Source organism: Sinosporangium album (genome assembly GCF_900100605.1).
Taxonomy (GTDB): Bacteria; Actinomycetota; Actinomycetes; order Streptosporangiales; family Streptosporangiaceae; genus Sinosporangium; species Sinosporangium album.
The window spans coordinates 170,190-227,647 of sequence record NZ_FNCN01000001.1 but is presented as its reverse complement, the minus strand read 5'-3'; the positions used below and the strand labels follow the sequence as shown (position 1 = coordinate 227,647).

The 57,458-nt window shown below is 70.0% G+C and carries 50 protein-coding genes (2 of these 50 cut by a window edge); 25 read left to right on the top strand and 25 right to left on the bottom strand.

Going from position 1 to position 57,458, the window contains the following annotated elements; translation table 11 throughout:
• The 3 genes from BLQ73_RS00950 to polX all read right to left on the bottom strand — a co-directional run.
• Positions 1-424, bottom strand: the 5' end (the start) of a protein-coding gene (locus BLQ73_RS00950) for a wax ester/triacylglycerol synthase family O-acyltransferase (RefSeq protein WP_093167227.1). The gene continues 1,298 nt to the left of window position 1, outside the view; only the first 424 of its 1,722 coding nucleotides appear in the window; its start codon is at positions 422-424; its stop codon lies beyond the left edge, outside the window.
• Positions 425-649: 225 nt separating this feature from the next.
• Positions 650-1,894, bottom strand: coding sequence for a sulfite oxidase (locus BLQ73_RS00945; protein WP_093167225.1), 1,245 nt, complete (start codon positions 1,892-1,894; stop codon positions 650-652).
• Positions 1,895-2,019: 125 nt separating this feature from the next.
• Positions 2,020-3,702: a DNA polymerase/3'-5' exonuclease PolX gene (polX, locus tag BLQ73_RS00940; RefSeq protein WP_093167224.1), complete on the bottom strand. Its 1,683-nt coding sequence runs from the start codon at positions 3,700-3,702 to the stop codon at positions 2,020-2,022.
• 399 nt (positions 3,703-4,101) lie between these two features.
• On the opposite strand from polX, the gene BLQ73_RS00935 reads away from it, so the two are divergent.
• Positions 4,102-4,353, top strand: a complete 252-nt coding sequence (locus BLQ73_RS00935) for a type II toxin-antitoxin system Phd/YefM family antitoxin (RefSeq protein ID WP_093167222.1) — start codon at positions 4,102-4,104, stop codon at positions 4,351-4,353.
• The gene (locus BLQ73_RS00930) at positions 4,353-4,775 is read left to right on the top strand and encodes a type II toxin-antitoxin system VapC family toxin (RefSeq protein ID WP_093167220.1); all 423 of its coding nucleotides are present in this window, start codon (positions 4,353-4,355) and stop codon (positions 4,773-4,775) included. Before BLQ73_RS00935 ends, BLQ73_RS00930 begins: the two co-directional genes overlap by 1 nt.
• Positions 4,776-4,791: 16 nt before the next feature.
• Here BLQ73_RS00930 and BLQ73_RS00925 read toward each other — a convergent pair whose 3' ends face one another.
• Positions 4,792-6,534, bottom strand: coding sequence for a pyruvate dehydrogenase (locus BLQ73_RS00925; protein ID WP_093167218.1), 1,743 nt, complete (start codon positions 6,532-6,534; stop codon positions 4,792-4,794).
• Between the two features lie 90 nt (positions 6,535-6,624).
• Here BLQ73_RS00925 and BLQ73_RS00920 point away from each other — a divergent pair, with 90 nt between their 5' ends.
• Both BLQ73_RS00920 and BLQ73_RS00915 read left to right on the top strand, forming a co-directional pair.
• Positions 6,625-7,128 carry a MarR family winged helix-turn-helix transcriptional regulator gene (locus BLQ73_RS00920; RefSeq protein WP_093167216.1) on the top strand — a complete coding sequence of 168 codons (504 nt, stop codon included), beginning with the start codon at positions 6,625-6,627 and terminating at the stop codon, positions 7,126-7,128.
• Positions 7,109-7,294, top strand: coding sequence for an ATP-binding cassette domain-containing protein (locus tag BLQ73_RS00915; protein ID WP_218125567.1), 186 nt, complete (start codon positions 7,109-7,111; stop codon positions 7,292-7,294). The genes BLQ73_RS00920 and BLQ73_RS00915 overlap by 20 nt, the downstream gene beginning before the upstream one ends.
• 206 nt (positions 7,295-7,500) lie before the next feature.
• Here the strand turns inward: BLQ73_RS00915 and BLQ73_RS00910 are convergent, their stop codons facing one another.
• Together BLQ73_RS00910 and dapF are read right to left on the bottom strand one after the other, a co-directional pair.
• Positions 7,501-8,151, bottom strand: coding sequence for a hypothetical protein (locus BLQ73_RS00910; RefSeq protein ID WP_143020065.1), 651 nt, complete (start codon positions 8,149-8,151; stop codon positions 7,501-7,503).
• Between the two features lie 636 nt (positions 8,152-8,787).
• The gene (dapF, locus tag BLQ73_RS00905; protein WP_093167212.1) at positions 8,788-9,762 is read right to left on the bottom strand and encodes a diaminopimelate epimerase; all 975 of its coding nucleotides are present in this window, start codon (positions 9,760-9,762) and stop codon (positions 8,788-8,790) included.
• A gap of 152 nt (positions 9,763-9,914) precedes the next feature.
• Between dapF and coaE the strand changes: the two genes are divergently transcribed.
• Positions 9,915-10,523, top strand: coding sequence for a dephospho-CoA kinase (coaE, locus tag BLQ73_RS00900; RefSeq protein WP_093167513.1), 609 nt, complete (start codon positions 9,915-9,917; stop codon positions 10,521-10,523).
• A gap of 15 nt (positions 10,524-10,538) precedes the next feature.
• On the opposite strand, the gene BLQ73_RS32005 is transcribed toward coaE, so the two are convergent.
• Together BLQ73_RS32005 and BLQ73_RS00895 are read right to left on the bottom strand one after the other, a co-directional pair.
• Positions 10,539-10,709 carry a hypothetical protein gene (locus tag BLQ73_RS32005; protein ID WP_176955205.1) on the bottom strand — a complete coding sequence of 57 codons (171 nt, stop codon included), beginning with the start codon at positions 10,707-10,709 and terminating at the stop codon, positions 10,539-10,541.
• A 111-nt stretch (positions 10,710-10,820) separates the two neighbouring features.
• Positions 10,821-16,628, bottom strand: a complete 5,808-nt coding sequence (locus tag BLQ73_RS00895) for a WD40 domain-containing protein (RefSeq protein WP_093167210.1) — start codon at positions 16,626-16,628, stop codon at positions 10,821-10,823.
• A 97-nt stretch (positions 16,629-16,725) separates the two neighbouring features.
• On the opposite strand from BLQ73_RS00895, the gene BLQ73_RS00890 reads away from it, so the two are divergent.
• The gene (locus BLQ73_RS00890; RefSeq protein WP_245690648.1) at positions 16,726-17,886 is read left to right on the top strand and encodes an ArsB/NhaD family transporter; all 1,161 of its coding nucleotides are present in this window, start codon (positions 16,726-16,728) and stop codon (positions 17,884-17,886) included.
• A gap of 15 nt (positions 17,887-17,901) precedes the next feature.
• On the opposite strand, the gene BLQ73_RS00885 is transcribed toward BLQ73_RS00890, so the two are convergent.
• From BLQ73_RS00885 to BLQ73_RS00870, 4 genes are all read right to left on the bottom strand, one after another.
• Positions 17,902-18,744: an inositol monophosphatase family protein gene (locus tag BLQ73_RS00885; RefSeq protein ID WP_093167207.1), complete on the bottom strand. Its 843-nt coding sequence runs from the start codon at positions 18,742-18,744 to the stop codon at positions 17,902-17,904.
• A gap of 64 nt (positions 18,745-18,808) precedes the next feature.
• Positions 18,809-19,471 (bottom strand): hypothetical protein, encoded by a 663-nt coding sequence (locus BLQ73_RS00880; protein ID WP_093167205.1) that lies wholly within the window; start codon positions 19,469-19,471, stop codon positions 18,809-18,811.
• Positions 19,468-20,508 (bottom strand): hypothetical protein, encoded by a 1,041-nt coding sequence (locus BLQ73_RS00875; RefSeq protein ID WP_245690647.1) that lies wholly within the window; start codon positions 20,506-20,508, stop codon positions 19,468-19,470. Before BLQ73_RS00875 ends, BLQ73_RS00880 begins: the two co-directional genes overlap by 4 nt.
• Before the next feature lie 289 nt (positions 20,509-20,797).
• Complete coding sequence (locus BLQ73_RS00870) at positions 20,798-21,571, bottom strand: sporulation protein (protein ID WP_093167203.1); 774 nt, start codon at positions 21,569-21,571, stop codon at positions 20,798-20,800.
• Between the two features lie 597 nt (positions 21,572-22,168).
• Between BLQ73_RS00870 and uvrB the strand changes: the two genes are divergently transcribed.
• The 5 genes from uvrB (at position 22,169) to BLQ73_RS00850 (ending at position 27,947) form a co-directional block, all read left to right on the top strand.
• On the top strand, positions 22,169-24,280 hold the full coding sequence (gene uvrB / locus BLQ73_RS00865; RefSeq protein WP_093167202.1) for an excinuclease ABC subunit UvrB: 2,112 nt from the start codon (positions 22,169-22,171) through the stop codon (positions 24,278-24,280).
• A 359-nt stretch (positions 24,281-24,639) separates the two neighbouring features.
• Entirely contained in the window at positions 24,640-26,043 is a 1,404-nt protein-coding gene (locus BLQ73_RS00860) for an alpha/beta fold hydrolase (RefSeq protein WP_218125566.1), read from the top strand.
• A gap of 22 nt (positions 26,044-26,065) precedes the next feature.
• Positions 26,066-27,310, top strand: coding sequence for a sensor histidine kinase (locus BLQ73_RS00855; RefSeq protein WP_176955203.1), 1,245 nt, complete (start codon positions 26,066-26,068; stop codon positions 27,308-27,310).
• On the top strand, positions 27,307-27,495 hold the full coding sequence (locus BLQ73_RS34810; RefSeq protein WP_338056572.1) for a response regulator transcription factor: 189 nt from the start codon (positions 27,307-27,309) through the stop codon (positions 27,493-27,495). The genes BLQ73_RS00855 and BLQ73_RS34810 overlap by 4 nt, the downstream gene beginning before the upstream one ends.
• Positions 27,496-27,521: 26 nt before the next feature.
• Positions 27,522-27,947, top strand: a complete 426-nt coding sequence (locus BLQ73_RS00850; protein ID WP_338056571.1) for a LuxR C-terminal-related transcriptional regulator — start codon at positions 27,522-27,524, stop codon at positions 27,945-27,947.
• 123 nt (positions 27,948-28,070) lie between these two features.
• Here the strand turns inward: BLQ73_RS00850 and BLQ73_RS00845 are convergent, their stop codons facing one another.
• The 3 genes from BLQ73_RS00845 to BLQ73_RS00835 form a co-directional block, all read right to left on the bottom strand.
• Complete coding sequence (locus BLQ73_RS00845) at positions 28,071-28,721, bottom strand: hypothetical protein (RefSeq protein WP_245690645.1); 651 nt, start codon at positions 28,719-28,721, stop codon at positions 28,071-28,073.
• 98 nt (positions 28,722-28,819) lie between these two features.
• Entirely contained in the window at positions 28,820-29,407 is a 588-nt protein-coding gene (locus BLQ73_RS00840) for a DUF4126 domain-containing protein (RefSeq protein ID WP_093167194.1), read from the bottom strand.
• Between the two features lie 114 nt (positions 29,408-29,521).
• Positions 29,522-30,286, bottom strand: a complete 765-nt coding sequence (locus tag BLQ73_RS00835) for an acyltransferase (protein ID WP_093167192.1) — start codon at positions 30,284-30,286, stop codon at positions 29,522-29,524.
• Positions 30,287-30,582: 296 nt separating this feature from the next.
• On the opposite strand from BLQ73_RS00835, the gene BLQ73_RS00830 reads away from it, so the two are divergent.
• The 11 genes from BLQ73_RS00830 to der all read left to right on the top strand — a co-directional run bounded on the left by BLQ73_RS00830 (position 30,583) and on the right by der (position 42,061).
• On the top strand, positions 30,583-32,271 hold the full coding sequence (locus tag BLQ73_RS00830) for a CTP synthase (protein WP_093167190.1): 1,689 nt from the start codon (positions 30,583-30,585) through the stop codon (positions 32,269-32,271).
• Positions 32,268-32,903 carry an NUDIX domain-containing protein gene (locus BLQ73_RS00825; RefSeq protein ID WP_245690643.1) on the top strand — a complete coding sequence of 212 codons (636 nt, stop codon included), beginning with the start codon at positions 32,268-32,270 and terminating at the stop codon, positions 32,901-32,903. The genes BLQ73_RS00830 and BLQ73_RS00825 overlap by 4 nt, the downstream gene beginning before the upstream one ends.
• 15 nt (positions 32,904-32,918) lie before the next feature.
• Complete coding sequence (locus BLQ73_RS00820; protein WP_093167188.1) at positions 32,919-33,833, top strand: site-specific tyrosine recombinase XerD; 915 nt, start codon at positions 32,919-32,921, stop codon at positions 33,831-33,833.
• A gap of 120 nt (positions 33,834-33,953) precedes the next feature.
• Complete coding sequence (locus BLQ73_RS00815) at positions 33,954-34,940, top strand: ParA family protein (RefSeq protein WP_093167507.1); 987 nt, start codon at positions 33,954-33,956, stop codon at positions 34,938-34,940.
• A gap of 14 nt (positions 34,941-34,954) precedes the next feature.
• Positions 34,955-35,782 carry a segregation and condensation protein A gene (locus BLQ73_RS00810; RefSeq protein ID WP_093167186.1) on the top strand — a complete coding sequence of 276 codons (828 nt, stop codon included), beginning with the start codon at positions 34,955-34,957 and terminating at the stop codon, positions 35,780-35,782.
• Positions 35,775-36,512: an SMC-Scp complex subunit ScpB gene (scpB, locus tag BLQ73_RS00805; protein ID WP_420819984.1), complete on the top strand. Its 738-nt coding sequence runs from the start codon at positions 35,775-35,777 to the stop codon at positions 36,510-36,512. Before BLQ73_RS00810 ends, scpB begins: the two co-directional genes overlap by 8 nt.
• Positions 36,512-38,275 (top strand): pseudouridine synthase, encoded by a 1,764-nt coding sequence (locus BLQ73_RS00800; RefSeq protein WP_093167184.1) that lies wholly within the window; start codon positions 36,512-36,514, stop codon positions 38,273-38,275. The genes scpB and BLQ73_RS00800 overlap by 1 nt, the downstream gene beginning before the upstream one ends.
• Before the next feature lie 26 nt (positions 38,276-38,301).
• A complete protein-coding gene (gene aroH / locus BLQ73_RS00795) occupies positions 38,302-38,661 on the top strand; it encodes a chorismate mutase (RefSeq protein WP_093167182.1) in 360 nt (119 codons plus the stop codon).
• 48 nt (positions 38,662-38,709) lie between these two features.
• The gene (locus BLQ73_RS00790; protein ID WP_093167180.1) at positions 38,710-39,825 is read left to right on the top strand and encodes a prephenate dehydrogenase; all 1,116 of its coding nucleotides are present in this window, start codon (positions 38,710-38,712) and stop codon (positions 39,823-39,825) included.
• A gap of 122 nt (positions 39,826-39,947) precedes the next feature.
• On the top strand, positions 39,948-40,634 hold the full coding sequence (cmk, locus tag BLQ73_RS00785) for a (d)CMP kinase (RefSeq protein WP_093167178.1): 687 nt from the start codon (positions 39,948-39,950) through the stop codon (positions 40,632-40,634).
• Between the two features lie 53 nt (positions 40,635-40,687).
• Entirely contained in the window at positions 40,688-42,061 is a 1,374-nt protein-coding gene (der, locus tag BLQ73_RS00780) for a ribosome biogenesis GTPase Der (RefSeq protein WP_093167503.1), read from the top strand.
• 297 nt (positions 42,062-42,358) lie between these two features.
• Here der and BLQ73_RS32000 read toward each other — a convergent pair whose 3' ends face one another.
• From BLQ73_RS32000 to BLQ73_RS00770, 3 genes are all read right to left on the bottom strand, one after another.
• Positions 42,359-42,517: a LolA-like protein gene (locus tag BLQ73_RS32000; protein ID WP_176955202.1), complete on the bottom strand. Its 159-nt coding sequence runs from the start codon at positions 42,515-42,517 to the stop codon at positions 42,359-42,361.
• A 306-nt stretch (positions 42,518-42,823) separates the two neighbouring features.
• The gene (locus BLQ73_RS00775; protein WP_093167176.1) at positions 42,824-43,303 is read right to left on the bottom strand and encodes a MarR family winged helix-turn-helix transcriptional regulator; all 480 of its coding nucleotides are present in this window, start codon (positions 43,301-43,303) and stop codon (positions 42,824-42,826) included.
• Positions 43,304-43,748: 445 nt separating this feature from the next.
• On the bottom strand, positions 43,749-45,176 hold the full coding sequence (locus BLQ73_RS00770; RefSeq protein WP_093167175.1) for an aminopeptidase P family protein: 1,428 nt from the start codon (positions 45,174-45,176) through the stop codon (positions 43,749-43,751).
• 334 nt (positions 45,177-45,510) lie between these two features.
• Here BLQ73_RS00770 and BLQ73_RS00765 point away from each other — a divergent pair, with 334 nt between their 5' ends.
• A complete protein-coding gene (locus BLQ73_RS00765; RefSeq protein ID WP_093167173.1) occupies positions 45,511-45,966 on the top strand; it encodes a CBS domain-containing protein in 456 nt (151 codons plus the stop codon).
• 190 nt (positions 45,967-46,156) lie between these two features.
• Here the strand turns inward: BLQ73_RS00765 and BLQ73_RS34430 are convergent, their stop codons facing one another.
• The 6 genes from BLQ73_RS34430 to BLQ73_RS00735 all read right to left on the bottom strand — a co-directional run bounded on the left by BLQ73_RS34430 (position 46,157) and on the right by BLQ73_RS00735 (position 54,965).
• Positions 46,157-49,540 (bottom strand): S8 family serine peptidase, encoded by a 3,384-nt coding sequence (locus tag BLQ73_RS34430; protein ID WP_218125565.1) that lies wholly within the window; start codon positions 49,538-49,540, stop codon positions 46,157-46,159.
• Positions 49,541-49,837: 297 nt separating this feature from the next.
• On the bottom strand, positions 49,838-50,605 hold the full coding sequence (locus BLQ73_RS00755) for an ABC transporter ATP-binding protein (RefSeq protein ID WP_218125564.1): 768 nt from the start codon (positions 50,603-50,605) through the stop codon (positions 49,838-49,840).
• Positions 50,598-51,575 carry an ABC transporter ATP-binding protein gene (locus BLQ73_RS00750; protein WP_093167168.1) on the bottom strand — a complete coding sequence of 326 codons (978 nt, stop codon included), beginning with the start codon at positions 51,573-51,575 and terminating at the stop codon, positions 50,598-50,600. The genes BLQ73_RS00755 and BLQ73_RS00750 overlap by 8 nt, the downstream gene beginning before the upstream one ends.
• Positions 51,572-52,423 carry an ABC transporter permease gene (locus tag BLQ73_RS00745; protein WP_093167166.1) on the bottom strand — a complete coding sequence of 284 codons (852 nt, stop codon included), beginning with the start codon at positions 52,421-52,423 and terminating at the stop codon, positions 51,572-51,574. Before BLQ73_RS00745 ends, BLQ73_RS00750 begins: the two co-directional genes overlap by 4 nt.
• Complete coding sequence (locus tag BLQ73_RS00740) at positions 52,423-53,403, bottom strand: ABC transporter permease (protein WP_245690641.1); 981 nt, start codon at positions 53,401-53,403, stop codon at positions 52,423-52,425. Before BLQ73_RS00740 ends, BLQ73_RS00745 begins: the two co-directional genes overlap by 1 nt.
• Complete coding sequence (locus tag BLQ73_RS00735) at positions 53,400-54,965, bottom strand: ABC transporter substrate-binding protein (RefSeq protein ID WP_093167164.1); 1,566 nt, start codon at positions 54,963-54,965, stop codon at positions 53,400-53,402. The genes BLQ73_RS00740 and BLQ73_RS00735 overlap by 4 nt, the downstream gene beginning before the upstream one ends.
• A gap of 142 nt (positions 54,966-55,107) precedes the next feature.
• On the opposite strand from BLQ73_RS00735, the gene BLQ73_RS31995 reads away from it, so the two are divergent.
• Complete coding sequence (locus BLQ73_RS31995) at positions 55,108-55,542, top strand: hypothetical protein (protein WP_176955201.1); 435 nt, start codon at positions 55,108-55,110, stop codon at positions 55,540-55,542.
• Between the two features lie 591 nt (positions 55,543-56,133).
• Positions 56,134-56,907, top strand: coding sequence for a lysophospholipid acyltransferase family protein (locus BLQ73_RS00725; RefSeq protein ID WP_093167162.1), 774 nt, complete (start codon positions 56,134-56,136; stop codon positions 56,905-56,907).
• A 313-nt stretch (positions 56,908-57,220) separates the two neighbouring features.
• Here BLQ73_RS00725 and BLQ73_RS00720 read toward each other — a convergent pair whose 3' ends face one another.
• Positions 57,221-57,458, bottom strand: partial view of a response regulator gene (locus BLQ73_RS00720; RefSeq protein ID WP_093167160.1) — the 3' portion only. 968 nt of this gene lie beyond the right edge of the window; 238 of the gene's 1,206 nt are visible here — the last part of the coding sequence; its start codon lies beyond the right edge, outside the window — the gene reads right to left on this strand; its stop codon occupies positions 57,221-57,223.

The following is a 57,458-nucleotide window of genomic DNA, read 5'->3' as shown; positions in this document are numbered from 1 at the left end:
CGGCGACGCGTCCCCCGGCCAGGCCGTGGATCAGGTGGATCTCCCACAGGGGCCGGCTGCGGTCCAGCCGCCGCTCGTGGATCTGAGCGACCAGGTCGGCCAGCTCACGCTGCCCGCCGGGGGCGGGCAGCGTGCTCTCGTAGACGTGCGCGGCGACGTCGAGCTCGGTGTCGTGCACCCAGTAGGGGTGGTCGAGTGACAGCGGCACGTCGGCGAGGCGCATGCAGAGCGCCGGGGACAGGTGGACGCGCTGGCGCAGCAGCGCGATCAGGCCGTCGCGGGTGACAGTGCCTGTGCCTGGGCCTGGGCCTGTGCCCGTGCGGCAGGTCGAGGGGTCCAGGATCGCGAGCCCGGCGACGTGGACCGCCGTCGTCGGGGATTCGGCGTGGAGGAACTGCGCGTCGAGTGCCGTCAACTGGCGCATCGTCGGGGCCTCCTAGCGGAGATGGGCGTGATAACTCAGCCCATCATCACGTTCGTGGGTTTCTGTAATGTTTCGTCCGAGTCGCCGGGTTGGTCTTTCCGATGAAATCCCGGTAACCGATACCTGGAGGCCCGCAACATCACGGTGCTGGCGCCCACCTTAATATCCATCGGAAAGCCGGAGATTCCTCGGTGGGCGCGATATTCCGGTATGTGTGAGGGTTCATTACCACCGGGTGACGGTCACCGGGTGCCGTACGACAGCGTCGAAAAGATAGCCGTGCGTGTTGTACACGGAGACGTCCGGTTGTCCGCGTCCGTGCTCGTCCACCGCCCGGGCCATCAAGACGTACGGCCCCGGCCTCGTCGGCGACCACTCCGCATGCCAGCGCGCCCACGCCGGGGCCAGCCGCGGCCCGTGCATCAGCGCCCGCCGCCACGTCAACCCGCCGTCGGTGCTCACCTCCACCCGCCCGATATGGCCGTTCCCCGACCACGACCGCCCGCGCAGGACATAGCGCCGACCCGCCCTGAAGGTGGCGTCCCACGGCAGCTCGAACGCGCTCTTCACCACCTGGCTCGTCACCGGCTTGCCGCCCTCGGGCGGGAAATCGGGGCCGAACATCCGGTAGAACCTGGTGCTCCACGGCGACAGCAGCGGCGTCGTCGACACCTCGACGTCCCCCACCCACTTGATGGACGAGATCCCGCTCCAGCCCGGCACCACCAGGCGCGCGGGGAAGCCGTGGTCGGGCGGCAGCGGCTCGTCGTTCATGTCGTAGGCCACCAGCACGTCCTTGACCGCCTTGGCCACGGGGAGCGGGCGCCGCACCCGGCCCAGGTTCGCACCCTCCTCGACGTATTCCGGGTCGAGCCCGCGCGGCATGACGTCCACCGCCTCGGGTGTCAGCCCGGCACGTTCCAGGAGTTCGGCGAGCCGCACCCCCCGCCACCGGGCCACACCGATCCCGCCGAGCCGCCACGGGGTGCCCCGCACGTCCTGGTTCTGCTGGGTCGCGAAGAACGCCCTGCCGTTGCCGGCGCACTCGATCGCCGCGTCGAGGGTCGTGCTGGGCATCGCCCGCAGCTCGGCGTAGGTGAACTCCCGCGGCAGCCGCAGGCCGTCGCCGTGCAGGCGCAAGCGCCAGGTGCCCGGGTCGATGAGGGGTGTGGACGTGTGGTTGCGCACGAAGAACCTGTCGTTCGGCACGTGGTAGCCCTGGCCGAGCATGGACTCCCAGCGCATCTCCGCGCAGCTCCCGTGCCGGGTGAAGAGCTCGGGCGGCAGCGGTTTGACGATGGGGGAGGCGGGAGCGGACCGCCGTGGCCGCCTCCGCACGAGCGGGACGATCAGCGGGGCGACGTCACCGAGAGGGCACGGCCTCCCCGGGCCCGCGTTGCGCGCCCTGAGCCAGCCCTCCATCCGCACCTGGTCGTATACCGCTTCGCTGGTCAGATCATCGAGATCCATACGGCCACCTCGGGGTTCGGGCTATGGATTCATCTAATTCCTACCAGGAAACCATCTAATCCAGCGCCATGGCCACACCGACGCGGCCAAAATCCGATGACGAACCGTTGACCCGACCGCGCGGTTCACCGCTTGAGGAACTCCAACAGCCGGTCGAGAGGCCAGGTGTTGATCACGTCGTGGGTCGTGAGCCCGGCGCGCTGCGCGATGCCCACCCCGAAGCGCTGATGGGCCAGGTGGGGGATCGCGTGCGAATCGCTGTCGATCGAGAACTTCACCCCGTGGTGGCGAGCGAGCCGGACGAGGTCGTCGGGCAGGTCGGAGCGGTCGGGGTAGGAGTCGATCTCCATCGCGGTGCCCGTGCGCGCCGCCACCCGGAACACCGCCTCCCAGTCGGCGTCCACCGGGCCGCGCTTGCCGATCTTGCGCGTGGTGGGGTGGCCGATGATCTGCACGCCGGGGTTCTCGCACGCGGCGATGAAACGGCGCGTCATCTCCTCGCGGGACTGGGTGAAGTGCGAATGGACGCTCGCCACCCGCACGTCGAAGCCGTCGAGCACGTCGAGCGGCCAGTCGACCGAGCCGTCGGGGCCGATGTTGAGCTCGGTGCCGTGCAGCAGCCGCATGTTCGGATAGTCGAGTTGCAGCCGAGACAGCCGGGCGCGCTGGGCCAGCGCCTTCTCCAGCGTCATCCGCTGCATCACCAGATCCGGCGCGTGATCGGTCACCGCGTAGTAGGCGTAGCCGCGCGCGCTCGCCGCCGCCACCATGTCCTCCAGCGAGGCGATGCCGTCGGTCAGCGTGGTGTGCGTGTGCAGGTCGCCCTGCAGATCTTCCAGCGTCACCAACTCCGGCAGCTCACCCTTGAGCGCCGCGGACACCTCCCCGCCGCCCTCGCGCAGCGGCGGCGGCACCCACTGCATGCCGAGCGCGTGGTAGATGTCCTCCTCGCTCTCGGCCGCGATCACCCGCTCGCCCTCGAACAGCCCGTATTCGGAGAGCTTCCACCCCTTCTTCACGGCGATCTCGCGGATGCGGACGTTGTGCTCCTTGCTCCCCGTGAAATATTGCAGGGCCGCACCCCACGACTCCGCCGGCACCCGCCGCAGATCGACCTGGACACCGCCGGTCGTGCGGACCGACGTCTTCTTGTCGCCCGCCGCGATCACCTCCGCGACGTACGGCTGCCGCCGGAACTCCTCCATCACCGACGGCGGCGCCACCGTCAGCAGATCCACATCACCGATCGTGTCCCGCATCCGCCGCAGCGACCCCGCGTAGGCGATGCGCTCGACCGGCAGCGAGCCCATGATCCGCTCGGCCAGCGCCATCGCCACACCGATGTGCACCCGCCGCGCCGACTGCTCCATCTGCTCGATGCCCTTGAGCAGGTTGGCCTCGGTCTTCGGCCCGAACCCCTTCACGCCCGCGAGCCGCCCCGCCGAGATCGCCGCCGCCAGCGCCGCCGGAGAGTCGATGCCGAGCTCCTGGTAGAGGAACATCGCCGTCTTCGGCCCGAGCGTCGGAACGCGCGTCAGCCGCAGCACCCCGTCGGGCACCCGCGCCCGCAGATCGTCGAGCTGCCGGAAGCTCCCGCGCGACAAGAACTCCTCGACCTTCTTCGCGATCGCCTCGCCCACGCCGGGCACCCGCCGCACGTCGGCGTGGGCGATGTCCTCGGGGAACCCCGCGATCGCCTTGGCCGCCTTCTGGTAGCTGCGCACCCGGAACGCGTCGCCGCCGGTCAACGCGAACAGATCCGCGTATTCCGTCAGCGCCGCCGCCGCCTCGTCGTTCGCCCGAGCCATACGGCCCACCCTAGAGGCTCCCCCCGACAGAACCGCCGCACGGCGTCCGCCCCGGTGAATCCACGCGTTCCTCCGTCATGGTCGATGCTCGCGCCGGTAACCCGTAGGCCACGGTGGCCCCGGCCCCAACGGATTCGTACCGCTCGCCCAACGAGACGTTCCCACCCCGAAAACCGGCCTGTCCTGGCGGAGGTGAGCACGTCGCCCAAGACCATCGCCGGAATCCCCGAGGCGACGGTGATGAGCACTGCCGTCCACGAGAAGCGGGAGTGGACGGACCGCAAGCCCCGGCGCCGCTGTGACTGCTGACGCCCCGGGTCGCCCGCGGGCGACCCGGGCCGCGATCGGCTACGCTGGGTCTGGACAGACTAGACAGAGCCGCGGCTGGGGGTGGCGAGGATGACCGAGTGGCAGGTGCAGGAGGCGAAGCAGCGTTTCAGCGAGGTTCTCCGGCGCGTGGCCGCCGAGGGGCCCCAGGTCGTGACCAGGCACGGTGAGAAGATCGCGGTGATCGTGGACATCGACGAATATCGCCGCCTCAGCCATCGTTCCCCTGACTTCTCCGACTTCCTGCTCGCTGATCCGGACTGGGGAGACGACGTCGAGTTCCCGAGGAGCAAGGACCTCCCACGCGAGATCGCGTTCGACTGATGGGCACGGGTTTCCTGCTCGACACCAACGTCGTCTCCGAGGTTCGCCGACGCAACGGCAGCGCGCGGGTCAAAGCCTGGATCGGCGCGGCTCACGGCCCGACGCTTTACCTCAGCAGTCTGACCGTCGGCGAGATCCGGTGCGGGGTCGAGCTCTGCCGGAGCCGCGACTCGGTCCAGGCGGCCACACTGGAACGCTGGCTGCACAACCTCCGGCGCCATTTCGGCGACCGCATCGTCCCGGTCACCTCGGCGATCGCGGAGGAGTGGGGCCGCCTCAACGCCCTGCGGCCCCTTCCGGCGATCGACGGGCTCCTCGCGGCCACGGCGAGAGTCCACGGGTGGACGTTGGTCACGCGCAACATGCAGGACTTCGCCGGGACGGGCGTCTCGGTGCTCAACCCGTTCGAACCCACGGGTTGAGGCCCGAGGCCCGCGGTTATGGCCGGGGGATGTTGCGCAGGTTCGACCGGGCCATCTGCACCATCCTTCCCACTCCGCCGTTGAAGACCGTACGGCTCGCCGACAGCGCGAAGCCCGTGACCTGTTCGGCGGTGATCTTCGGCGGGATGGAGAGGGCGTGGGGGTCGGTGACGACGTCCACCAGCACCGGGCCGCGGTGGTCGAACGCCTTCCGCAGCGCCGCCCGCACGTCCCCCGGCTTCTCCACCCGGATGCCGAGGGCCCTGGCCGCCGCGGCGATGGCGGCGTAGTCGGTGTGCGGGTAGGTGGTGCCGTGTGGAGGCAGCCCGTCGACCATCATCTCCAGGTCCACCATCGCCAGCGAGGAGTTGTTGAACACCACGACCTTCACCGGCAGGTCGTACTGCACCAAGGTCAGGAAGTCCCCCATCAGCATGGAAAACCCTCCGTCTCCCGACAGCGACACCACCTGTCGCTCCCGATCCAGGAACTGCGCGCCGATGGCCTGCGGCAGCGCGTTGGCCATCGATCCGTGCACGAACGATCCGATGACCCGGCGCTTGCCGTTCGGGGTGAGATAGCGTGCCGCCCAGACGTTGCACATGCCGGTGTCGACCGTGAACACCGCGTCGGCCCCCGCCTCCTCGTCGAGAATGGACGCGACATATTCCGGATGGATCGGCGTGTGCTTCTCCACGTTTCTCGTGTAGGCGCTGACCACGTTCTCCAGCGCGTCCAAGTGCTTTTTCAGCATCCGGTCCAGGAACCGGCGCGAGGTCTTCTCCTTGACCTGCGGGGTCAGGCACCGCAGCGTCTCCCGCACGTCCCCCCAGACTGCGAGGTCCAGTTTCGCGCGCCGCCCGAGCCGTTCGGGCTCCACATCGACCTGCGCGATCCGCACGTCCCTCGGCAGGAACTCCGTGTACGGAAAGTCCGTGCCGAGCAGGATCAGCAGATCGCATTCATGCATGGCCTCGTAGGCCGCGCCGTACCCCAGCATTCCCGACATGCCCACGTCATAGGGGTTGTCGTATTGAATGTGCTCCTTGCCCCGCAGCGCGTGTCCCACCGGGGCCTTGAGCTTCTCGGCGAACGCCATCACCTCGGAGTGAGCCCCCGCCACGCCCCGGCCGCAGAAAAGCGTCACCTTCTCCGAGTCGTCGATCAGTTCCACCAGCCGCGCGATCTCCTGGTCGCCGGGCCGGATGGATGGTGTCTCCGGCACCATCGCGAGCTCCGCGGACCTCTCCGGGGCGTCCTTCCCGGCCACGTCGCCCGGCAGCGACACCACCGACACGCCGCGCCGCCCGACCGCGTGCTGGATGGCCGTCTGCACCACCCGCGGCATCTGCTCCGGTGTCGAGATCAGCTCGGAGTAGTGGCTGCACTCCTCGAACAGCCGGTCCGGATGCGTCTCCTGGAAATACCCTGTCCCGATCTGGGCGCTGGGGATGTGCGCGGCCAGGGCGAGCACTGGCGCCATCGAGCGGTGGGCGTCGTACAGCCCGTTGATCAAGTGCATGTTGCCCGGCCCGCATGATCCCGCGCACACCGCCAGCCGCCCCGTGAGCTGCGCCTCCGCACCCGCCGCGAACGCCGCCGCCTCCTCGTGCCGCACCTGGATCCACTCGATCGCGCTGTTGCGCCGCACCGCGTCGACCACCGGGTTCAGGCTGTCGCCCACCACCCCGTAGATCCTTCGGGCACCTGCGCGGACGATGAGATCGACGAACTGCTCCGCCACCGTGCGCTTGGCCATGACTCGCCCCCTGAGCTTGGATGTATGCCTTCATACCCACGCAGGGAGACATTTTTGGGTAGCTCTGCCTGAGAGGTAATATGTCCTGATATGGGCGTTATTGGCGATCCGGGCGCCCTGGCGGATGTCCTGGCCGGTGTCCACCGCCTGGTCAGACGCAGGTTGCGCGAGTGCATAGCGGGGCCAAGGCTGCCGATCTCCCATGTCGAACTGCTGCGGCTGGTCGCGGCCAACCCCGGGATCGGCGTGTCGGCGGCGGCCAGAGAGCTCCACCTGGCCGACAACACAGTGTCCACCCTGGTCAACCAGCTCGTGTCGGCCGGACTGCTGCGCAGGGCCACCGCACCCGGCGACCGCCGTACGGCGATGCTCCACCTCACCGGCGAGGCCGAAGCCAGGCTCCGCGAGTGGCAGGAGCGCCGCGCCGCACTCATCAACCGGTACGTGGCACATCTCCACCAGGACGACCAGGAAGCCCTGGCCGCCGCACTCCCGGCACTGCGCCGACTCGCGCAGAGCCTCTGCGAAGAAGGGGAGCACGGTGACGAACACGGTGACGAACACGGCGACGAATATGGCGACGGACACAGTTGACGCCGTCACCTGCGCGGGACTGCGCTACGCCTTCGGGCGCACGACCGCCGTGAACGGCGTGAGTCTGTCGGTCGCCGCGGGGGAGGTGTTCGGCCTGCTCGGGCCGAACGGCGCGGGCAAGACCACCGCGATCAGATGCATGACTACACTGCTGCCCGTGCCGTGACGAAGATCTCGTTGTTGCTCACGGCTGGACGAAGGAGACGTTGGCGCCGATGGGGGAAGGTCTCCGTGAGGGCCTCGACCCGGCGGCCCACCGAGATCAGCTCCTTTTCGTCGTAGGTCTGATAGTGCCTATTATCGGTCTTCTACCGGTCGACCGGCGGAAACCCAGTGCCGAAGACATTCCGCCGAAGTCATTCACCTTATATATCACCAATCCTCTTTCTTGGCAGTGGGCCTTAGGGATTCTTCGTCGAGCAGAAGGGTGGGGAGCGGTCCACGGAGAAATTGTTTCTCCAGCCTGACGCCGCTAGTCAACTCTATGGCAGTCATGCCTGCGGCCCACCAGTGGATAAGTGCCTGCTCATAGCGGTAGTCATCTTCCTCGTCATCCTCATCCCAAGGCATATGTAGTGAGAGAAATTCACGGTGGTCGTTGAAGATCTCAGCCTCGGGGCCATGTGCCCAAGTGGCGTGAAGGAAGTCATGGATTGCAAGGCAGTGGCCATCGCGTGCATAGCAGAGCTGTCCCTTCAGAGACTCATTCCAGGACACGCTCCAGATCTGGGCGCCTATGCTTAAGCGCTCCAATATGGCTGGAGCGGTAAATAGTGAGCCAAGAGGTTCGATGGTCATTAGGGCAGATCTGGAAGTGATGAAGTGAATCGGCATTTCAGAAACCTCCGGCCAATCGTCGAGCGCTTGGGGCTGAAGATCTCCGATATTGCGACCAAGACGACTTGCAAGCTCGTCGACTGTGACCGAGTTTAGATCGCTTCTAATCACAGCCCAACACGCCCCTAGCTCGATGGGATACGAGTTGAGCAGAGATGCGTAGTGCATGAAAATTTCGCTGTGCATATGCATTCCTGATCAGGGATAGAGTGGATCTAGAGGGGTACACAAATGCACCCCTCTAGTATTTCTTACGCTTTAAGTTAGAAGTCTATGGTCTCGGGCTGGGGCGAACGGCATCTACATAAAAGGGATCCCAGTTCAAGGACTCCCTCGCCAAGGTCCTTCGTGAGCCGCTGCCAACAGATCAGACCGCACGCCAGGGAGACGAAGGCGTGATGAAGTTCGAGACGGCTCTCTTAGCAGACGGCGAGCCGCTTGAACCGGTGTAACAAGGCCCGAGGTCTGTTCGACGACATACCGCAGCCGACCCAGACCGCCGGGATTCGGTTAGTCCTTTCGCGACATGAACAGGACCGGGGGACCAGTCCGAATAGGCAGCAGAGGTTCGATCAGGGCCCACAGGTTGTCGTCCACGATCTACAGTCGAGTGGTTAAGCCCTCGCAAAGAGTGACCTGCCAGCCAGGTCGCGCCTGGTGATGCATCAATTACAAGGTCTTGTTGCGAGCTCTATGGGTTCGGCGGAGTCGGGCGCTCATGGCTTTTGTAGTTGGAAAGCTCTCGTTCGAGAGTTGGCGTAGGAAGGGTACTGCTGTGCGTCCTTGGAGGAACGTACGGTTGGTGCTCCTTCACAACGTCGGTTACAGCACCACGCCGAGTTCGGCGAGGCGGGTGCGGTTGGCCTGATCGAGGACGGTGTAGGCGGCGACCTCTTCGGGGAACCGCTCGGTGTGCACCTCGAAGCCGGGGCCGGCGATGGCGTCTTCCAGGTTGACGGTGCTGCTGGAGACGAAGGTCGCGTTGCCCTGGAGGGTGGGGACCAGCCGGCCCGACTCCTCGTGGAAGGTGGCGGTGCTGCGTCCGCCGGGGTTGCGCACGGTGAGGGCGGTGGCGGTGGGGAGGCCGGCGAGGCGGGCGTAGACGGCCGAGGAGGCGATGACGCCGGAGCCGCAGGAGAGGGTGAGGCCGACGCCGCGTTCGAAGGTGCTGACGAAGATCTCGTTGTTGCTCAGGGGCTGGACGAAGGAGACGTTGGCCCCGATGGGGAAGGTCTCCGTGAGGGCCTCGACCCGGCGGCCCACCGAGATCAGCTCCTTCTCGTCGTAGCGGTCGACGATGGCGATCAGGTGCGAGTTGGGCACCGCCAGCGCGGTGAACCGGAGCGGTGACCCCAGCGCGGGAACGGCCTCGTCGAACCATTCGTGGGCGCCGGCCACGATCGGGGTGTCCACGCGGAACGCCACGGGCGGCAGGGAGACGGCGATCTGGCGCACGCCGTGGCTGTCGGGGGCGCGGTCGATCCGGAACCTGTAGGGGCCGGTGTGGACGACCGCGGAGTCCTGGCCGCGCCGTTCGAGGATGTAGCGGCCGAGGCACCGCATGCCGTTGCCGCACAGACTGGCCTTGGAGCCGTCGGGGTTGTAGAACACCGCTTCGGGCGTGTCCGTCACTCGGTCCACGAAGTAGACGCCGTCCGCGCCGAGGGGCCCCGTCCGGTCGCAGAGGCTGCGCACGGCCCGGCTGAGGTCGGCGTCGAGCGCAAGGCCCTGGGGCAGCTCGACGACGAGGATGTCGTTGCGTGCCCCGTGGGTGGAGAGAACGTCGAGAACGGTCATCAGGAACCTCCGAGGAGACCCCCGCCTTCAGGCGGGGGAGGAATCGGACGCCTGTCGACGTGGCGCTTTTCCGGTCCGGTCATCATACGCGGCCCGCGCCCCCGGAGATCTCGGCCGCCGCCCAGGCCACGGGAGGACGTATGCTGCCGAGCGTGTTGAAGGTTGCGCTTACCGGTGGGATCGGGTCGGGCAAGAGCGAGGTCTCGCGGCGGCTGGCGGCCCTGGGGGCCGTGGTGGTGGACGCGGACAAGATCGCTCGCGAGGTGGTGGAGCCGGGTACGGCGGGGCTCGCCGCCGTGGTGGCGGAGTTCGGGCCGGAGGTGCTCCGGGAGGACGGCACGCTCAACCGGGAGCTGCTGGGGTCGATCGTGTTCGCGGACTCGGGCAGGCTGGCGGCGCTCAACGGGATCGTGCACCCGCTGGTGGGGAAGCGGGCGGCCGAGTTGCAGGACGCGGCCCCGGCGGACTCGATCATGGTCTACGACGTGCCGCTGCTGGTGGAGAACGGCCTGGCCCCGCTATACGAGGTGGTGGTCGTGGTCGACGCCCCGGACGGCGTCCGCATCGAACGTCTCATGAAAAATCGGGGCATGTCCGAAGTCGACGCGCGTGCCCGCCTCGCCGCCCAGGCCAGCCGCGAGGCCCGCCTCGCCGCGGCCGACCTGGTGATCCCCAACGACGGCCCCCTCGACGCCCTCGACGCCCACATCACCGCCCTCTGGCAGGCCCTCCAAGCCCGCAAGGCCGCCCAGTCGGCCTGACGGACGGCCCGGTGGTCAAGGGACGGCGGGGTCCGGCAGGCGCTCCAGGCACTCTGACCGCTGGACACCGGACAGCTTCAAGCATTCATCCTGCTCATTGTCGTAACTGATGTGACTCCAGACAACGAACCCCATAAACAGAAGAAACAGGATGAACCCTAAACAGCCGCCGCCTTGGTCGTTCACGATCAACTCCCGCTGAATCGCGATGGTGAGTCTTTCTGTGAGTGTGCGCGCAACGCGATGAATTGCCTAGAAGGCCGGTGAATCCCCAGAGACCGTCCCCGGGGCCCGCGCTCAGAACTCCGCCTCCAGCGGCATACGGCGCACGCCGGGAAGGTAGGAGTCCAGCTCCCCGAGCTCGAACCTGCACATGCCGACTGCGTGCCAGAACTGGCCGCTGACATCCCCTTCGTACTTGTAGCGCCCATCGGGGGCGAGGGCGGCCCACCCCTCGGGGAGCCCGAGGAGGGTGGCGTGCCGTCCGGGGACCCCGGCGACGTTCCACAGGATCGCGGTGCCGTCGTCGCCCGAGCTCGCAAGGAGGGAGCCGTCGGGGGAGAAGGCGACCGACCAGACGCGGCGGGTGTGGCCGTGGAGGGTGTGGCGGAGGGCGCCGGTGCCGGCGTCCCAGAGGCGGATGGCGAGGTCGTCGCCCGCGGTGGCGACGGTCAGGCCGTCGGGGGACCACGCGGTGGTCCAGAGGCGGCCCGACGGGTGCGTCAGCACCGTCGCGGGGTAGACGCGGGAGCCCGACACGTGCTTGAGGACCGCGGACTCGCCCCGGCCGGGCAACGCCACGCCGGGGCCCGCCAGCCGCGACAGGCCCTCCGGGCGGTCCGGGGTGCCCGTGTACGGCGACAGCCCCCACACGATGGCCCGCCCGTCGTTGCCGGCGCTCAGCAGCCGCGTCCCCTCCGGGTCGAACGCCACCGCGTACACGCGGTCCTCATGGCCCTGGAATGTGGCGACGAGGCCGCCCCGATGGACATGCCAGATGCGGACGAGCCGGTCGTCGCACCCGGTCGCGACGTGCATGCCGTCGGGGCTGAAGGCGATGGACCGGACGCGGCCCCGGTGGTCGGCGAGGTCGGCGATGAGGCGGCCGGTGGCGTGGGACCAGATGCGGACGCTGTCGTCGTCGTTGGCGGTGGCGAGGTAGTCGCCGTCGGGGCTGAACGCCTCGGCCCACACGTGGTCGGTCTCGACGTTCATCTCGCGCTCGTAGCCGCCGCCGGCGGCGTTCCAGAAATGCACGCCGCCGTCGTTGCTGGCGGTCGCGAGCACCGGGCCGGCGGGGCTGAACACGGCGGAGATGAGCCGGTCGGCGAAACCGGTGAACGGGCGCAGCATGCGGCAGGTGCGCGGGTCCCAGACCCGCACCACGCCGTCGTTGCCGCACGTGGCCAGCATGCTGCCGTCGGCGCTGAAGCGGACGGCCGAGACGCGCCTGCCGTGGCCGCGCAGGAGGCGCCGGCACTGGCCGGTGGCGGGGTCCCACAGCCGGGCGGTGCCGTCGTTGCTGGCCGTGGCGAGCTGACGCCCGTCGGGGCGGAAGGCGAACGGCCACACCGCGCCTCGATGCCCGGTGAGGTCGCGCCGGCGCGACCACGTGTCCGTGTCGCGGATCTGGACGGATCCCGCCGCGTCGGCGCTGGCCATCAGGGCGCCGTCGGGGCTGAACGTGACCTGGTAGATCGCCGAGCGGTGGCCGGTCGGGGCGCCTCGGGGCCGCCCGGTGGCCGGGTCCCACAGGCGCAGCACGCCGGAGATGTCGCCGGTGGCGAGGACCCGCCCGTCGGGGGAGAAGTTGACGGCGTAGACGCGGGTGGTGTGGCCGCGCAGGAGGCGCAGCAGGGCGCCGGTGTGGGCGTCCCAGACGCGTACGCCGCCGTCCTTGTGCCCGGTGGCGAGCAGGGTGCCGTCCGGACTGTGGACGGCCCGGTAGACGGCGCCGCTCGCGCCATCGGTCAGGGTGTGCCGGATGCTTCCGGTGGCGGTGTCCCAGACGCGCAGCGCGGCGTGGGCGTCGCCGATGACCAGGGTGCTGCCCGCGGCGTCGAAGGCGGCGGCGTAGAGCGGCGCGTCGTGCCCGGTGAGCTCGTGCGCCAGGCGTCCGTCGGCGGTGCCGTACAGGCGCACCGTGCCGTCGCCGCCTCCGGCGGCGATCAGGCCGCCGTCGGGGCTGATGAGGAGGGGCCACACCCCGTTGGGGTGTACGGCGAGCTCGTGGAGCTGTTCGCCGGTATACGGGTTCCAGACGCGCACGGTGCCGTCGCTCGCGCCGGAGGCCAGCAGTTCGCCGTCGCGGCTGAACACGATGGCGTAGGCCCGCCCGCGGTGGCCGCCGAGGGTGCGCACCGGCTGCCCGCTGCCGCTGTCGCAGATCAGCACCGAGCCGTCCTCGCCCCCGACGGCCAGCAGGTCTCCGTCCGGCGAGTACGCGATCGGGTCGGGCAGTCGGCTCGTCTGGAAGTGGTAGCCGTACGGCACGCCCAGCGCGGCCGGGGCGAGCTGGATCTCGACGGGCTGCCTGGGGGTGATGGCTGCGCCGCGCAGCTCGGGCACGTCGGGGAGGCTGCCGGTGGTGTCGATGAGGGCGGCGCGGTGCCAGCGGCTGTCGTCGAGCGCCACGTCGCGCAGGTCGGTCCGTACGAGCCTGGCCCGCCTGAGGTCGGCCCCGGTCAGGTCGGCCCCGGCGAGGCGGGCCTCGTCGAGTCTGGCGCCGACGAGGCGGGCGTCGCGCAGGGTCGCGCGGTGCAGGTCGGTGCCGACGAGCGTGGCGCCGGTGAGGTCGGCGCCGGTGAGGTCCACTTCGCGGAAGTCGCGGCCCGACAGGTCCTGCCCGCTGAGGTCGGCTCCGCGCAGGTCGGCCCTGGCGGACGTGCGCAACCTGGTGGTGATCTTGAGCGCGTTGGTGCGGGAGACGTCGTCGGCCCCCTGGCGTACGAGGATGCTCTCGGCCCAGGCGCGGCAGGCGGCCACGTCGGTCAGGTCGCACAGGAACTCGACGGTGAGCTGCGACAGGGGCCGCCGGGTGAGGGGGAGCGGGTCGTCGATGATCTCGGCGATGTGCCGCGCCACGAGCCACTCCATGACCGACGAGTGGATGAACCCGAACAGGCCCTCGTCGGTGCGCACGAGCAGGCTGCCGGTGCCGACCGCGTGCGCTGCCTGCTGCACCGAGAGCTGCCCGTCGGCCAGGTCGGCGAGGGCCTCGGCCACCTCGGTGAGCTCGGCGAGCCGCAGGTAGGACTCGCCGGTCTCCCACAGGCGCAGCGCGAGCACCGTCACCGCCCGCCACAGCTCCGGCAGGCGCAGGCCGCCGGGCGTGCCGGGCACGCCGCGGGTGCGGTGCTCCTCGAAGGACAGCCAGGCGCCGAGGATCTCCTCGTAGAGGCGGGCCGCGCTGACGGCGCCGCGCGCGCCGACGACGGTCCGCAGGCTCTGGTCGGGCAGGTCGGCGATGAAGCTGAGCATGCGCGGGTTGCCGGCCAGGCCGATCAGATCCTCGATGCCGCTCATCAGCGACAGCCTGGCCTCCGCGGCCTCCTCGTCGGCGTAGCGGTTCACCAGGTAGGACCGGATCTGCTCGCCGCTGAACCCGGCCAGGCCGAGGACTCGGCGCAGCGGCAGCGCCCCCACCCTCTCGCCCAGCGCGGTCAGCACCTGGCTCTGCGAGGTGAAATGCTGGGTACGGCTCGCGACCACGATCTTGGCCTTGTGCTGGGACGCCTGAAGAAGCGTCTCCAGATGGTCGGTGGCCCGCTCGTAGGTCACACGGGCCACGAGCTCGTCGAACCCGTCGAACAGCAGGACGACCCTGCCCTGGCGCAGCAGGTAGTGGAACGCCTTCAGGTCGATCACGTCCTCGCCGTGGTCGGCGAGGTGGGCCGCGACGAGACCGTCCACCGAATGGGCCTTGTCGAGCATCCGCAGCTCGATGAGGATCGGGATGAGCTGCGGTAACTCGCCGGGGATGCGCCGCGCCACCTCGCGCAGCGCGAAGCTCTTGCCGTGGCCGAAGTCACCGAGGAGCAGCACGAACCGCCCGTGCTCGCCCCCGATCAGCCGCATCAGCTCGTCGGTGAGCCCCTCCTTGACCCCCTGGCCCGCGCGGTCGAGCTCCCGGTAGCGCTGCGGGACGTACAGGCTCCGCTGGTAGCGCCGGTCGGCCAGGATGCGCGTGGTCTGGTCGGCGACGTAGGCCGACAGGTCCAGCAGCCCCTGGAATTCGGTGAAGCTGCGCAGCCGTACGCCGCGCCGGAACAGCTCGTCGCGCAGCGCCCGCGCCGGCGGCGGGCCCTCGTAGACGAGTTCGACGGTCTGCCCGGGGCCGGCCGCGTGGACGTGGCGCAGGAAGTCGGCCACGGAGTCGGCGCTCACCTCGCCGGCGTGGGCGCCGATGCGCGATTGCCGTACGAAGCCGTCCTCGTGGTAGGTCACGATCAGATGCGGCGGGTTCAGGTCGACACGGCGGATCCTGACCTGGTCGTGCCGGGCCTCGCAGACCTCGGCGATCCGGTCGAGCAGCAGCTCGGCAGGTGTCGGCGCCGCCGCGTGCTCGGCGGGCGCGGCCTCCTCGCGCGGCGGCTCCCCGTTCGCCGGCTCGGGCACCGCGAAGGTGCCCTCGGCGTCCGGCCACCGGTGCGCGGTGCGCCGCGGCGGGGCCTCAGGCGTCCACAGCCGCATCCCGTCGGGGGTGATCTCGATGACCTGGTGCCGGCCGGGGCCGGGCGCGGGCACCCAGAGCGGCTGGGCGTCGCGCGCCGGTCCGTCGCCGTGCGCGAGCAGGCTCAGCCGGTGGCCGAGCAGCCGGTCCAGCGCGGAGGCGTCACGCACGTCGCCCGGGGCGTGCCCCATCATGCCGAGCCGCAGCCAGCGTCCGCGCTCGTAGGCGCGCAGCCGTTCGGCGAACCACGCCGCCTGCGCCTCGCCCACGTGGCCGTAGCGGTCCTCCTCGCGGTGGCTCATCGCCATCGTGGTGTTGAGGCCCGCCACGACCAGGCGCAGGTCGGGCACCGTGAACAGGGTCCACGGCTGGGCCGCGTCGAAGACCGCGCCCTCCACCCCCTGGTAGATCTCGCCGAACATCCCGGCGAAGAGCCGCCACTTGGGCCAGTACGGCGGTTGCGGGCGGATGTCGTCGGCCTCGCAGTCGTTGAAGTAGGCCCGGCACGCGGCCTTCGTCACGTCCCGCGGCCCCGGCACCACGACCACCCGGTGCTGCTCAAGCCCCACCAGCATGCGCATCCCGGACAGGAACGTCGTCGCCTGCCCGAACTGGCGGAGCGTGCCGGACTCGGTGAGGTCGCCGGTCACCAGCAGCAGGTCGGGGCGCGGCATGCCGCCGTCGCTCATGCGCGTCAGATCCGCCCAGATCCGCGACTGGAGCTCTTCGGGGGTGAGCGGCTCGTCGGCCTCGGCGAGCGCCCGTCCGAAGCGGGGTCCGCCGACGCGCAGCACCGTGACCCGCTCGCGCGGGGTGTCCGCGGCCCGCGCCGCGGGGAAGGCGGGCCGGGTGATCCGGCCGCGGAGCGAACGCGCCTCTGCGCGCGGGCGGGGGACGCGGGGCAGCGCCACGGGAGCCCCGGGCGACACGCCGGGACCGGCCGGGTCGGGGTCGGCCGGGCCCGGCGGGTCGGGCGGGAAGTTCGGACGGTCGGCGGGCTTGGCGCGTCCGGCGACGGTCTCGGCGATGCGGGTGAGCAGCAGCGCCCTCGCCCGCTCCTGGTCGTTCACCCCGGCGAGGTCCACCCAGGTGATCGTGGCCAGCAGCCCTTCCAGCCTGCATTCCGCGAGGCGGACCGTGACCAGTTTCTTCGACGGGTCGTCGGGGCTGGCGCGCATCGCGGCCTGCCATTCCATCCGCCCGTAGCGCGACTGGAGGTAGTTGTCCGACAGCACCGCCACCACGACGGCCGCCTCGCGGACACCCCGGTCCATGAAGTCGATGAAGTTGGTGCCGGGCACGAAGTCCCACGCCTGGATCATCGTGCGGTATCCGGCGGACTCCAGCTCCCAGGCGATCCACGTCGCCCACGCCTCGTCCGCGGGCGAATAGCTGATGAAGATGTCGATTGCCGTGGAAGTGCGGTCCGCCATGCGATCAACTCCCCCTGCCCGAAGCGGCCTCAAGTATGGCCGCTGAGTCTCAAGGTTTGGAGATGCTTGTCTGAACCGTTGTGCGATCATTCCCGGTGTGCGGCTGAGCGTACTCGACCGGGTCAGGATCGGTCTGCTGGCGGTGGGCGTGGCGTGTGTGGCCACGGGTCTTCTCCCCGTCGGGAAGGCCGTGGACAGCCTGGGCAGGATCGGTCCGCTGCTGGTGTTCCTCGTCGCGGTGATCATCCTGGCCGAGCTGGCCAAGGAGGCCCAGGTCTTCGACGCCATCGCCGAGCGCGTCGCCGTCGCCGGGCGCGGCAACTACCTCGCCCTGTTCCTGCTCTGTACGGCTTTCGCGTCGCTTGTCACGATCTTCCTGAACCTCGATACGACCGCCGTCCTCCTCACCCCCGTCGTGCTGGCCCTCGCCCACCGAGCCGGGATCGCCCCCCTGCCCCTGGCCATGACCACGGTCTGGCTCGCCAACACCGCCAGCCTGCTCCTGCCGGTGTCCAACCTGACCAACCTGCTCGCGATGGAGCGCATCGGCCTGTCCACCCGCGACTTCGCCGCCCGCATGTGGGCGCCCCAACTCGCCGCGATCGGCGTGACCATGGTCTTCCTGTGGGTGTTCTACTGGCGCCGCTCGGCGCGCGGCGCCGCGGCCTACACGCCCCCGGCCCCCCAGCCGATCAGGGACCGGCCGCTGTTCCTCATCGCGGGCGCCGCCTGCCTGCTGTTCATCGCCGCCCTCGTGGCCGAGGTCGAGGTGTGGATCGCCGCGCCCGCCGCGGCGGCGGTCGTCGCGCTGGCCTTCGCCGTACGGGACCGGGCGAAACTCACCTGGAGCCTCATCCCGTGGCAGCTCGTGGTGTTCGTCTCCGGTCTGTTCCTGGTGGTGCCGACCCTGGTGGAGCAGGGGCTCGGCAGCGTGATCGCCGGCCTCGTCGGACAGGGCGAGCACAGGGCCGCCCTCGCCGGGGCGGCCCTGTCCAACCTGATCAACAACCTTCCCGCCTACGCAGCGGGGGAGGAGGTCATCCCGGTCGACGGCGGCGATCAGCTTCTGGCGCTGCTCATCGGCACCAACGTCGGGCCGCTGATCACCCCGTGGGCCTCGCTGGCGACGCTGCTGTGGTTCGAATGGTGCCGCAGGCAGCAGGTCGCGGTGCCGCTCGTGAAGTTCACGCTGACCGGCGCGGGCCTCGCCGTACTCGGGGTGGCCGCCTCCGTCGCGGCGCTGACGCTCACCGGCTGACGTTCACCGGCTGGTTCAAAGACCGGCGAACGAGGGGAACGCCGCCCGCACGCGGGCCGCGTCCGCCGCCGCGCGCAGCAGCTCGTCGAGCATCGCCGGATGGCAGGCGACGAAGCTGCTGCCCTCCTCGCCCGCCGGCGCCGTGCCGTCGAACGGCCCGCCGTCGAGCGCCCGCACGGTCATCCCCGCCTCCTGCGCGATGAGCACCCCCGCGTGCAGGTCCACCGTTTCAGTCCGATAACCCACGATGCCGTGGATGTCGCCCCGCGCCAGCATCACCCACGACAGTAGCGGCGCCCACAGCTGCAACACCCGTCTGGCCCGCGTCTCCAACGTCAGTTTGAGCGCCCGCGCCGCCGGGTCGTCCCTGGCCACGCCGTACCCCTGCGTCCAGGCCAGCACCGGCCCGTGCGCCGGCGGCCGGTACGGCGGAGCCACCGGCCCCGACGGCCCCGCCGTACCGCCACCGCGCACGGCCGACCACGTGTGCCCCGTTACCGGCTCGTGGACCACGCCGACCACAGGGAGCCCGTCCTCGCATAGCGCCAGGCCCACCACGAACGCCGGCAGGCCGATGGCCAGGTTGTTGGTGCCGTCCAGCGGGTCGATCAGCCACGAGTACCGGCTCTCGGCGCTCCCGAGCGTGCCGGACTCCTCCGCCACCACCGTGTGGTCGGGGAACTCCGTGAGGACCCGGTCCAGCAGCACCTTCTCCGCGGCGAGGTCCAGATCGGTGACCACATCGCCCGCGTCGCCCTTGGCGTGGACGTTCACGGCCGCGCTGAGGCCTTCGCGCAGCAGCGCGCCCGCTGCCTCCGACGCCTCCACGGCCACATTCCTGGCGTGATCGAGATTCAACGGGTCCTCCTCAATCACGGCGATCCGCGTGCGGGCGCTCGCCGGTCGGGGTCGGTGGGACGGATCACGTCGGAGGCCGGGCGCGGGCCAGCAGGCCGTGCGCCAGATGTGCGGCGCGCGCGGTCTCCGCGGCGTCGCACAGCGTCCTTCTGACGTGGTGTGGTGCGGCGTCGAGCGGTCCGAGCGACAGGTCGCCCGATCCGGGGATCGTACGGCCGAGGGCCACCGTCGCTGCTTCCCCGCCCTCGGGGATCACACTGCTGTGGAATACCCCGGCGGGCAGCGCGTACGTGTCACCGGGCCCCCACAATTCCGATGCCCCGCGGCGCAATCGCACTGTCCTCGCCGTGGGGCGTATACGGTCGCCGTCGGCGCCGCTGACGACCTCCAGCACCCGGTGCGTCGGGTCCAGGTCGGCGTCGCGCACCTCGGCCAGCTCGTTGCCCACGTGGCCGTACAGCACATGGCTGGTGAGGTCCCAGCTGTGGCAGTGGATCCGCGAGGTCGTCGGCTCGGCCATCGGGAAGGCCGCCGACCAGATGTGGAGGCACACGCCGTACTCCCCGTCGCGCACCACCGGCAGGCACAGGAACCCCAGCGGGTGGCGCACCGCGACCAGCGGGGACAGCCCGAAGACCAGGGAGTCCAGCACCGCCAGGGCGAACGGCTCCGCCCCGCCGGCCCGCAGGGCGTCCACCACACCTGGGTAGTCCTTCGGATAGGTCATGGCGGGACCTGCCCGTAAGGGTCCTTCGCCCTCAGGGCCTTGCGCGTGATGGAGACCACGTCGTGATCGGTGTACGACTTGGGGAGGGGGAGGCCGACCCGCTCGAAGAGTTCGAGGACCTCCTCGATCGTCGGCTCGTTGCTGAGCGGAACGGACCGGTAGCGCTCCATCGGCACCCGGCGGGCCTGCTCCAGGCTCGTGCGTAACTCCGTGTCGCTGCACTCGTAGTAGAACGTCCCGGCCAGGGCGAACATGGCGCGGTTCGGATCCTCGACGGTCATGACGAGCGAATGGCTCGACAGGTCCCAGCGGAAGGTCGTCATGGTGGACGACAGCCCCACGGCGATGTCGAGCAGCCCGTAGCGCTGGCGGTGCCAGAACGCCGCCAGCACCGTCGCGTAGGACTCCTTCCGCGCCCGGTCGGTCGTCCACACCTCGCCCGTGCCGTCCGGGTGGTCCGACAGCGACCGGCGGTAGTGCGCGTACGACTCGCACACCTCGACGTCGGACGGGTCGATGATCTCCAACGTGACCGCGAGGTGGCGCTTGTCCCTGCGGGCGGCGGCCACGCACTCCGGCAGGGTGACGGCCCTGATGTAGGTTCCGGTGCCGCCCTTGAACGACCACCGGCCGGCGTCCTGGCGGGCTTTCGCGAGGGCGGTGGTGATCTCGTTCGAACTGCCCAGCACCCGCACCAGCGCCGCGTCGTCCAGGGCTCGGCGCGTGCCCTCGACCAGGCTCTCCAGTCGTTCCAGCCGGCCCAGCCGCTCGGGCAGCTCGGCGAGGGCGCCGGTGCTGAACGCCTTCTCCAGTGGCTCCTGCCGGGACCGGTCGCGGATCAGGGCGGTGGCGACGAGCGCCAGGATCACCAGGGTGGCCCCGCTGATGAGCTGGTTCTGGAGGGCGTCGGGCACCTGGTCGTCGGGCAGGATGCCGAGCACGCCGACCACGATCGCGAGGATCAGCGCGATGGCTCCGTCGGCGTTCTTCCCCGCCCAGGCCGCGAACGCCGAGATCTTCGTGATGAACCGCCGCATGCCCATCCCCGCGTTCGTTGATCAACTTTGGTGATCAGAACCGCCCGCCGTCATGGTAGCGAGGAGGTCATCCTTCGGCCAGATCTCTAGAGGACCGGAACACCTACCGAAGTGGGAGGAGAAAACCGCCTTTAAGGGCATGAGCTGCGGCAACCAGCGCAATAACGTTTAAAGGCGCACCGGCGGGGGCGGTGTGGCCCGCGCGGCGGAGCGGTGGCGCCGTGGCCCGCGCGCTGGGCGGGCGGGCCACGGCCGTACGAATGCGGCGTCGAGGGCCTGGAACCTGGACCTAGAACCAGCCGCGGCGCTGCGCCATGGCGCGCAGGCCGTCGTGCAGCGCCTGCTCGGCCGCCCCGGGATGGTCGGAGTACCTCACCGTGAAACGGTTGTAGGTGTCGTGGCTGGAGCTGAGGAAACCGCCGCGCTTGTCGGCCTCCAGGATGACGTCCATCTGGGTCGGGCCCGCGATGAAGGTCAGCTCCAGCTCGTTGAAGTGGCGCGACCACTCGTGGCCCGCGTAGTACTCGATCTCCTGGTAGAACGGCATCTGCGAGCCGCGCAGCGTGCCGCGCTCCAGGTCGGCCTTCTTGAAGCGGAAACCGGCCCGGTCGAGGGCCGCGATCAGGTGCTCCTGGGCCGGGAGCGGGTTGACGAACAGCGGGTCCAGGTCGCCCTTGTCCATCGCGCCCGCGAGGGCCAGCTCGGTGGCGACGCCGAGGCGCATGCCGCGCAGCGGGTGGCCGCCGATCGCGCTGATCGGCGTCTCCCACGGCACGGGGATCTCCAGCGGCACCGAGTGGGTCGCGCCCTTGGCGAGCTGGAACGGTCCGGCCACCTGCCGGCGGAGGAAACTGTAGGTCGCGTTGTACTCGCTGTCGCCGCTCTCGACCTCGACGACGGCGGTGAAGTCGATGTAGATGCCTTCGACCTTGTGGTCCGAGCCGCCTCCGCGGAAGTTGACCTGACCCCGCAGGACCTCGCCGGGGCGGACGTTGGAGTTGGCGAGCACTGTGTCGACTTCGACGCCTGCGCCGAACGCGGCCATCAGCTTGCGGAACACCATGCGGGAATCTCCCAGTAAAGGTAGTGACTTCGTTGGACAGCGGATGTCGGGTACAACGGGTGAGATGGGGGTGTCGTTCCCAACTGTCATGGTCTGGCATTGGGAGGGGGCGTTCATCCCATTTGTGATGCTGACTGGGTTTCGCGGGTGGAGTGCCGGTATTAAAGGATCACCTTGAGGTTCGTTGCCCGTGATCTGGGTTATAGACCGCGTTCACGGTCTGTGTCCATAAGGTCGGGGCGGCGAGTCGAGGTGGTCGGGGTGATGGGGGTGCTGACCTGTGATCATCGCGGCCGGTGCGAATCGGAAGGTCGGGAGTGATCGGCCCGACATCACAGTCCGTGATGAAGCACCCCTTGTGGTGCATTCCTTACATAGAGGCCAGTCAAGGGCAATTCGCTTGCGGAGGGCTTAACGAACAGTTGATGTCCGGTCCTCGTACGGCGGGGCGAACGCAGCGTTTCCCGCCTCTCCGCCTCCCCGGCACCCCGGCGCACGGCCGTGGCGTGCGGGCGGGAGGGCTCGTGCGGCGGGCCGGGGAGGCCCGGCGGGGGAGGGCGGCGTGGAATGTCGGTGGGGCCGCCTACAGTGGGTCGGGTGAGGCCGGTTACTGACTTGCAGCGCAAGGTGGCACCCTTCGAGGTGATCACAGAGATGACCCCGTCCGGCGACCAGCCGACGGCCATCGCCGATCTGGAGCGGCGCGTTCTGGCGGGGGAGAAGGACACGGTGCTGCTCGGTGCCACCGGCACCGGCAAGACGGCCACCGTGGCCTGGTTGATCGAGCGCCTGCAGCGCCCGGCGCTGGTGATGCAGCCCAACAAGACGCTGGCCGCGCAGTTCGCCAACGAGCTGCGGGAGATGATGCCCAACAACGCGGTCGAATACTTCGTCTCCTACTACGACTACTACCAGCCCGAGGCATACGTCCCGCAGACCGACACCTACATCGAGAAGGACTCCTCGATCAACGACGAGGTCGACCGGCTCCGCCATTCGGCGACCAACTCGCTGTTGACGCGCCGCGACACGATCGTGGTGGCCTCGGTGTCGTGCATCTACGGCCTCGGCACCCCGCAGGAATACGTCGACCGCATGGTCAGGCTCAAGGTCGGCCAGGAGATCGAGCGCGACGCGCTGCTGCGCAGGCTCGTCGACATGCAATACGCCCGCAACGACCTCGCCTTCACGCGCGGCACGTTCCGGGTGAGGGGCGACACGATCGAGGTCATCCCGCAATACGAGGAGCTCGCCGTCCGCATCGAGATGTTCGGCGATGAGATCGAGAAACTCGCCACGCTCCACCCCCTGACGGGCGAGGTCGTCACCGAGGACGAAGAGCTCTACATCTTCCCCGCCTCCCACTACGTGGCCGGCCCCGAGCGCATGGAGCGCGCCGTCCGCGACATCGAGGCCGAGCTGGAGGAGCGCCTCGCCGAGTTCGAGCGCCAGGGCAAGCTCCTTGAGGCGCAGCGGCTGCGCATGCGCACCACCTACGACATCGAGATGATGCGCCAGGTCGGCACGGCCTCCGGCATCGAGAACTACTCGCGCCACATCGACGGCCGCCCCGCCGGGTCCGCCCCGCACACCCTCCTCGACTACTTCCCCGAAGACTTCCTCCTGGTGCTCGACGAGTCCCACCAGAGCGTCCCCCAGATCGGCGCGATGTACGAAGGCGACGCCTCGCGCAAACGCACCCTCGTCGACCACGGCTTCCGCCTGCCCTCGGCCATGGACAACCGCCCGCTCAAATGGGAGGAGTTCCTCGACCGCATCGGCCAGACCGTCTACCTGTCGGCCACGCCCGGCCCCTACGAGCTGGGCCGCGCCAAGGGCGAGGTCGTCGAGCAGGTCATCCGCCCCACCGGCCTCGTCGACCCCGAGATCGTCGTCAAGGCCACCAAGGGCCAGATCGACGACCTCATGCACGAGATCCGGGTCCGGACCGAGAAGGACGAGCGTGTCCTCGTCACCACCTTGACCAAGAAGATGGCCGAGGACCTCACCGACTACCTCCTGGAGAACGGCATCCGCGTCCGCTACCTCCACAGCGAGGTCGACACCCTGCGCCGCATCGAGCTCCTGCGCGAGCTGCGCATGGGCGAGTTCGACGTCCTCGTCGGCATCAACCTCCTCCGGGAGGGCCTCGACCTGCCCGAGGTCTCCCTCGTCGCCATCCTCGACGCCGACAAGGAGGGCTTCCTCCGCTCCGAGACCTCCTTGATCCAGACCATCGGCCGGGCCGCCCGAAACGTCTCCGGCCAGGTCCATATGTACGCCGACACCGTCACCCCCTCCATGCAGCGCGCCATCGACGAGACCAACCGCCGCCGCGACAAGCAGGTCGCCTACAACCAGGCCAACGGCATCGACCCCCAACCCCTCCGGAAGAAGATCGCCGACATCCTCGACCAGCTCGCCCGCGAAAGCGCCGACACCGAGCAGCTCCTCGGCGGCGCCGGGCGCCAGCAGTCCCGAGGCAAGGCCCCCGTCCCCGGCCTCTCCTCCAAGTCCGCCGGCCAGCACGCCAAAACCATCGCCGGCGAGATGCCCCGCGCCCAGCTCGAAGCCCTCATCGAGTCCCTCACCGCCCAAATGCACCAAGCCGCCGCCGACCTCCAGTTCGAAGTCGCCGCCCGCCTCCGCGACGAGCTCAAAGAGCTCAAACGCGAAGTCCGCGACATGCGCGAAGCCGGCGTCAGCTGACCCTCCGAAGCCCTGCCTCCACCACACGCCCGATTTGCCCGATCCCGCAGAGGTGCTCATTTTCAGCCCTCGCCCGGGATAAACCCCCAGGTCACCGAGGGTGCTCCCCGCGTGCGCGGGGATGGTCCCACCGAGATCGTGCCCTCTGCCCCGGGGTCCCGTCCTCCCCGCGTGCGCGGGGATGTTTCGTCGAACCTGGGCTGGGGTGGTGGGGGAGAGCTATGTCCTGTGGCAGATGTGGTGGGAGATGGCTGATGCCTAGCGTGAGGATGACGGCGTTTGCCGTATCAACCTCTCCGTAAGGATTCCCAATGAAATGGCCTCGATCAGCCGTGCTTGTGCTACCTGTGCTGTTGACGGTGGGGGCGGCGGGTTATCCGGCGTCCGCTACTGCGGGGGCGTCTGCCGCACCGGTGTCGAAGCCGGCGTGGACGGCTTGTGAGGGGGGTGTTTCTCCTGAGATGCAGTGCGCGAAGCTGGAGGTTCCTGTCGACTGGGACGCCCCCACCGGGAAGACGATCACGCTCTCGCTGGCCAGGGCGCCGAAGGCGGGGTCGGGTAAGTCGGCCGGAACGGTGATCTTCCACCCCGGCGGGCCGGGGGCGGCGGGGATTCCGGTGGTGTCCCGGGCGCTGGCCAACTTCGCGGACCTGCGTAAGCACATGGATGTCGTCACCTGGAACCCGCGCGGCGGTCAGAGCGGCGAGCATCTGCCCATGGAGTCGTGCGCGAGGGGGCCGGTTGTCGCCACTCCGGACGATCGGCGCGAATACGAGGAACTGCTTAAGGTCAACAGTGCCGGGATCGCGGCGTGCCGGAATGCCGACCCGCAAGTTTTCGACAATCTGGACTCTGCCACGCAGGCTCGCGACATGGACGCGATCCGGGCCGCCCTTGGTGAGGAGAAGCTGACTTACCTCGGCAACTCCTACGGCGGGGTGGTCGGAGCCACTTACGCAAGGATGTTCCCGAAGCGGGTCCGGGCCATGGCGCTGGACAGCGTGCCGAATCACGTGGTTCCCGTGGCCGCGTCTGAGCGGTTGCAGTACCAGGCACTGGAGAGAATTTTCGACAGATTCGCCAAATGGTGCACTCGGTCGGCTGACTGTGTGCTGAGCGGGAAAAACGTAGAAAAGATCTGGCAGGACGTCGTACGGCGGGCGGACCGCGACCCGCTCCCCGGCGCTCAAGCCGCCGGCGACCGGCGCTACGACGGTGTCGACCTCAAAGTGCTGGCGTACTCCCTGATCCTGCGTGAGAGGAGCTGGCCCGCGCTTGCCGCGGCCGTCCAGAAGGCCGCCGACGGCAGTGCGTCCGGCTTCGATCCGCAGGGCCGGGGTTTGATGGAGCAGGCCGGCGCTCTCCTGGCGGTCAGGTGTGCGGACGGCTATCGCTACAACACCCATCGCGCATATCGGACGGCGGTGAGGCGGGCGGCGAAGGTGTCTCCGAATTTCGCGGGGATGCGCGAAGTCGCCTATCTCGCGTGCTCGCCGTGGGCTGCCGAAGCCGTCAATCCGCCGGCTTCCCTTCGAGGCCGTGATCTCCCGCCCATGCTGGGCATTTCTCCGGCTGACGAATTCGCGAGCGTCGATGCCATCACCGGCCAAGTGCCCGGCTCTGTGACGGTCCGCTACGAAGGGGTAGGCCACGGCCTTTACGTCAATCACGGCGATCCATGCACGATCGTCCACGTCAACCGGTACCTGATCGAGGGCAGGCTCCCCGCAGCAGGCACCGCGTGCCCCGCGCGGCCCGCCTGATACCGGTCGAATGAAACGATCCGTGACCACCGGGGGCGCTGTCGCCGCCTGGCGACGCATCCCGCCTATGCGGCAGGACGCTCTGCTGGCGTGCACTATGGCGGCCGTCGCCCTGGTGGTCTCGGCACTGGACGGCTGGTCGCGCGGCCGACCGGTCCCGATCAACGATGTGGGCGCGGTGGCGGGCTGGGCGGTGCCGATCCTGATGGCGTGCGCTCCACTCGCCATCCGCAGGCGGTATCCGCTGGCGGCGGTCGCCGTCTCCGCAGCCGTGGTGCTCGCCGTCGCCATGGCCTCGGAACGCGACGCCGGGACGTGGGTGCTGGGTCTGGTCGTCGCCTCCGCCGCTTACCACCGCCACCGCATGCGCGTGCTTCTGCTGGCAGGCTCCATAGCGTGGACGGTGGCGTTCGGCGCTGAGGCGGGGGCGCCGGGAGCGGAGGTCATGGTGGTCTACGCGGCGGCCGGCGCGGCCCCCGTGGCACTGGGATACGCGTTGCGGTTGCGGGCCGAGCGTGCCGTGCAGGCCGTACGGCTCCAGCACGCCAGGGAGGAGCATGCGCGTTCGCAGGAGGCGGCGCGCATCGCCCGTGACGTCCACGACATCGTCGGCCACCACCTCAGCGCCATCCGGCTCCAGGCCGTCGGCGCCCGACGGGCGCTCGGCGGACGCGACACCGAAGCCGACCGCGCTCTGAGCGGCATCGCGGACCTGTCGGGTGAGGCGCTGGCCGAGATCCGGGCGCTACTGGCGAGGCTGGTGCGCACCGACACGGAGGAGACGCACGAGCGAGGGCTTGCCGACCTGCCCGCATTGGCGGAGCGGAGCGGAGGCCCAGAGTTGAAGGTGGCGCTGCATGTCGAAGCAGGACTTGAAGGGATTGTCGATCCTCGGGTGGAGGCGTGTGTGTATCGGGTGGTTCAGGAGTCCTTGACCAACGTCACCCGGCATTCCGGTGCCCAGAGGGCGTCGGTGCGGATTCGTTCGGCCCCTGGCGGGATCAACGTCACGGTGGACGACCCAGGTGCGGGGCACGAGCCGTACGGCACAGCCACGTTGATCGATCGTGCCTCGCCCGGTGGACGCGGGCTGACGGGGATGCGTGCGCGTGTGGAGGGGCTTGGCGGGCGCTTCCGCGCCGGCCCGCGTCGGGCGGGTGGGTGGCGGGTGAGCATGGACCTGCCTACGAGGGTGGACGACGATTCGCCTTCCTCACCGCCGGTGGATACCGCAACCGCGGATTCGGCCTCCTGGACGGTCCGGTGATCCGCCTCCTGGTCGCCGACGACCAGCGTCTCGCCCGCGAAGGGCTGCGGCAGATGCTGAGCCATGAGCCCGACATCGCCTTCCTGGGGGCGGCGCGCGACGGGGCCGAGCTGGTCGACATGGCTCGCGGGCAGCGGCCGGACGTCATTCTGACCGACATTCGCATGCCTGGCATGGATGGCTAGCCGCGATCCGGCGACTGGTGGCCACTATGCCGACTGTGCCGGTTGTCGCGTTGACCACGTTCGACATAGACGAATATCTGTTCGGCGCGCTTGAGGCGGGAGCTGTGGGCTTTCTACTGAAAGACGATGACCCCGAGCTCTATCTCGCGGCGATCAGAGCGGCCCATCGAGGACAAGGGCTGATCGACCCGCAGGTCACCCGCAGGCTGGTGCGCCGCTTCGCGGGACCCTCCCTGCGCTCTCAGGACACAGACCTGACCGTGCGGGAGATCGAGGTCCTGCGCCTGCTGGCACTCGGATGGCCGAACGCCGAGATCGGCGTGAAGCTGCACATCGCCACGGGGACGGTCAAGATCCATGTCTCGAACATCCTCACCAAGCTCGGTCTGCGGACACGAGTCCAGGCCGCCGTTCACGCCTACCGCAGCGGGCTCGTGCCCTTGGACGGGTGAGGGGGAGGGCTGCGGCGAGGAACGATCTAGCCTATGGCTTTGCTGAGGTCGAGTCCGTGATGTCGGCGGCGGGCCGACCGTGCCACCGTGCCGTGGAGACGTGCCACCGTGCCGTGGAGAGGGTCAGCGGAGTTCTTCGGGGCGAGGGTGGGGGTGGGGGTAAGGCTGAGGCTGCGGTTGGGGGCGGGGCTGGTCGGCGATGGTGCGCCGGTAGAGGTCGTCGATCTGGTCGAGAGGGTCGGGGATGGGGGCACTGGCCTGGCGGCGGGCCTCGATCTCCATCTCGGTGCGGTCGTGGAGGTCGCCGATGCCGGAGGCGGAGTGGGCGACCTGGCTGTCGAGGAGGTCGGCGCGGATGCGGGCGCAGGTGGAGGCGAGTTTGCCGTAGTGGTCGCGGAGGCGGCCGAGGGTGACGTGGTCGACGTAGGCGGAGCCTCGGCTCTGCTGGGCGAAGGTGGCGAGCTGGCCGTCGAGGGCGTGGGCGTGGCGGGTGACCTCGCCGACGAGCTGGGGCAGGTCGCCGAGGCCCCAGCCTTGGTGGATGGCCTGGTCGACGGCTTGGCGGGTGAGGGTGATCTCGCGTTGGAGGTCGATGCGCATGCGTTCGACCTCGGCGGAGTCGCCGGTGCCCATGGCGTTCATGTGGGTGGTGAACTTGTCGGCGGCCACGCGTGCCTTCTTCGCCGCCACTTTGCCGAGCCGGACCGCCGCATAGACCGCGATTCCACCGACGATCAGCAAGAACAGCAGGATCACCAGGAAAATGGTCAACAAAGTGCTAATCGGAGGCACCTCCCACCGAGTTCAGCCAGGTGTTTCGAGCATAGTCCTGCTGGGAACGAACGGGGCCGCTCAGAAGTGCCGATCATCGGCTACGCCGGCGGCCGGGCCGTACGGCGGCGGCGCACGCGGCGCAGGAGGCGCCAGGCCACGAGGGCGAGTACGGCCAGCGCCACCAGGACGAGCACCGGGATGAAGATGGCGATGAGGGTGAGCCCGAGGGAGCCGGCGTCTTCGGCGGTGCTGACGACGGGGGCGCCGACGCCGACGGTGGTGGCGTTGACGACGGGGCGGGCCGCGGACTTCATGGCGTGGACGGCCAGGGCGATGGCGATGCCGAGGACCCAGCCCACCCAGGGGTGTCCGGTCACCCAGCTGGAGTTCTCCAGGCTCGCGGCGGCCTCGGTGCCGCTGAAGACGACGCCTCCGGCGGCGGGCCGTACGGCGGTCTGGATCATGTCGTTGACATGGTCGACGGCGGGGATCTTGTCGAGGACGATCTCGGCGGCGAGCAGGACGGCGATGACGGCGAGCACGCCCCAGTTGGTGAGCCAGGCGTAGCCGGGCGGGAGCCGTACGGCGTCGGTGAGGTTGGCGAGCAGGCCGACGATGAGCAGGGGGATGTAGGCGTTGAGGCCGGCGGCCGTGGAGAGGCCGACGCCTGTGAGGGCCGCGAGCATGGTGCCTCCCCGGTGGCCGGACCGCTCCCTCGTGCCGACGCGGAGCTGTGCGGACGTGGAGCGCTTAAAGAGCACTCTATGAGGCGGGCGCGCGGTGGACGCCGCGTCGGGCCGTCAGAGGGGGACGAGGTCGGGGCCGGGGGTGTGCCAGCCGTGTCCGGGGGAGTAGCGGCGCACGATCTTGGCGGGCACTCCGGCGAGGACGCAGTGGTCGGGGAATTCGCCGCGGACGACGGCTCCGCCGGCGACGACGGTCTGGCGGCCGAGGCGGGTGCCGGGCAGGATGATGGCTCCGGCGCCGAGCCAGGAGCCGGAGCCGATGGCGACGGGGTTGTTGCGGGGCCATTGGCGGCCGATGGGCATGTCCGGGTCGTCGTAGACGTGGTTCTGGTCGGTGATGTAGACGTAGGGCCCGGTGAAGACGTTGTCTCCGATGTCGATGGACCGGTGGCCGACGATGTGGGTGCCGCGTCCGATGGAGCATGAGTGCCCGATACGGACGATGGTGTCGGGGCCGAGGTCGACGCCGGGCACCATGCCGGCGGAGATGGAGACCCGCTCCCCGACGAGCGTGTGGTCGCCGATCTCTATCCATTCCTCTCCGAAGATCGCGCCGACGGGGAAGGCGATGCGGGCGCCTTCGCCGAGTCGGCGGAAGCGGTACCCCGCGGTGCTCGCCCGGCTGACCGCGCCCGCGGCGCGAACGGCGTTCCAAGCGGCGTGTACGGCACGGCCGGCGAGGCGCCGGCCCGCGAGCCCGGCGGCGTGGAGCAGGGGGCGGAGCGCGTTCGAGTCGCGTACGGCGCCGCGCAGCGTGTGGCCTGCGGTGCGGCGGAGGTTCTGCCGTACGGCACGGCGCGCGGGGTCGTCATAGGACATGAGGTGAAAAGCTACCGGTTAGTCCTGGCAGGGGGCGTAGGTGACGTCGGGCGATGATCCGGGCAGGGCTTCGAAGTCCCCCTGGAACCACAGGTCGAGGTCGGCGCCGTGCCCGCGCGTGGAGGGGGAGCGGAGGGGACAGCCGTGCGGAAGGTGGGAGCGCGGGCTGTTCGAGCACTTGGCGGGGCACGTGGGGGGCCACGTGGGGGGCGCGGTTTGATACTCTGAGAGCCCGTGGACACGTTCGGCCGCACTCCGTTTGGCCGTCCCCGCCCTCGGACCACGGGAGCCCCTTGTTGCGCAGCGCTTCTCGAACCAAGCATGCCTCTCGCACTAAACATCTGTTCGTCACCGGCGGCGTCGCCTCAAGTCTCGGCAAGGGGTTGACCGCTTCCAGCCTGGGGCGCTTGCTCAAGCTGCGGGGCCTGCGGGTCACCATGCAGAAACTCGACCCCTACCTCAATGTCGACCCCGGGACGATGAACCCGTTCCAGCACGGCGAGGTGTTCGTCACCGACGACGGCGCCGAGACCGATCTGGACATCGGCCACTACGAGCGCTTCCTCGACACCGATCTGCACGGCTCGGCCAATGTCACGACCGGTCAGGTCTACTCCAATGTGATCGCCAAGGAGCGCCGGGGTGAATACCTGGGTGACACCGTCCAGGTGATCCCGCACATCACCAACGAGATCAAGGACCGCATCCGGGGCATGGCCTCGCCCGACGTCGACGTGGTGATCACCGAGGTGGGCGGCACGGTCGGCGACATCGAGTCGCTCCCGTTCCTTGAGGCCGTCCGGCAGATCCGCCACGAGGTGGGCCGGGACAACGTGTTCTTCCTGCACGTGTCGCTCCTGCCGTACATCGGGCCGAGCGGCGAGTTGAAGACCAAGCCGACGCAGCACTCGGTGGCCGCGCTGCGCAGCATCGGCATCCAGCCCGACGCGATCGTGTGCCGGTCGGACCGGCCGATCACGACGAGCCTCAAGCGCAAGATCAGCCTGATGTGCGACGTCGACGAGGACGCGGTGGTGTCCACGGTCGACGCGGCGAGCATCTACGACATCCCGAAGGTGCTGCACGCGGAGGGGCTCGACGCCTATGTGGTGCGCAGGCTGGGCCTGCCGTTCCGCGATGTCGAGTGGACCGAGTGGGACCAGCTGCTGCGGCGGGTGCACCGGCCGGCCAAGGAGGTCACGGTCGCGCTGGTCGGGAAATACATCGACCTGCCGGACGCGTACCTCAGTGTCACCGAGGCGCTGCGTGCGGGCGGGTTCGCGAACGACGCCCGGGTCAACATCCGCTGGGTCAAGAGCGATGACTGCGAGACGCCCGAGGGCGCGGCGCGTGAGCTCGACGGGGTCGACGGGGTGCTCGTGCCCGGCGGGTTCGGGGTGCGGGGCATCGAGGGCAAACTGGGGGCGATCCGCCACGCCAGGGAGAACAGGGTGCCGCTGCTCGGCATCTGCCTCGGCATGCAGTGCATGGTCGTCGAGGCGGCCCGCACCCTGGCGGGGGTCGAGAAGGCCAACAGCGCCGAGTTCGAGCCGGAGACGCCCGAGCCGGTGATCTCCACCATGGCCGACCAGCAGGACGTGGTGGCCGGCGAGCGCGACATGGGCGGCACGATGCGCCTCGGGCTCTATCCCGCCGAGCTCGCCGAGGGGTCGCTCGCCCACAGGCTGTACGGCAAGGCCAAGGTCAGCGAGCGCCACCGCCACCGCTACGAGGTCAACAACTCCTACCGCGACCGGCTGGAGAAGGTCGGGATGGTCTTCTCGGGCCTGTCGCCCGACGGCCGCCTGGTGGAATACGCCGAGCTGCCGGTGGAGACACACCCGTTCTTCATCGGCACGCAGGCCCACCCCGAGTTCCGTTCGAGGCCGACGCGGGCGCATCCGCTGTTCCGCGGGCTCATCGCGGCGTCCCTCGCCTACGCCGACACCCGCGGTGTCGTGGCCAAGGCGGGCAGGGGCAAGTGAGCGGCGCCGGAGCGGGCCGCGAGCCGGTCGTGGACGTGCCCGAGCGGTGGGAGGTCGTGGCCGTCAAGGAGCACTTCCAGGCTCGCGTGATCGGGGTGCGCACCGAGACGGTGCGCATGCCCGAGGGGGTGACGGCCGACCGCGACTTCGTCGTCCATCCTGGGTCGGTCGCGGTCGTCGCGCTCGACGACGAGCGGCGGGTGCTGCTGCTGCGGCAATACCGCCACCCGGTGCGGCGCCTGCTGTGGGAGCTGCCCGCCGGCATCCGCGACGTGCCGGGGGAGCCGCTGGTCGCCGGGGCCGCGCGGGAGCTGGCCGAGGAGGCCGCCTATCGGGCGGAGACCTGGCACACGCTGGTCGACATCTACACCTCGCCCGGCATGTCGGATGAGCGCATCCGCATCTTCCTGGCCCGGGGGCTCACCGAGATCCCCGAGGAGGAGCGCGACTTCGTGCACCGGCACGAGGAGATCGGCATGTTGACGGAGTGGGTGCCGCTCGCCGACGCGGCACGGCTCGCACTAGAGGGAAAGATCCATAATTCCCCGGCTGTGGCCGGTATTCTCGCCGCATACGCCGCTTCAGCCGACGGGTTCACCTCATTGAGGTCCGCCGACGCGCCGGAGGCGTGACGGGAGGAGGATCTTCTGAGCGAGCCTGCGGCCGTCCTGGCCGGCTACCTCGCCCACCTGGCGGTGGAGAAGGGGCTGTCGGCCAACACGCTCGTGTCCTACCGTCGTGACCTGCGGCGCTACGTCGAACATCTGAGGAGCCTCGGCCACATGTCCCTGCGGGGCGTGGCCGAGGCCGACGTGGAGTCGTTTCTGGCCGCGCTGCGGGAGGGCGACGACAGGCACCGGGCCCTTGGGGCCGCGTCGGCGGCCCGGGCGGTCTCCGCCGTACGCGGCCTGCACCGCTTCGCCCTCCGCGAGGGGCTGACCGAGTGCGATCCGGCGGGAGCCGTACGCCCGCCGAGGCAGCTCCGCCGGCCGCCGAAGGCGGTCTCCGTGGCGGCGGTGGAGCGGCTGATCGCCGCCTCGGGCCCCGACGGCGCGCCGCTGACGCTGCGCAACCGGGCGCTGCTGGAGGTGCTGTACGGCACGGGCGCGCGCATCTCCGAAGCCGTCGGGCTGGCCGTGGACGACCGCGACGGCGGCGGGGTACGGCTGCGCGGCAAGGCCGGGCGCACGCGCGTGGTGCCGCTGGGGCGTTTCGCTGAGGAGGCCCTCGATGACTATGTCGATCGGGCCAGGTCGTTGTTGGCAGCGCACGGTCGCGGCACGTCCGCGCTCTTCCTGAACGCCAGGGGCGGTCGGCTGACGCGGCAGGGGGCCTGGGAGGTGCTGCAGGCGGCGGCGGAACGCGCAGGACTCGACAGGATTTCACCGCATATATTGCGCCATTCGTTTGCAACGCACCTCCTGGATGGAGGTGCTGACGTTAGGGTGGTTCAGGAGCTACTCGGCCATGCATCGGTGAGTACCACCCAGGTTTACACTCAGGTGGTGGTTGATCGGCTTCGCGAGGTCTATGCCGCCGCGCATCCGCGTGCGTTGCGTTGACCCCGCTACGCTCGATGTGGCAATACGGCAGGGCCGGGCGTGCCTCCTTGCCGCATACGTGTTGACGCCATAGTGTCCGTCCGGACGGTCCGGTTCGGGGCCGTCAGGGAGGTTCATCTGGTGACTTTGACCACCGACGGTTCTGCCCAGGCTGCGTCCTCGGGAACTCCCGAGAATCCCTGGGGTGACACCAAGACCGCCGCCGCGGCCGCTCCGAGCAGTGGCAGCCTCGGCCCGACCGGGCGTCCCCGTCCGGTGTTCCCCGAGCCGCGCCCGCGAATCACGCACGGCCCGGCGCGGGTCGTCGCCATGGTCAACCAGAAGGGCGGGGTCGGCAAGACCACGACCACCATCAACCTCGGCGCCGCCCTCGTCGAGTGCGGGCTGCGCGTGCTGCTCGTCGACTTCGACCCGCAGGGCGCCCTGTCCGTGGGCCTCGGCATCAACCCGCTCCAGCTCGACCTCACGGTCTACAACCTCCTCATGGAGCGTGGCATCACCGCCGAGGAGGTCCTGCTCAAGACCAACGTCGACGGTCTCGACCTGCTGCCGAGCAACATCGACCTGTCGGCCGCCGAAGTCCAGCTCGTCACCGAGGTCGCGCGCGAGCAGGTGCTCGGACGCGTGATCAAACCGCTCCTCCCCGAATACGACGTCTGCCTGATCGACTGCCAGCCGTCGCTCGGCCTGCTGACGATCAACGCGCTGGCCTGCGCCCACGGCGTCATGGTGCCGCTCGAATGCGAGTTCTTCGCGCTGCGCGGCGTCGCGCTGCTCATGGACACGATCATCAAGGTCCAGGAGCGCATCAACGAGGACCTGGAGATCGAGGGCCTCCTCGCCACGATGTACGACGCGCGCACCCTCCACGGCCGCGAGGTCCTCGCCCGCGTCGTCGAGGCGTTCGGCGACAAGGTCTTCCACACCGTCATCAACCGCACCGTGCGTTTCCCCGACGCCACGGTCGCCGGAGAGCCCATCACCAGCTTCGACCCGTCGTCGCTCGGCGCCAACGCCTACCGCGAACTGGCCAGGGAAGTGCTCGCACGCTGGCCTGACACCTACGCGGACCGAGCTCCGCGCACGACCGGCGAGGTGCCGCTCTAAGGGACAATGGCGGGGTGACCGAGCAGACCACCGAGATCGACCCCGACACCTTCCGGGTCCACCTGGACGTCTTCGAGGGGCCCTTCGACCTGCTGCTCGGTCTGATCGCCAAGCACAAGCTCGACATCACCGAGATCTCCCTGGCCCAGGTGACCGACGAGTTCATCGCGCACATCCGCGCCCGCGGCTCCGAATGGGACCTCGACCAGGCGAGCCACTTCCTACTCGTCGCCGCCACACTGCTCGACCTCAAGGCGGCGCGGCTGCTGCCGTCCGGTGAGGTCGACGACGAGGAGGACCTCGCGCTTCTGGAGGCCCGCGACCTGCTGTTCGCGCGGCTCCTGCAATACCGCGCCTACAAGGAGGTCGTGAAGGTCTTCTCCGAGAGGATGGCGGAGGAGGCGCTGCGGTATCCGAGGATCGTGGCCATGGAGGCGCCGTTCGCCGACCTCCTGCCCGATCTCGTGCTCGGCATCGGGCCCGAGCAGCTCGCCAAGATCGCTGCCAGGGCGTTCACCCCGAAGGCGCCGCCGCAGGTTTCGACGACCCACATCTACCAACCGATCGCCAGCGTCCGCGAACAAGCGGCTATCCTTGTGTCGCGCCTCCGGCGCATGCGCAGAGCGACCTTCCGAGCCCTGGTCGCCGACTGCGACGGCACATTCGAGGTCATCGCCCGATTTCTGGCCGTCCTGGAGCTGTTCCGGGAGGCCGCGGTCTCCTTCGAGCAACTTGAGCCACTGGGGGAGCTGCACGTGACCTGGACCGGCTCCGACGAGGGGGATGTCCTGGTGGGCGACGACTATGACGAGAACGCGGGGAAGGGACCGGCCGATGAGTGACGTCCGGGAGGGCACCCCCGACAGCGACCTCGTGCCGGGCGCCCGCCGGGGCGGCGACGGCCCGACGGGTGATCCCGGCCGCGGCCTCGAGGTCGGCGAGCGGGCGGGTGAACCGGCCGGCGGTCTTGTGCCGGGTGTGCGCCGGAGCCCTGAGGGGCGTCGGGAGGCGCCCGCCCATGACCGGCTCGACCCCGCGCTGCGGCAGGGGCTTGAGGCGATCCTGCTGGTGGCCGACGAACCCGTGGCCGAGGTGGGTCTCGCGACGGTGCTCGAACGGCCCGTGGCCGAGGTCGCGGCGGCCCTGCGGGCCATGGCGTCGGAATACACCGAGGGCGGTCGGGGTTTCGACCTGAGAGAGGTGGCGGGTGGCTGGCGTTTCTACACGCGGGCCGAATGCGCCCCTCTCGTGGAGCGTTTTGTGCGGGACGGTCAGCAGACACGGCTGACGCAGGCCGCGCTTGAGACCCTGGCAGTGGTCGCCTACCGCCAGCCGGTGAGCCGGGCCAGGGTCGCCGCTGTGCGCGGCGTCAACAGTGACGGCGTCATGCGCACCCTGGTGGCGAGGGGGCTGGTCGAAGAGGCCGGCTCCGACCCCGACAGCCAGGCCGTGCTCTACAGGACGACGGCGTTCTTCCTGGAGCGGCTGGGACTGAGGGACATCGGAGAACTGCCGGAACTGGCCCCGTTCCTGCCTGATGATGTGGAAACTCTTGAGGAGCAGACCAAGTGATGAGCAGAGGCACCCCGTCCGGTGATGGACGCGGTCAAGGACGGACCGGTGGAGGGCCGCACGGCGGCGGCCGGTCCATAGGCGCCGGGCGCGGAGGTCAGCGCACCGGGCGCGGCGACTCCGCCGAGCGCTACGGCAGGCCCGAGGGCCAAGGCGGAGGTTTCCGCGCGGGCAGCGGCGGTGGCCGTTCCGGCGGTTACGGCGGAGGTCGTGACGGCGGCCGGGGATTCGGTGAGCGGTCCGGTGCGGGCCGTGACGGCGGTCGGGGTGGTTCCGGTCGTTCCGGTGGTTCCGAGGGTGGTTTCCGGGCTGGTCGTGACGGCGGCCGGTCGGGTGGTTTCGGTGACCGTGACGGTGGGCGTTCGGGTGGCTACGGCGGGGGCCGTGACGGTGGCTTCCGCGGTGACCGTGGCGGTGACCGCGACGGTGGTTTCCGTAGCGACCGCAGTGGTGAGCGCGGTGGTTTCCGCGGCGACCGCGGCGGTGAGCGCGGTGGTTTCCGCGGCGACCGTGACGGCGGGCGCGGTGGCGACCGCGCTGGATTCCGGGCGGGCCGTGACGGTGGCCGCTCCGGCGGGTTCCGTGGAGACCGGGAAGGCGCGCGCTTTGGCGCCGACCGTGGCGGTGAGCGCGGCGGGTTCCGCGGCGACCGCGACGGCGGTCGGCCGGGCGGCGGGTTCCAGGGCGACCGCGGGAGCCGTACGGCGGGCGACAGGTCGGGCGGCGGGTCGCGTGAGCGTTACGGCAGGCCGCCGGAGGGCCGGGGGTTCCGGTCCCGTGACGAGGTCGCCACGATCGGCGACAGCCGCACGCCGTCGCGCTTCGGCGGCGGGGCGTCCAGCGACCGCGACCGGGGCCGTGAGCAGGGCCGTGAGCAGGGCCGTGATCTGAGTCGCGGCCGAAACCGTGACCAGGGCCGTGACCAGGGTCGCGGCAAGGGCCCGGCGGCGAACCCGTTCAAGACGGCTCGCCAGCCGAAGCGGGACCCTGAGTTCTACCCCGAGGGTTACACCGACGAGCGTGACACCACCGAGGTGCCGGACGGCGTGCGCCTGCAGAAGGTCCTCGCGCAGGCCGGGGTGGCGAGCCGCCGCGCCTGCGAGGAGATGATCGGCGCGGGCCGCGTCACGGTCGAGGGCCAGGTCGTGCGCCGGTTCGGCGCGAAGGTCGACCCGGCCAGGCAGGTCATCCACGTCGACGGCATGCGCATTCCGACCGCTCCGGACCTCGTCTACTACGCCTTGAACAAGCCGATCGGCGTGGTCAGCACGATGGAGGACCCGTCGGGCCGCCCCTGCCTCGCGGACTTCGTCCAGGACATGGAGATCCGCCTGTTCCACGTGGGGCGTCTGGACACCGAGACCGAGGGCCTGCTGCTCTTCACGAACGACGGGGAGTTGGCCCACAAGCTGACCCATCCGAGTTTCGGCGTGCAGAAGAAGTACTGGGCGAAGGTTCCCGGTCCGATCCCGCGCGATCTCGGCCGCCGGTTGAAGAAGGGCGTCGAGCTGGAGGACGGCCTGGCCAAGGCCGACGACTTCTCGATCGTCCAGGAGCACGGCCAGCAGGCGCTGGTGGAGGTCGTGCTGCACGAGGGGCGCAAGCACATCGTGCGGCGGCTTCTTGAGGTGAGCGGCCACCCTGTGATCGATCTGGCGCGGATCGAGTTCGGCCCGATCAAGCTGGGCCGTCTCAAGCCCGGCACCGTGAGGTCCCTTTCCGTGAAGGAAGTCGGCGAGCTGTACGCAGCCGTGGGCATGTAGCCTGTCGCGCGACGAAAGGGGATGAAATGGTGCGAGCCATCCGTGGGGCGATCCAAGTCGAGGCCAACGAGCGGGAGGCGATCCTCGCCGGGACCACCGAGCTGGTGTCCGCGGTGATGGAGCGCAACCAGCTCACGACCGACGACGTGATCAGCGTGATCTTCACCGCCACGCCGGATCTCACCGCGGAGTTTCCCGCTCTCGCCGCGCGCAAGCTCGGTTTCCACGAAGTGCCGCTGATCTGCGCCAGTGAAATCGACGTGCCGGGCTCGATGCCCCGCGTCGTCCGCCTGATGGCCCACGTCGACATCGACCGGGCGCGTCAGGACATCCAGCATGTCTACCTTCGGGGCGCTGCGGCGCTCCGGGTGGACATCGCGCAATAGGCGCAACCGCGCCCCCTTCGGGGTTAGTTAAGCGAGGAAACTCCAGCCATGACGGTCAGCTCCGTGTTCGGTTCGGCCGGAGAGAGCGACGGGATACGTTCGGTTCTCGTTGTCGGCACCGGTTTGATCGGCACGTCCGTGGCCCTGGCCCTGCGCCGGCGAGAGGTCCGGGTGCTGCTGGCCGACCGCGACGCGTCAGCCGTACGGCTGGCGCGCGAGCTCGGCGCGGGCGAGGAGTGGGAGCCGGGGCAGACGGTCGACCTGGCCGTGATCGCGGTGCCTCCGCAGGTGGTCGGGCACCAGCTCCTTGAGCTGCAGAAGGAGGGCGCGGCCCGCTTCTACACCGACGTCGCCAGCGTCAAGGCCCTGCCGATCGCCCAGGCGGCCGAGCTCGGCTGCGATCTCAGCGTCTACGTCCCCGGCCACCCGCTGGCCGGGAGGGAGAAGTCCGGCCCGGGCGCGGCCCGGGCGGACCTGTTCCTCGGGCGGCCGTGGGCGCTCTGCCCCGAGCCGCAGGCGAGTCCCGAGGCCAGGCGGATCGCTATGGAGCTCGTCGCTCTGTGCGGCGGGAACGCGGTCGAGGTGGACGCGGTGGCGCACGACCGGGCGGTGGCCGTGGTGTCGCACGCGCCGCACGTCGCTGCCTCCGCGGTGGCGGCCCGGCTCGCCGACGCCTCCGACACCGCGCTCGGCCTGGCCGGGCAGGGGGTCAGGGACGTGACGCGGATCGCGGGCGGCGACCCGGCCCTGTGGCTCGGCATCCTGTCGGGCAACGCCCGTCCGGTGGCCGACGTGCTGGAGGCGGTGGCGCGGGACCTCGCCGACGCGGCCCGCTCGCTGCGCAAGATGGACGCCGGTGAGGAAGCCGCCGCGAGCGCGCTGTCGGGCCTGCTGGCCCGAGGCGTGCACGGGCAGGGCCGCATCCCCGGCAAGCACGGCGGTCCGGCCCCCGCCTACGTGGTGGTGCAGGTCGTCGTGGGCGACCGCCCCGGCGAGCTGGCCCGCCTGTTCCAGGTGGCCGACGAGGTCGGGGTGAACATCGAGGACGTACGGCTGGAGCACGCCCCGGGGCTGCCCGTGGGCGCGGCCGACCTCTATGTGCAGCCCGAGTCGGCGGAGCCGCTGTCGGCAGCGCTGCGCGAGCGCGGTTGGCACGTCCCCTGACCCGGGGGAGGCGCCTGGGCGGGTCCCATGGGAGAGAGCACAGCACGAATGCGCGGCGAGGAAGCGCAGAACAATCGGGACAGGGGGACGGGGAGAGCGCATACCCTCGTCCGGCGGATTCGATGGGATTTCAACGGGAGCAGGGAGAGGCCGTGACCGGACTGGTCGTCGCCATGGACGGCCCTTCGGGGTCTGGCAAGTCGAGCGCGTCGCGCGGAGTCGCGAAGGCGCTCGGTCTGCGCTACCTCGATACCGGGGCGATGTATCGCGCGATCACCTGGTGGGTGCTGCGCGAGGGCGTGGACCTCACCGACCCGGGGATGATCGCCGCCCGGGCCGGCGAGCCGGTGCTGGAGATGGGCACCGACCCCGGCGCGCCGACGGTGGCCGTCGGCGGCGTCGACGTGGCCGGCCCGATCCGCGGGCCGGAGGTGACGGGCGCGGTGTCGGCGGTGAGCGCCGTCCCCGAGGTGCGGCGCCGCCTCGTGGCCGAGCAGCGGGCGATCATCGGCGCGGGCGACATCGTCGTCGAGGGCCGTGACATCGGCACCGTCGTGGCCCCGGACGCGCTGCTCAAGGTCTATCTGACCGCGAGCGCCGAGGCCCGTGCGCTGCGGCGGGCCGCCGAGATCGCGGGGAGCAGCGTCGAGGCCCAGCAGGCCGACATGGCCCGCCGCGACCGGCTCGACTCCACACGGACCGCCGACCCCCTGGCGATGGCGGCGGACGCCGTCGAACTGGACACCACCGTGCTCAACCTCGACGAGGTGATCGCGGAGATACTTCGACTGATTAAGGAACGCACGTGACGGCCGAGAGCGACTACGACGACAGCGGCTGGATCGCGGCCGAGCTCGCCGGGATGGAGGACGAGCGGGAGGCCGAGGAGTTCGACGCGGGGCCGCTGCCGGTCGTCGCCGTCGTCGGCAGGCCCAACGTCGGCAAATCCACCCTGGTCAACCGCATCCTGGGCCGCCGCGAGGCGGTCGTGGAAGATGTCCCCGGCGTGACGCGGGACCGGGTGACCTATGAGGCGTCCTGGCGGGGCCGCAGGTTCACCCTGGTCGACACCGGCGGGTGGGACCCCGACGCGACGGGGATGGCGCTGCGCATCGCCGAGCACGCGCAGATCGCCGCCGAGCTGGCGGACGTGATCCTGTTCGTGGTGGACGCCACGGTCGGCATCACCGACTCCGACGAGGCGGTGTCGGGCGTGCTGCGCCGTTCCGGCAAGCCGATCGTGCTGGCCGCGAACAAGGTCGACGACCAGCGCGCGGAGCTGGAGGCCAACGCGCTGTGGTCGCTGGGCCTGGGCGAGCCGCACCCGGTGTCGGCTCTGCACGGCCGGGCGAGCGGCGACCTGCTCGACGTGGTGCTGGACGCGCTGCCCGAGGCGCCGCCGCAGCGGTTCGGCACCGAGCGCGGCCCGCAGCGGATCGCGCTGGTGGGCAAGCCCAACGTGGGCAAGTCCTCGCTGCTGAACAGGCTCGCTGGTGAGGAGCGCGTCCTGGTCGACCCGATGGCGGGCACGACGCGCGACCCGGTGGACGAGCTGATCGAGCTCGGCGGTCAGACGTGGCGTTTCATCGACACGGCGGGCATCCGCCGCCGGGAGCGCGAGCTTCAGGGCGCCGACTTCTACGCGGGCATGCGCACCAAGGCCGCCTTGGAGCGGTCGGAGGTCGCGGTGGTGCTGATCGACGCCAGCGAGGTGCTCACCGAGCAGGACCTCCGCATCATCACGATGGTGACCGAGTCGGGCCGGGCCATGGTCGTGGCGTTCAACAAGTGGGACCTGGTCGACGAGGACCGGCGTTACTACCTGGAGAAGGAGATCGACCGGCAGCTCTCCCGGGTGCCGTGGGCGCTGCGGGTCAACATCTCCGCCATGACCGGGCGGCATGTGGAGAAGCTGGTCCCGGCGATCGAGCGCGCCCTGGAGTCGTGGCGCACCCGTGTGCCGACCGGGCGGCTCAACTCGTTCCTCACCGAGCTGGTGCAGCAGACCCCGCCTCCGGTGCGCGGCGGCAAGCAGCCCAAGATCCTGTTCGGCACGCAGGCGGCCGTGGAGCCGCCGAAGTTCGTGCTGTTCACCTCCGGCTTCCTTGAGGAGCAGTACCGCCGCTTCATCGAGCGGCGCATCCGCGAGGAGTTCGGCTTCGCGGGGAGCCCGATCTCGCTCACCATGAAGATCCGCGAGAAGCGGAGTGGCAGTGGAAGCTCAAAAAAGAAGTAATGGTGGCCCTACTCGCTCCCTGACTCTGTGTAATCATAGGGTTCGTGCTTCGTGACTCTCAGTCGCATGGTGTGACCGGCCGCGCAGCGGCCCGGTCACACCGCACCATCGCGCTGCACAAAGCACTGCACGAAACAAAGCACTGCACGAAACCGTGCGCAATGCCAGGCTGCGCACCCCTCCAGGCGGCCCTCCGCGGCCGACAGGCCGTCAGGCTGTCCGACGGCAGGCGGTGTGACCGTCCGACACGCCTCACGGCAAGGTCCTGGGCGCTCGAAGCCACGAGTGCCCAGGACCCTATCCTCGCCCCGCGTCGACGTCTCCGACCCGCTCCAGCGCCTCGGTGCGGACGTCGGCCGCAGTGGACATGAGCAGGGAGACGCCGACGGAGACGCCCTGTGCGGGGTTGAGGGTCAACGACGGGTCGTAGATCGCGGCGAGTTCGGTGCGCGTCAAGGCGTCGGCGGACTTCTATCAGTGTCTCCGCACTGGCGGGAAGCGCGTCTCCGCCCGAGGAGGAACCGGAGCACGCGGCGACTGCGATCACCGTGGCGAGAAGCGGCGCGGCATGCGCGAGGATTCGGCGGAGGGACATGACCCGGATCGTTGCCACCGGAGGTGGAGTTCGAGTGCGGCGCCTGTATCGGTTTCGCTTCGGCCCGCCCGTGGCTGGCGCGCCGGATCGTCGGCGGATCGTCGGCGGACCGGGCGGGGGGCGACCTCGGCCAGGGGGGTGAGGTGTGGCCGTGGTCGGCTGCGGCGTCAGCGCAGTTTCTTCAGGTGGTCGACGACCGGGAGGTAGGCGCGTTCAAGGAACTGAAGCTGTTCTTCGCTGAGCAGATCAATGAAGTGTTCGCGGACGCCGGCGACGTGGAAAGGGGCGACCTTCTTTATCGTTTCCCATCCGTGGGCGGTGAGCACCGCGAAAGTGCCGCGCCGGTCGGAGGCGCAGCTCTCCCTGGCGACCAGTCCCGCGCTCTCCATGCGGGATATCTGGTGCGAGAGGCGGCTGCGGCTCTGGATGGTGGCGTCGGCGAGGTCGCTCATTCGCATCCGGTGGCCCGGGCTTTCCGAGAGGTTGACCAGAATCTCGTAGTCGTTAAGTGACAGGCCGAATGCGTCCAGTTCCCGGTCGAGCCTGTGCATCAGGAGTTTGTGCGTGGACAGGTGCACCCGCCAGGCGCGCTGTTCGCCCGTACTGAGCCAGCGACCTGCGGCATTCTCGGTCTCAAGCGTGCTCATCAGTCTTTTCGGGCCCCGACCCGGCCGTCGTGCAGAGAATGGACCCTTCCCTCCCTCTTGAGATTGTGGCTCATGCCGAATCTGAAATGCGCGGTGGTTTCCCTATGGATTGTGTGCTGCGGTCGGTTTCGGCCGAGCGCGGGCGCCGGAGGCGGAGCCCCCGCCTTCCTGGAGTAGGGCCTCAAGGAAATCCTCCTGGCGGTCGTGCGACGGTGAACGAGGAACCCCCGCGGTTTTCCACGGGCGTTCCCTCCCTGGTGGGAGGGGAGGATGTCAAGATCCCAATGTACAGCTCGACGGTCTGGGATGGGCGTGACCCGCAGTCGCCCGGCGACTCAGAGTGCACAGTCGCGTACGAAATCCCATTGCGGCCGGTGATGATTCCAGGTAGATGGCGTGTACGGCGGAGGCTCCGTGATGGATGTCACGATGGTCCGGTTGGCCCCTATTTGGCGAGCAGGTGCGCCATCCAGTTCTCCACCTCGTCAGGGTGCCGGGGGAGGCCCTCCGACAGCAGTCGCGCGCCGTCGGAGGTGATCACGAGGTCGTCCTCGATGCGCACCCCCATGCCCCGGAACTCCGCGGGCAGTGTGAGGTCGTCGGGCTGGAAGTAGAGCCCCGGCTCGACCGTGAGCACATGCCCCTCGGCGAGGACGCCGTCGAGGTAGACCGATGACCGTGCCTTGGCGCAGTCGTGGACGTCCATGCCCAGCATGTGGCCGCTGCTGCACAGGGTGTAGCGGCGGAAGAGCCCGCTCGCGGGGTCCATGGCCTCGTCCGCGCTGATCTTCAGCACGCCCCACTCGTGGAGGCCCTCGGCGATGACGTGCATCGCGGCCAGGTGGAAGTCGCGGAAGCTCGCGCCCGGCCGGAGCGTGGCGATCGCCGCCTCCTGGGCCTCGTAGACCAGCTCGTAGACCTGCCGCTGGACCGAGGTGAACCGCCCGGAGATCGGGAGCGTGCGGGTGATGTCGGCCGTGTAGAGGTTGTCGGTTTCGATGCCCGCGTCGAGCAGCAGCATGTCGCTCTCGCGCATCCCGCCGTCGTTGCGGATCCAGTGCAGCACGCAGGCGTGCGCCCCGGACGCTGCGATCGTGTCGTAGCCGACGTCGTTGCCTTCGAGCCGGGCGCGCAGCCCGAACACGCCTTCGACATAGCGTTCGCCTCTGCGGTGGGCGACCGCCCGCGGCAGCGCGCGGACGACGTCTTCGAATCCGAGGGCCGTCGCGTCCACGGCGTACTGCAGTTCGGCGACCTCCCACTCGTCCTTGATCAGCCGCGACTCCGACAGGTGGCAGGCGAACTCGCCGTCGCCGGCGCCCTGGGCCACCGCGGCGTCGACGGAGTGGTCCACGCCGCGCAGCACGCGGGCGGGCCCGGAAAGGGCGTTCCGCAGCGACGAGATGGGGGCGCAGTCGATCTGGTAGAGCTCCTGGGCCTCGGCGAGGTCGGTGCGGCGGCCGACCCAGAACTCGCCGTAGCGCCGGTCGCGGTAGAACTCCTGGCCGGCGCCGCCCTCGGCCCGCCGCGGGGAGCGGGGGCGCATGAACAGGGTGGCCGCCCCGGAGGGGGAGATGACCAGGACCTCGTCGGGTTCCTGGCTGCCGGTCAGGTGGGTGAAGGCGGAGTGGGGCCGGAACCGGTAGTCGCAGTCGTTGCTGCGCACCTTCAACGTGCCCGACGGGATCACCAGCGTCTCACCCGGGAACCGTTCGGCCAGCGCGGCACGCCTCTTGGCGGCCCATGCGGCGACGGGCAGAGCGGTGAGGCCGGACTGGGTGGTGTCGGCCCAGCCGGACTTCATGAACGTCGCGAGCGCCTCGGACACCGGAAGATCGTGGCTGCCTGTGTTGAGCGGCGAGTTCTCACCCATCGAAACCCCCAAAGTGTGCTATTGCATGCATTATCCAGCGGATACCGCGATTCATGACAACCCCGGAAGGGCGCCTTCGCGGCATGACGTGCCCCCTTGACGAGGGCCGCTATCACGATGTTGCCTGGCCGTGAGGGGTTTACGCCGTCCCCGCTGAATGTCGACGCTGATCCGTGCCCGTCCGGCCCATGCGACCCATGTCTCCGGCAGGGCCTTCGGTGACGGCCGGAAGCCGGGCCCGCCCGACCTGGAGAACGGGCCCCCTGACGGTGCTTAAGGACCTTCGAGATGGGGATTGTGACAGGTACCTAAAGCATGATCCGAGGTGGTTTCCATGCTTATCGGCACGATCTTGCGAGGTAAGGGTAGGGATGTCGTGACCGTGCCGCCGCACGCGAGCGTCACCGAGTTGCTGGCCACACTCGCCGAACGGAACATCGGCGCTGTCGTGGTCTCCGAAGACGGCGTCGGCATCGCCGGCATCGTGTCGGAGCGTGACGTAGTGCGGCGGCTCAACGAGTGCGGCCCGGCGATCCTCGACGCGCCGGTGTCACAGATCATGACCACCGAGGTGCGCACATGCCACCCCGGTGAGAACGTCGAGGAACTGCGCAAGACCATGACCACCCAGCGGTTCCGCCACGTCCCCGTGGTGCAAGACGGAAGACTCATCGGAATCGTCAGCATCGGTGACGTGGTGAAAAGCGCGATCGAGGAACTGGAGACGGAAAAGGCGTCTCTCGTGGGCTACATCCACGGCGCGCCCCGCACTCTGAGTTCGGCACCCTGAGTTCGGCACCCTGGAGCTCGACACACGCTGAGCTCGACCTCCCCACCCCGGCCTCCCCGAAAGGGCCGTCCCCCGTCCCCGAGCCCCGGCAGTCCCTGAACCCCTACGGCTGAACGCCGGGCCCCGCGACTCGCGCGGGGCCCGGCGCTCTCTCGGGACCCGTCCTACAGGGCTGTCCTACCGGCCCGTCCTACTGAACGGTGACCTTGTCCACCTCCAGGGTGATGCCCTTGACCTCGGCGGTCGAGGTGCCGGTGGTCACCGTCCCCTCGCCCCGCGCGACGCCCTTGGCCTTGAAGGAGTACGTCAGCGTGCCTCCGGGGGCTCCCGGCGTGCTCGCCACGCGCAGGTCCCCGGTCGGCGGCCCGGTGGTACGGCTGCCGCCGGTGCCCGCGTCGTTCTCCGCGCCCACCGTGAGCTCCAGTCCGCCGCCCGGCGCGCCCGGCAGGTTCGCGGGATCGTAGGCAAAGGTGATGTCCTCCGTACCGTTGACGCCGATCCACTGCTGGAACACCTTCAGGGCGGTGGTCCCGGCCACATGGACCCGCCACTCCAGGACGACCCAGTCGTTCACGCCGTCGGTGAGGATGCCGGCGTAGACGCCCGGCGCTCCGGTGCCGTCGAGGTCGGTCCAGTACGAGGCCAGCACGTTGTTGGGCACCGCGGGGTCGGGAAGCGCCTGCGGCGCCGCGCTGATCTGGTCCGCCGAGGTGACGCCTCCCGGTACGGCGTAGCCGTTCGACACGACGCCGATGCGCGTGTACGTCTTACCGGCGTATACGAACGCCGGCACGGTCAGGTTGACCGCCTGCTCGTTGCCCACCGGCGTCGGCGTGAACCCGAACGCGTCGAGCGGGAGATACGGCGCGGGCCCGCTTCCCGGAGACACCACCGGGTTGTCGGGCGTCCGTCCGGGCAAGGTCTGCTTGGCCGTCACCACCCGCGACCCGGCGGAGGCGGCCCCGGTCGCCGAGGTGACCGACAGCTTGGAGTTCACCGTACTGACGGCCGTCACCTCGGTCGCGGTGAAGGTGTCGTTGCGCACGCTCACCGTGCAGGTGGTCTCCGCGCCTCGCGCGATGGCGGCCGGCGCGCAGGTCTGCTCCACCGGCACGGCGCCCTCCTGGCGGTAGAACGCGACCGGCAGGCCGAGGTGCCGCTTGCCGCCGACCTGCTTGAGGTCGACGCGGCCGAAGTACTGCCCGTCGGCCAGCCCCGGGGCCGTGACGACCACCTTCAGCGAGGCGCTCTTGCCGGGGCGCAGCGTGAACACCGGGGGCACGACCGCGATGGTCGCGCCGGACACGGTGGTGCCCGACGCCCGGTAGGTCAACGTCCGGTTGGACACGTTGGTCACGGTGCGCTTGGCGGTGATCAGGCCGGGCATGACCGGTGCGTTCACCGACGGCAGGTTCAGGTCGATCCGGTTCAGCGGGTCGGTCGCCGAGGCGGCGAAGTTCGCCGCGGACTCGTCCAGCGTGAGACCGGGGTCGCCCGCCTTGGTGAGGTTCACGCGCCCGCCGCCGGTGTCGAACGGGTCGGCCGGGGTGACGCGGTCCTGCTTGGTGACCGCGGTGACGGCCGTCGTCTCCAAGGCCGACTTGACCTGGCCGGGCGTCCACGTCGGGTTGAGCGCGAACAGCAGCGCCGCCGACCCGGCCACGTGCGGCGCCGACATCGAGGTGCCGGCGATGGCCTGGTAGAGGTTCCCGGGCGGGCCCTCCGACGGCGACTCGGTGCTCGGCGTGTGGCCGGCGAGGATGTGCAGGCCGGGCGCGGTCACGTCCGGCTTGAGGAAGTCGCCGCCCGGACCCCGCGAGGAGAACGTGGTGATCGCGTCGCCCGCCCACGTGGTCTCCGTGCCCTGCGTGAGGGAGGCCGTCGCCGCCGGGTTGGCGGCGAGGAACGCCGACAGGGCGTCGCCTTCGGGCTTGTCCAGGTGGACGGTGGGCACCCAGTGGTTGTCGGTCATCACGTCGAGCGGTGTGGTGTTGACCAGGATCAGCCCGGCCGCCCCGCCCTGCCGTACGTTGTGGCTCTTCAGCACCCGGCCCGGGCCGCGCTCGCAGATGACGATCTTCCCGGCGAACAGCCCGGCGGGCGCGGGCGCGGTGCACAGCGGGTTGGAGTACGGCGGAGCCGAGGCGGGCACGACCGGCAGCGGAGAGGCGATGCCGCCCGTGACGCTCGCGCCCTTCAGCGTGGCGGTGGCCCCGCCCGTCCCGGTGAGGGTGAGCGTGGACTGGTACGTCCGCGCCTGGGTGGAGGCGGCCACCGTGGTCACCCACGGGCTGCGGTGGTCCGTACTGCCCGCCGTCGGGCCCGAGTTGCCCGCCGAGGCCGACACGAAGACCCCGGAGGCGTAGGCGTCGAGGAAGGCCAGCTCGACGGCGTCGCTGTAGGGGTCGCGGCCTCCGGAGATGGAGAAGTTGATGACCCGCACCCCGTCGAGTACGGCGCGGCCGATGGCCTGCACCATGTCCGAGGGGTAGCAGCCCTCCTTCCCGCAGACCTTGTAGACCGACACGTGCGCCGCGGGGGCGATGCCGTGGATCGGGCCGCGGCTGATGCCCAGCGGGTTGGCGTCGGCGACCGGGCCGCCGGCCGATGTGGTGGCGGTGTGGGTGCCGTGGCCGTTGGAGTCGCGCGCCGTGTCGGGGTAGACCTCGCCGCCCACGGCCTCGTTGTAGGTGTCGAGGAAGGTGTGCGCGCCGATGAGCTTGTCGTTGCAGGTGAACGGGTCGTTCGCCGGCGTCAGAGGGTTGTCGCCGAAGTCGCACACCCGGGGCGTGCCGTCCTTGGTGGGCGGGGCGGCCGGCAGGCCGCCCGGGTCGGCGAACTGCGGGTGCTCGGGCCAGGCGCCCGAGTCGAGCACGCCGACGACCACGCCCTTGCCCGAGGAGGCGCTGCCGCCCAGCTTGGAGTAGATCGCCGGGGCGCCGATGAACGCGGGGCTCTTGTTGGTGAGGAGCTGCTGCCGCTTGTCCTCCTGCACGGCCGCCACGCCGGGCAGCTTGAGCAGCTCGGCGGAGCGGTTGGCGGGCAGCCGCAGGCTCACCCCGCCGTAGACCGTGCGCAGCCGCTGCCCGACCTCGGCCTCGGGGATGCGCTTGGCGAGCTCCGAGAGGAACGCGCCTTCCACAGCTTCAATGTGCTTCTCGTATTTCTTCGCGTCGGCGCTGCGCGTGTCCAGCGGCTTGCCGGTCTTCGCCGGGCTCGTGCCCGGCAGGCCGGGCAGCCCGCCCCGGTAGGAGGCGAGCGAGTCGTAGTCCAATTTGACGATCACACCGGCCGGTGTGATCGCCGTCGACTTCAGCAGTTCGGCGCTGCTCTCCGCCAGCTTGCCGCTGGGCGAGCGGGCGCCGTTGACGATTTCGCCGGGCGGTACGGCTTTCGCCGTCCACTTCGACGTCGAGGCCGAGCTCGCGGCGGGCGAGGGGGTGGGGGTGGGGGCCGCCAGCGCGGCCTGCTGGGGAAGGAGCGCGGCCGTCGCCACGACGGCTACCGCCGCCGCACGCCGGGTTCCGGCTCGGGGTGAGCCGGGTAACCAGGTGGGCCGGGACTTCGTTGACACGACACCTCCATGAGGGGGCTGAGGGAAGCTCGCCGACCACACGGAGGCGTGAGCCGTACACGGAGTGCATGGGGTGTACGGCACGCGGGGGCGTGTCACCCAATGGCGCACGGAAAGGGGACTCGGCCCCCTCCCCGCTGGGTGACGAGTTGTCCGGCCGCCCTGACCGGGCGGCCGGATCCAACGCGGAGTCTAACCAGACTTGATTTTTTAGGTATAGATCATTTCTTGACCGAGATTGGTCATTATTTGGTCAGTAATGCCGACTTGTCAGGAGAGTGAGCCCTCCGGGGGGGATCACACGGAGACGGCGGCCTTCCCGCCCTGCCCGAGCTCGGCCACGCCGTCCGCCCACCGCCCGAGCAGCACCGCGTCGTGGCTGATGGCCAGCACGCCCGCCCCCGTGCGCTCCCGGTAGGCGTTCACCACGCGCACCAGGTGGGCCTGCGTCGAGGCGTCCAGCATCGTGGTCATCTCATCGCAGATCAGATAGCCGGGCGACAGGATCAGCGCCCGCGCCACACACGCCCGCTGGAGCTGCCCGTCGGACACCTCGTGCGGCCGGCGGGTCAGCAGGTCGCCGGTGAGCCCCACCTCGGCCGCCAGCGCCGCCACCCGCTCGGCGTCGGCCGTTCCTGCAGTGCCCGTCCCGGCGGTGCCCGTCCCGGCGGTGCCCGTTCCTGCGGTGCCCGTTCCGGCGGTGCCCGTTCCTGCGGCGGCCGTTCCTGCGGCGGCCGTCCCGGCGGCGGCCAGAGGCTCGGCCACGATCTCCCTGAGGGTCAGCCGGGGATCGACGGCCAAGCGCGGCTGCTGGTAGATCAGCGCCACCCGGGTGCGCAGCTCGCGCGGGGCGCGCTGCCGCCACCGCGACACCGGCCGCCCGTCCACGGCGACCGAGCCCGACCGCGGGCGCAGCATCATCGCCATCACCCGCGCCAGCGTGGACTTACCGCACCCGCTGGGACCGCCGAGGCCCAGCACCGCGCCCGGCTCGACGGTCAGGCTCACCCGGTCGAGAACCGTGCGGGAGCCGTACCGCACGGTGATGTCGCGCGCCTCAAGCACGGCTGTCCTCCTTCGCGTCCTCCTGCACGCCATCCTGCACCGCGAGCGGGTGGTGGCACGCCACCCGCCCGTCCCCACCGCCGCGCGCCGGCCGGACGTCACACGCGTCCGTACGGTGGCCGCAGCGGGGCGCGAACGCACACCCGTCGGGCAGGGCGGTCAACTCCGGCGGCATCCCCGGAACCGGGACGAAAGCCCGATCCGGCTGGGCGTCCACCAGACCCGCGCTGTAAGGATGGCGCGGCCGGTCCAGGACCTCCCGCACCGGCCCCAACTCGACGATCCGACTGGCATACATCACCGCCAGATCATCGGCCACCCGCTCGGCCGCCCGCAGATCGTGCGTGATCAGCAGCACCGCCCGGCCCTCGTCGCACAGCGCCCGCAGCGCCCCCATCGCCCGATCCACCAGGTCGCGGTCCAGGCCGGTCGTCGGCTCATCGGCCAGCAGCAGCCACGGATCCCCGGCCAGCGCCATCGCGTTGGCCACCCGCTGCGCCATGCCGCCCGACAGCTCGTGCGGATATTTGTCCAGGTCGGCGGGGCTCAGGCCGAACTTCTCGGCCAGCTCGTCCGCCGTGCCGGGAGGCCGCCCCATCTCGCGCACCGCCTCCTGCATCTGGGCGCGGGCCGTGCGCACCGGGGTGAGATGCGTCGCCGGCGACTGCGGGATCAGCCCGATCGCCCGCCCCCGCACCCTGCCGGCCAGCGTGCGCTCGGACGCCCCGATCAGCTCGACGTCCCCGCCGCCCCCGCTCTGCGAGAGTACGGCACTGCCCGACGCCTCCGCATTCCCCGGAAGAAGGCCCAGCAGCGCGTGCGCGAGCACCGACTTGCCGCACCCCGACTCGCCGACCAGGGCCAGGCAGCGGCCCGGCCGTACCGTGAAACTCGCCTCGCTCACCGCCCGCACCACCGCGCCGGGGATGCGGAACGACACCGACAGATTCTCCACCGTTAGCCGGTTCACAGGGACAACTCCGATCGCCGCCGCGGATTGAGCCGGTCGCGCAGATGGTTGGCCAGCAGGGCGACGGCGAGCGTCGGCAGCACGATGAACAGGCCGGGAGCCAGGCTCGCCCACCAGTCACCGGTCAGCAGCGACCGCTGCCCGTCGCTGATCATGTTGCCCAGGGAGGCCATGTGCGGGGGCAGGCCCAGCCCGAGGAAGCTCAGCGCCGTCTCGTGCCAGATCGCGTGCGGGATCATCAGCACGGTGGCCAGGATCAGATGCGGGAACAGATGCGGCAGCAGATGGCGGCGGAGCACCCGGGCCCGGCTCGCGCCGCCCGAGATCGCCGCCTCGATGAACGGCCTCGACCGCAGGCTGAGCACCTCCGAACGCACGATGCGCGCCGTCGTCGTCCAGTGGGTGACCCCCACCGACACCACCACGGCCACCGGACTCGGCGAGAACATCGCCACGATGAAGATGCCGAGCAGCAGATGCGGGATCGAGTTGAACCCGTCCAGCACCCGCATCAGCACCCGGTCGACGGTGCCGCCGACACTGCCCGCGACCAGCCCCACCAGGCCGCCGATCGTGATCGACACCAGCGAGGCCACCATCCCGACCGTGAACGACACGCGGAGTCCGTAGATCGACCTGAGGAGCACGTCCCGGCCCACCTCATCGGTGCCCAGCGGATGCGACAGCGACGGCGGCAGCCCCGCCGAACGCAGGTCCACGATCCGCTCGTCGAGCTGCACGATCGGCGGCACCAGCAGTACGGCCAGGCCGAGAACCACCAGCGTCGCCACCGCGAACACCAGCGAACGGCGCCGCCGCCCCGCCTGGGGAAGAGCGACCGAGGTCATCAGCCCACCCCCAGCGTGCGCACCCGCGGATCGGCGATCGTGTATCCGATGTCGGCCAGCAGGTTGCCCCCGAGCACCGCGAGCGTGCCGAGCAGCGTCGTCACCGCCAGCAGCGGGAAGTCCACCGCCAGCGCCGCCTGCACCGACGCCGACGCCACACCCGGCCACGAGAACACGCTCTCCACCAGGATCGCCCCCGTGACCAGCTCCGGCATCCGCGCGCCGAGCAGCGTCAGGAACGGGAGCAGAGCCGAGCGCAGCGCATGCCGTACGAGCACCGTGCGCTCACGCAGACCGCGGGCCCGGGCGCCGATCACGTAATCCTCACGCAGTGTGCCGATCACCGACTCGCGGACGAACAGCACCAGCCACGACGACTGCGACACCGCGAGCACCAGCACCGGAAGCACCATGTGGTGCGCCACGTCCAGCGGATCCACCGTCGTCGACGCCGGGTCGGTGAGGCCGCCCGCCGGCAGCCACCCGAGCTGTACGGCGAAGACCCACATGGCCAGCAGCCCCAGCCAGAACACCGGCACCGACTCGTTGGCGAAAGCGCCGCCGCTGATGACGCGGTCCACCCACGAGTCCCGCCGCCACGCGGCGATCGTGCCCACGATCAGGCTGCCGACGAGCATGAGCACGATCGCGCAGCCCGTCGCGAGCAGCGTCCACGGCAGACGGTCCATGATGACCTCGGCCACCGGCCGGTGGAACGTCCGCGACTCGCCGTAGTCGCCCTGGAGGAAGTTCCCCAGCCACGCCGTGAACTGCTCAAGCACCGGACGGTCGATGCCCCAGTTCTCCCGGATCCTCTCCATGACCTCGGGCGCGGTGACCATCGCCCGGTCCCCCAGATACTGGCGGACCGGGTCGAACGGCGACGCCTTCGCCAGCGCGAACATGCCGACCGTCACGATCAGCAGCAGCGGTACGGCGAACGCCACCCGCCAGGCCACCATGCGGAGGATGACCCTCACGCGGCCGGCTTCCACGTGTGCAGGTCGCGGAACAGGCCGCCGGTGGCGTGCTCGTGCGCGTCCACGCCCGGCGTCGGGCCCACCCAGTCGCCGCGGACCACATAGACGTGCTTGAGGAACACCAGGAAGGACCACGTGTGGTCGTCGAAGATGAGCTTCTGGAACTCGGCGTAGGCGGCCTTGCGGGTGGCCTTGTCGCCCGACTCACGGGCCTTGTCCAGTGCCTCGTCCACTTTGGGGTTGTCGTAGAGGCCGGGGTTGAAGTACCCCTTGCCCGCGTACTTCGAGTGGAACAGCTCATAGTTGATGTAGTCCGGGTCGAACGGGCTGCCCCAGCCCATCATGAGCGCGTCCTTGGACATGCGGGGCTCAATGGCGTCCCAGTCCAGACCGGCGGGCTTCACGTCGAGGCCCACCTTCGTGGCGTCGGAGGCCGCCGCCAGCGCGAGCTCCTTCCGCAGCGAGTCACCCGCGGGATACATCAGCGTGAACTCGGCACGCTTGCCGTCCTTCACCCGGACGCCGTCCGGGCCGGGCTTCCAGCCCGCCTCATCCAGCACCTTGCCGGCCGCGGCGGTGTCACTCGCGCCGGCCCCGGTCACCTCGGGGTTGTTCCACTCGCTCTCCGTCGGGAGCGGTCCGAACGCCGGGACACCGGCGCCCGCCAGGATCGTGTCCACCATCGCCTGCCGGTCCATCGCCAGGCTGAACGCCTTGCGGACCGCCAGGTCGCCCGTCACCGGCTCCTTCATCGGGAACATGATCCCGCGGTAGTCGGCGCTCGCCACGTCGTAGACCTTCACCCCGGTCTCCGTGCGGAACGGCGCCGCCACCTTCGGCGGCAGGATCGTCGCGTCGAACTCGCCCGCCTTCATGCGAGTCGCACGCACATTGTCGTCCTCAGCGAACGCGACCACCACGTTCTTGATCGCCGGAGCGCCGCCCCAATACTCGGCGTTGGCGCTGAAGGTGACCTTGTCACCGGGAGTCCAGGCTCCGAAGCGGTAAGGTCCGGTGCCCGGCGGCGTACCCTCCAACGGGCTGCCCTTCGGCACAATGCCGAGCGTCGTCCGCTGCACCAGCGGCGCATACGGGTAGGCCAGCTTGAACACCACCGTCGTAGCGTCCGGAGCCTCGACCTCCTTGATGGCCGCGTAGTCCCCGGCGATAGGCGAGCTGCTCTTCGGATCGAGCATCGTCTCGTAGGTGTATTCCACGTCGGCGCTGGTCAGCGGCCTGCCGTCGTGGAACTTCACCCCGTCGCGCAGCGTGAACGTGACCGTCTTGCCGTCCTCGGCCGTCGTGGGCGCCGCCGACGCCAGCGCCGGCTGCATCGACAGGTCGGCCGCCCGGCTCATCAGCCCGTCGTAGATCAGCGACCCCCCGTCGGGGGAGTAGCCGAGCATCGGGTTCAGGCTCTCGAACTCCGCGCTGAGCGCGATGACGAACGTGTCATCCTGCTGTGGAGCGCTCCCGGCGGGGGGCGTGGGCGCCGAGCACGCGGCGGCGGTCAACAGAGCGAGTGTCAGCGGGAGCACGGCGGCACGCCGGACCAGCCTCATGGGGGACCTCCGGGGGTAAGCAACATTTGGACATTAACTGAAGGGATTTTGTAGTTGCAATGAGGGTGCAGTTACGGCGATATGATCAGAGGCCCCGGCATCTGTGGTAGCTCTTGGAGAAGCCGACTGAGAGGGACGAGAGATGGCATACGGCTATCCCGACCCGCGCTACCCCCCGCACCCGCCGCCCCCGCGCTTCGGGAGCGCCACCGTGATCCTGCTGGTCTCCGGGCTCACAGGCGTCGCCGGGTTCCTCATCGGCATCTTCGTCGGCCTCGGCGGCGCACAGGCCGCCCCCGACCCGGCCCCCTCACATCCCGAAACCTTCATCGTCCCCACCGACCCCGCCCCCTCGGCCGCCGCCACGCCCCCACCCGCCTACGCCCCCCAGCCGGGCACCGCCCAACAGCCCGGCACGGCACCGCGACCCGCCCCCGGCGCCGACGGGATCGGCCAACAGCCGGGCACCGTTCAGCAGCCCGGCGCCGGGGTCGGCCAACAGCCCGGTACGGCGCAGCAGCCCGGAGCCGGCGGTGGGGTTGGATCGAGCCCGGTGCCGGGACTGGGGCCGGGGTAGGAGACGGAGGAGTCACCAAACCGACCGGGTCCAACATCCGCGGCCAGCTCGGTTACCTCTACGGCCCCGGCCGCCACGACGAGCACACCGACCCGCACATCGTCGCCGGCTTCGCCATGCTTGGCATGCCCGACCCCGGCCGCCCCGGACGCCACCCTCACCCAGCTCGGCCGCTACCTCGACGCGCCTTCCACGCCCAGGTGATGAGTCCGCCGGTGAACTCGTTGGCGGCCCCACAGAAGGCTCGACTGGCGGAACTGCGGAGACGGGGGCGGCCGGCCCTCGGCGCCTCAGACCTCCCGCTTGCGCAAGTGGGCCAGGACCTCCGCCACTGGCAGGTCGTACCGGTCCTTGCTGGAGGAGGGTGATAGCCACCTCGAAGACAACGAATACGCCGATCCCGTGTATCTGCAGGCGGTCTTCATGGCTTTCCTTGAATTTGAGACCGGGGTAAGGGTTGACGGGGACCTGTTGCATAACCTGCCCTACGCCTTGCATCTCTGATCGGGTCGGCGTTCGACGCAGGGGGTTGGTGGACACTGCGGCGAGGTGGGTCGCCTAGTTACTGGTGCGTAGGTTACGGTTCCGGATATGGCCGATATCGTGTATCCGCCCGTGATCTGGACATCGCTGACCTCGTTTCGCGCCTTGGACCTGAGGCTGCGCGTGGAAGGCGCCGAGCATGTCCCGAAGGCCGGGGGAGCGGTGCTGGCCGCCAACCATGTGAGCTACCTGGACTTCATCTTCGCTGGTTTCGCCGCCCGCCCCGCTGGGCGGCTCGTGCGGTTCATGGCCAAGAAGGAGGTCTTCGACCACAAGATCTCCGGCCCTCTCATGCGTGCCATGCACCACATCCCCGTGGACCGATCCGCGGGAGCCGCAGCGTATGACCACGCGGTGCGTGCCCTGCGGGGAGGGGAGATCGTCGGGGTCTTCCCCGAGGCCACGATCAGTCGCTCGTTCACGGTGAAGGATATGAAGAGCGGCGCCGTGCGCATGGCCGCCTCGGCCGGCGTGCCGCTGATCCCCGTCGCCCTGTGGGGCACGCAGCGTCTCTGGAGCAAGGGCTGCCCGCGCAATCTCCTTCAGCGGCACGTGCCGATCGCCATCGTCGTCGGCGAGCCCACTTTTCCCCAGGCCGACGACGACCCCGCCGCCCTCACCGCGGAATTGCGCGTCCGCCTGTCCGCCATGCTCGATCAGGCCCAGCGCGCCTACCCTGACATTCGCCCTGGCGCCTGGTGGCAACCGGTCCACCTCGGCGGCACCGCGCCCACCCCCGAGGAGGCCGCTGCTTTGGACACGGCCGAGATCGAGGCGCGCCGTACACGGCGGGGCGCCGGACACGACACCCCGCCTGAGTGATCCTGACGGCGGTCGCGCGGGTCGGCCGGGGAGAGCGGAAATGGCCGGCTGAAGGGGCCGGTATTTGGGGTCTTGCCGAAGCCTTTTAAGGCTCGAATGCGATGAAAAATAGGTCTATATGCGGGGTTGTCATTTCAGGCCAGGCGCTTACCGTGAGATCAAGCCTTTTGGGATCAGGGAGGTCGGTGGCCTCTGGAGGTGTTGACATTGTCGCGTCAACGGGTTGGTCCTTATCCGTATCCGTCGATCTGCATCAAGCACCGTGATCGGCGGGGTGATGGGTCCGCCGGTGAGCCGTACGGGCGGGGCTGTTTCAGAGGGTTAATCGGTAGAGGGTGAGCGGCCTGCCGCTCGACCCGCTGGTGAGGTTGCCGGTCCGCTCGGCGAGGCCGGCGAGTTCGAGGCGGTGGAGCATGCGCCGCGCCGTACGCTGCTGGACCGAGAGCTGCTCGGCGATCTCGCGGGTGGTGAGGGGCTCGCCGCCGGCCGCGGCCCGGGCCTGCATCAGCTTCGACAGCGTCGGCACCGACAGGCCGACCCTGCGGGCGATG

Bases quoted from the DNA above. Each gene is read 5' to 3' on its own strand.
- BLQ73_RS00840 (WP_093167194.1), bottom strand. From the start codon at position 29,407: ATGCTCGCGGCCCTCACAGGCGTCGGCCTCTCCACGGCCGCCGGCCTC.
- polX (WP_093167224.1), bottom strand. From the start codon at position 3,702: ATGGCTCGGGCGAACGACGAGGCGGCGGCGGCGCTGACGGAATACGCG.
- aroH (WP_093167182.1), top strand. From the start codon at position 38,302: ATGGTGCGAGCCATCCGTGGGGCGATCCAAGTCGAGGCCAACGAGCGG.
- BLQ73_RS00800 (WP_093167184.1), top strand. From the start codon at position 36,512: ATGAGCAGAGGCACCCCGTCCGGTGATGGACGCGGTCAAGGACGGACC.
- BLQ73_RS00770 (WP_093167175.1), bottom strand. From the start codon at position 45,176: ATGGGTGAGAACTCGCCGCTCAACACAGGCAGCCACGATCTTCCGGTG.
- BLQ73_RS00910 (WP_143020065.1), bottom strand. From the start codon at position 8,151: ATGCACAGCGAAATTTTCATGCACTACGCATCTCTGCTCAACTCGTAT.
- BLQ73_RS00745 (WP_093167166.1), bottom strand. From the start codon at position 52,423: ATGACCTCGGTCGCTCTTCCCCAGGCGGGGCGGCGGCGCCGTTCGCTG.
- scpB (WP_420819984.1), top strand. From the start codon at position 35,775: ATGAGTGACGTCCGGGAGGGCACCCCCGACAGCGACCTCGTGCCGGGC.
- BLQ73_RS00790 (WP_093167180.1), top strand. From the start codon at position 38,710: ATGACGGTCAGCTCCGTGTTCGGTTCGGCCGGAGAGAGCGACGGGATA.
- der (WP_093167503.1), top strand. From the start codon at position 40,688: ATGGAGGACGAGCGGGAGGCCGAGGAGTTCGACGCGGGGCCGCTGCCG.
- BLQ73_RS00835 (WP_093167192.1), bottom strand. From the start codon at position 30,286: ATGTCCTATGACGACCCCGCGCGCCGTGCCGTACGGCAGAACCTCCGC.
- BLQ73_RS00765 (WP_093167173.1), top strand. From the start codon at position 45,511: ATGCTTATCGGCACGATCTTGCGAGGTAAGGGTAGGGATGTCGTGACC.
- BLQ73_RS00725 (WP_093167162.1), top strand. From the start codon at position 56,134: ATGGCCGATATCGTGTATCCGCCCGTGATCTGGACATCGCTGACCTCG.
- dapF (WP_093167212.1), bottom strand. From the start codon at position 9,762: ATGACCGTTCTCGACGTTCTCTCCACCCACGGGGCACGCAACGACATC.
- BLQ73_RS00925 (WP_093167218.1), bottom strand. From the start codon at position 6,534: ATGGCCAAGCGCACGGTGGCGGAGCAGTTCGTCGATCTCATCGTCCGC.
- BLQ73_RS00930 (WP_093167220.1), top strand. From the start codon at position 4,353: ATGGGCACGGGTTTCCTGCTCGACACCAACGTCGTCTCCGAGGTTCGC.
- BLQ73_RS00945 (WP_093167225.1), bottom strand. From the start codon at position 1,894: ATGGATCTCGATGATCTGACCAGCGAAGCGGTATACGACCAGGTGCGG.
- BLQ73_RS00850 (WP_338056571.1), top strand. From the start codon at position 27,522: ATGCCGACTGTGCCGGTTGTCGCGTTGACCACGTTCGACATAGACGAA.
- BLQ73_RS00735 (WP_093167164.1), bottom strand. From the start codon at position 54,965: ATGAGGCTGGTCCGGCGTGCCGCCGTGCTCCCGCTGACACTCGCTCTG.
- BLQ73_RS00880 (WP_093167205.1), bottom strand. From the start codon at position 19,471: ATGACCTATCCGAAGGACTACCCAGGTGTGGTGGACGCCCTGCGGGCC.
- BLQ73_RS00935 (WP_093167222.1), top strand. From the start codon at position 4,102: ATGACCGAGTGGCAGGTGCAGGAGGCGAAGCAGCGTTTCAGCGAGGTT.
- BLQ73_RS00920 (WP_093167216.1), top strand. From the start codon at position 6,625: ATGGGCGTTATTGGCGATCCGGGCGCCCTGGCGGATGTCCTGGCCGGT.
- BLQ73_RS00895 (WP_093167210.1), bottom strand. From the start codon at position 16,628: ATGGCGGACCGCACTTCCACGGCAATCGACATCTTCATCAGCTATTCG.
- BLQ73_RS00870 (WP_093167203.1), bottom strand. From the start codon at position 21,571: ATGGTGTTCCGCAAGCTGATGGCCGCGTTCGGCGCAGGCGTCGAAGTC.
- BLQ73_RS31995 (WP_176955201.1), top strand. From the start codon at position 55,108: ATGGCATACGGCTATCCCGACCCGCGCTACCCCCCGCACCCGCCGCCC.
- BLQ73_RS00775 (WP_093167176.1), bottom strand. From the start codon at position 43,303: ATGAGCACGCTTGAGACCGAGAATGCCGCAGGTCGCTGGCTCAGTACG.
- cmk (WP_093167178.1), top strand. From the start codon at position 39,948: ATGGGATTTCAACGGGAGCAGGGAGAGGCCGTGACCGGACTGGTCGTC.
- BLQ73_RS00875 (WP_245690647.1), bottom strand. From the start codon at position 20,508: ATGCGGCGGTTCATCACGAAGATCTCGGCGTTCGCGGCCTGGGCGGGG.
- BLQ73_RS00915 (WP_218125567.1), top strand. From the start codon at position 7,109: ATGGCGACGGACACAGTTGACGCCGTCACCTGCGCGGGACTGCGCTAC.